The following is a 41768-nucleotide window of genomic DNA, read 5'->3' as shown; positions in this document are numbered from 1 at the left end:
CTCATCGGCAAGTCTTTTTTCTTCTTCAGCTTTTGCTGCTTCTTCAGCTTTTTGTTGAGCTTCTAAAGCTGCTACACGCTCTTCTTCTTGCTTTACAAGGCCTTCTTCAGCGTGATTTTTCGCTTCTACTTGAGTCGCGCCATCTTTTTGCTCAACTTCTAAATTTTCTTTTGAAGAATCGTTAGCTAAATCACCTATGATTAACTCTTCCGCAATTCGTCGCTCTTCAGCTTGCTTCGCTTTTTCTACTTCAGCTTTTTGCTGAGTGTCTGAAGCTATTTCTTCCTCAAAATTAGCTATAATATTTTGTTTGGCTTGCTCTTCAGTTTCTTCTTGCTGAGTTTCAGCTTCATTGGAAGTCTCTGCTTCTGATTTTTCTTCCTGTGCTTTCGTTTCCTTTTCTGTTTCAGCTTCCGGAGCATTTTCTTCTTCTGCTATTTTTTTTTCATCGTCTGTCGCTTGCTCTTGAACACCAGCTTGCCCTCCCACAGGTTCGTTTTCAGGAGCCTTTGGTTCAGTTTTTTCACCTTCTTGAGTGTCTTGGCCTGTTTTTTCCTCTTTTTCTTTATTAGCTTGCTCTTCCGCAATTCGCTGATCTTCTGCAGCTTTTTGTGCTAATTCTTCTTGTAATCTCAGGACCGCTTCTTGAGCAAGCTTCTGTTTTGTTAACTCCTCAGGACTAAATAGCGCCTTGCATTTTTCAAAATGCATTTTATAGCATTTTCCAACAGAATCATTTCGATTTCTAATTTTTAGAGGGAGGATTCTATTTAAGATAATTTCAAGATTTTGGCTATTTTGATTTACATGACTAAAATCTTTTATTAACTCATCTTTATTTGAATTGATATAATCGTGTAATTTTTCAGCAATATGCACAGAATCTCTACGGTCAATTTTAAAACCCAATAACTTTAAAAACCCCCTAAATGCTCTCCATAAACGTCCGTTGTATACAACCTGTAGCTCTGAAGAAAGCCATTTTCCTTTCTGCATGCTTTTTGCTACAGCATCTAAACGATTATTAATTGGCTCTTCGCCATTTTTTAAACTTATTTTTGGGGAATTCGTCATCATAGTCTCCTATTCAAGTAATATTTACCCAACTAACTTTTTTTTGATTTTTTCAACGCAGAATATGTTTTAGCACCAAATTAAGTCAACATAATAATTAAAAACCGATTCTTGTTAAAAAAACGCCCTTTATCCTTCCAATGATTCCGTATGTATGCTAAAAATGCTGGTTTAATCTCTTAAATTCATGGTTTCAAATGGAAGGTTTTTGTCCCTTAGCTTCAGGTTCCAAAGGAAATTGTATCTATGTTGGAACGCCCCATACAAAAATCTTGATTGATGCGGGTATTAGTGGAAAAAGAATTAAAGAAGAGCTCGCTCAATTGAATGTCGAATTAACGGACATTGATGCGATTTTTATTACCCATGAACATACGGACCATATTCAGGGACTAAGAGTTTTAGCTTACAAATTAGGAATCCCCGTGTTTGCAAATCATGAAACTGCAAAGGGGATTGTAGAATGCTTCCATGATTGCCCAAAATTTAAAATCTTTACAACTGGAGAATCATTTCTTTTTGGAGATTTGGAAGTTCACCCTTTCAGTATCCAACATGACACGATCGATCCGGTCGGCTTCACCATTAAAACAGATCAATTGAAATTAGGGTTTTGCACTGATTTAGGTTTTGTCACCTCACTTGTACGCCATCAATTACAAAATTGCGATTACTTGTATGTCGAAGCCAATCATCAACCCTCTATGGTACATGCCTCTCCACGACCGATGGTTTACAAGCAGCGCGTATTAAGCCGTAGTGGTCACCTTTCAAATGAAGCCTGTGGGGAATTATTGTGTGATATTGCGCATGAAGGGCTCAAACATGTGCATTTAGCACACCTTTCGAGTGAATGTAACACGCCGGAAACAGCTCTTCAAGTTGTGCAAGGAGCTCTTCAAAACAGAGGAATTAAACTAGATATTAGCATCGCTCTTCAGCATAAAAGCAGTAAGCCAATCTATTTTAGTGAGCATCCTGCCTTAACACGATAAATAAAAAACCCTCAAATAGTCTAAAAAACTTACTTGAGGGTTTAAAAATGCGTATGGCTAACAGTCACTCTTAATGAAAAAGCCCCTTAATTTTATCTAGAAAGCCTTTGCGAGTAGGAAGATTGGTTGCATCTTCTAATTGAGCAAACTCTTCGAGTAACTCTTTCATTCGCTTACTGAGTTTTGTCGGGGTTTCGACGAAAATTTTTACTAAAAGATCACCTTTTCCTTGTCCATGGACATTCGGAAAACCCTCCCCTTTTACTCGGAAAACTTTCCCATTTTGGGTGCCTTCAGGAATGGTAATTCGACAGGTATGCGCTAATAAAGAAGGCACTTCTTTTTTGCAACCTAATGCAGCTTCCGTAAAACTAATCGGCAAATCGAGCAATAGATCATTGCCATCTCGTTCAAAAATTTCATGGGCTTCGACTTGGATAAAAACATACAGATCTCCGGGAGGGCCTCCACCCTGACCAGCATCTCCATAACCACTCATGCGTAAGCGCATGCCCGTATCAACACCAGCAGGAATATGTACTTTTACGTGTTGCTTTTCTTTAACAAGACCGCTTCCACGACAGTCAGAGCAAGGATCAACGATCATGCGTCCCTCACCATGGCATTGAGGACAAGTCATAGACATACTGAAAAAACCACGCTGTTCAAAAACCTGTCCAGCACCGCCACAACGATTACATTTTTTTATGCCTGCAGAGGATTTAGCACCTTTACCTGCGCACTCTTTACAAGTCACATAGTTTGTGACAACGAGTTCTTTATCAACTCCGCGCGCCGCTTCTTCAAAAGATAACGTGATATTGACCCGCTTGCTTGCACCTTGTCTGGCTCCCTGGCCACCGCCATGCCCGCCGCCAAAGTCACCGCCACCGAATACACTATCAAAAATCGAATCAGAGCCCATTCCACCGAAAGCACCCATAAAGGTACGTAAAGCTTCTTCCATGGAAGAATAGCTTGCCCCCCCAGCTGCAGAAGCACCCTGAACACCTTCTTTTCCGTATCGATCATATAACTGTCGTTTGTTGGTGTCGCTTAAAACTTCATAAGCTTCGGAAATCTCTTTAAACTTTTTTTCCGATTCTGCATCGCCTGGATTTTTATCTGGATGGTACTTCAAAGCCATTTTACGATAGGCTTTTTTTATCTCATCTTGAGTAGCGTTTCGCTGAACTTCTAGAGTATTGTAATAATCTGACATATGCTATTACCAAGTGGGTTCACACTTATGAGCGGTTGGCAGTACATAAGTACCCATGTCACGCTATAATTTGGATTTAATTGGAAATTTGATCTTTATAGAGGGCTGAATGACATCCCAATTTATCTCCTCGATCATAAGAGAGAAATTTAAGAAAAGGCCGCATAAACCGACATGAGCGTTATCTGACAGCCTTACTTTTTTTTAACGCTGCTTTTTATATTTTAAGGCAGCTTTAGACTTAGCTCGTTTTTTTACTGATGGTTTAGAATAAAAACGATGGGCTTTAACAGACTTCATGACGCCTTCTTTGTCGAGTCTTTTTTTAAGAGCTCTAAGAGCTTTATCAAGGGGTTCTCCCACCCGCACTTTAACAACTGTCATTTAACCTTAACCTACTTTTTAAATTTATCTTGCATAAATGCTTATTAAGTCAGGGGTGATTTAGTTTACAATTATTTTAAAATCACTCTAAACTTTCATAGTTAGCATTATCATACGAGAGTCGCAACATATAAATCAACCTAGAAATGCAACTCCCTAGATAAAACAATTTCATCCGTTGGCAGAATAGGTGACGTAGGTTTGGACACGATTTAGCCATCCTTCTAGCCATCTCTTTTCATTTCTTTGCGGAGGGGAATTCTCCACGCGATTTTTAAGAACAGCACTCGCACTCCGCGCAAATTCTTTAACAGGTTCAGAAGATGGATTCATACCAAGCAAAACTTGCCGTAACCCCCATCCAATTCCTTGATATCTTTCTTGAGGAGAAACACCCTCTCCCTTAAAATTTACATAATCCAATAATGCATAGGTTCCCGTCACAGATTCACTTAATTGACAAAATTGCGTATGAATTTTGTTTTGCTCTTCAGAAGTTAGGTTTTCAACTAGAATGGGCAGAGACTTTTCTAAACGCTCGAACATGAAATAAATTTGCAGATCAATACTTTCTAGTAAAAGCTGACGTAAACGCGTCAGCTTTTTTTCATCTTGAGCCGCAAGAAATTCCTCTCTCGTCTTCCAAGGGCATCCGTCTGCTTGCATTAACCAATTAGGAAGCGCAATCCCTTGCTTACACAAAAACTTGATTAGAGTTGGAAAGGATTCTTTAAAAGGAGAATCAGAACCTTTGGGGTGCCAAATAAAATGCCCGATCCCAAGCGAAGCAAACTCCTCCCCTGCATTCCAAGACGTTAAACCCGCAATCGATTTTTTACATTCATTCTTCCAAATTTGCTCACCCAATTGGCGAGCCTGCTCAGGAGAAATTTCAAGAGCATGATTTGGCAAAGCAAAACAAAGTAAAAGTCCTAAAACAGAAAAAATTAAGGGTTTGTAGTCGCGCATTGATACTCCTGGCGAATTAAATGTGCAGCAGAATTAAAAGAGCAGCAAACAGGGCTGTAAGTGCAAATGACAATCGATGCTTTTGAAAATAAAGTTTGATCCCAAGGATCTCGCCCTGCAACCACAATAACAGGAAGCCCCTCTTTTATCAATGCCTCAACAAACGTGACTTGTTGCGGATATCGCCATGCATTGTAAGTACAGAATACGCATAAGTCGGACCGCGCAGCTAAGGCTACCCCCGCATCAAACGCTTCCTTTTCAGGACTTAATGAATCATAAAAATACCGGGTTGTCAAAGGAGCTAAGTGCATTAAGTCACTTTTTTCTATTGCCTCCTGACAAATAGAAGGTGACACAAGAAGGATGCGCTGAGTCTTTAAACTAACTTTTTCTTGAAGCTGACAATACTTAACTTCTGTGGCAGTATCCGCTACTTTTTGTGCCAATTGTTGATGAATAGATGGATCAAATGATAGAGCAAGATCTTGGCATGCATAATTTTTTTTGGCTGCTAGAATTCTCCGAACAGATGCGTCGAGTCTCTGCTCAGAAATTTCTCCCGTTTGGACTAAAAACACAAGGGTCTGATGGATTTTTGCAATCTCATCGATCGTGATTTCAAATCCCCCTCCTTCTCCCAACAGCTGCTTTCCACCCAATAAAAGCACATCATGACCCGCTTTAAAGCTTTGAATGGCAGCATCGACGACACCTTGAGATTGCCCTAAACATCCTTGCATAGCCAAAGAATCTGTCAAAATCACCCCTTCGAAACCCATCTCTTTTCGAAGGACTTGCGTCACAGCATCGCATGAAAAAGTGATACATGTTTTTGCATCAAGCGCGGGCACAAACAAATGAGATGTCATCACGGCCTCCGAAAGAGGGAGAAGTTGATGAAAAGGATATAGTTCGACCTGATCTAATTCACCTCTTGTTTTGTTCAGGCAAGGTAAAGCTTGATGCGAATCAACTTCAACATCACCATGACCAGGAAAATGTTTTAATACGGACAAAATAGAGGATTTTCGAAATCCTTCCATCATTTCCTTTCCGAGAGAAGCCACATCTTTGAGTGATGATCCAAAAGCCCGAATACCTATAATCGGATTTTTCTCATTACAATTCACATCAACAACGGGAGCCAAATTTACATTAATCCCCACACTCTTTAATTCCAATCCTGTGGCATAAGCACAAGCTTCGGCATCCCCTGCTTTTTTTATTTGACCTAAAGCATAATTTCCTGGGAATTGCGTAAAACCGTTTTTCAATCGATTAACCACGCCCCCTTCCTGATCAATCGCAAGGAATAAAGGAATCGGATGAGCCCGTTCCCGCGCCAAAGACTGCAGCCCTCGGCTTAAAATTTGCACTTGCTGGGCATCCGTTAATCCATTAGCCCACTCATAATAAATGATTCCTCCAATATGAAAATCCTGAATGAGTTTTTTTGCATCCCCATTAGCCTCTGTCCCGTAAAAATGCACCATCAAAAGCTGGCCGACTTTCTCCTCTATGGAGAGCTCATCTAATCTTGGGAGATTACTTTGACAATGAAGGGGTGGATAGCTAAATAGTAAAAGTATCCAAAAAATATATTTTCTCATGAATCCCTCTGAAAATATATCAGGATATCAAATCAGACGATTTCTTCAACACAAAAGGGAACCCCATGCAGCTGAACGACTACGTAGACTACAGACGCCTCCTAATGCATTTTCAAGCGACGAACCTTCCTGGCCAAAACGACCGAAATCACTTTACCCAAGAAATTTCCAGGGAAAGAGATCTGGCCAGCAAAAATATAACACAGATTGAACCATTATCCGTCTCACAGTCACAATCTCTTTTTTTTACAGTCTTACCAGAATCGATTCAAATTTATATCTTTGGTTTTTTAAAAAAAGAATCAAGCATTTGCACATCTGTCTGCCACACCTTTCACCATCTTGTGATCAGAGATGTGATCAGAGAACAGCTCGCCCCCTTAAGTCACGATAAAGAAAAGATGATTTTGCAAGGCATGGTGGATGTCGAAAACACAATGAATCACGAATTGGGAAACGTGCATGCTTTAGATGAATTAACCAAAGACATTAAAAACGTTGCGGTAGTCAAAAGAAAACTCGAAAACATAGTATGTTTTTTATCTGTTTATAAAGCTCATTTTCTTTTCATGCTCTCTTTAGAAGAAAATGCACATTATAAAATACTGATTAAAGGAAATCTGATCGAAATTCATCATTATCAAAAAGAATGTGAAAGACATTTAAAAGAATGTACATATTATTTAAAAAGAAAGCATTAATCGATCTAATGAATTAGGGCCTTTTTATAGGCTCTATAATTCTCATCTAATGAATGCTTTCTTGTTATTCCTCTTGATCTCGACCCATTTTTGGTTTAAAATACATTTATTTAACCCTTATTTTAGTCAGATATGAATTCAGAGAAAAAACGTCAAAAAAAATGGGTTGCTTGCCCAATCGAAGATGAATATTTTGGTAATGATCGCAAAGCACACCGTCTAGAAAGAAAACTCGCCTCTCAAAAAGATCGCTCCAAGTATAAAAAAACAGATCGGGAAAAGCATGAAAAACAATTAGCTGAACAGCGTAATGCAAAATTTTCCAGAGATGAATTAGACAAAGGTCGCGTCATCTCCATTGTTCCACAGGGAATCCTCGTCGCTAGTGGCGACCAAGAATTTCTGTGTACCTTACGTGGAGTTTTGAAAAAAGAACGAGGATTAGCAAAAAATTTAGTCACGGTTGGCGATTTTGTTCTTTTTGAAAAAACTACTCCGGAAGAGGGTTTAATTGCACATGTTGAACCTCGCAAGACAATCTTATCAAGAGCAGACAACCTTTCCAGGCGCAAAGAACAGCTTATCGCCGCCAATATTGACCAAGTATTAATTACAGCTTCCGTTTTGAGCCCCCCGCTAAAACCTTCATTAATAGATCGTTATATTATTGCCACACAAAAAGGGGGAATGACGCCCATTATTGTGGTAAATAAAATAGATCTGCTCTCCACATCAGATGCTGAAGATCCCATACTCGAGCAAGAAAAAGCTCTTTTTGAGACATTTTTAGAAGGATACCGTCAAGCAGGCTTAAAGGTTATCCCTGTAAGCACGGTTACAGGAGAAGGTATTGAGGCATTAAAAGAACAAATGCGCGACAAATCTTCCGTTTTTTCTGGTCAATCAGGCGTAGGAAAATCCTCTTTGATTAATGCTCTGATCGGATCTGATTTGCGTATCGGGAAAATCGTGCACCGCACTAAAAAAGGGGCTCACACGACAACAACAACACATCTTATGCCACTCGATTTTGGGGGATGGTGCATCGATACACCTGGAATAAAAAGCTTTGGAGTCTGGGACCTGGACCAAAATGAATTAGAAAGCTACTTCTCTGAAATTTATCGGGTTGGACGCACATGCAAATTTCCGAACTGCTCCCATTTACATGAAGAAGATTGCGCTGTCATTCAGGCTGTAGAAGAAGGCAAAATCTCTCTTCTGCGCTTTGAATCTTACCACGACCTTTTGCATAGCATCACACAAAAACATTTGCGCCGTTGAATCTTTAAAACACAAAGTGAGGTAAATATGGCTTACATCCGATCTGTTAAAGCGATTGAAATTCTAGACTCTCGTGGGAATCCAACCCTTGAAGTCACCTTAGCAACCGATCGAGATATCGTAGTCAAAGCCTCCGTCCCTTCTGGAGCCTCTACAGGTGAACACGAAGCCGTTGAATTACGCGACAACGACCCCTCTCGTTACCATGGGAAAGGAGTCCAGCAAGCGATTGCCCACGTGAACGGGCCCATTGCGCAGATCTTGATTGGAAGACACGTCTATGATCAAACAGAATTAGATTTGCTCATGATCTCTACCGATGGGACTGAAAATAAAGGACGTTTTGGTGCAAATGCCATTTTAGGTGCATCCTTAGCATTAGCTCGCGCCGGAGCCGCCACTGCGCATTTACCCCTTTATCGTTACATTGGCGGAAGCCACACCTATATTCTCCCCTGCCCTATGATGAATATTATGAATGGCGGTGCCCATGCAGACAACTCGTTGGAATTTCAAGAATTTATGATTCGCCCTACTGGCGCCCCCTCTTTTCGTGAAGCGATCCGTTGGGGAGCTGAAATTTTTCACACTTTGAAAAAAATTTTAAAAGAAGATGGGCATGTGACTTCCGTTGGCGATGAAGGCGGATTTGCCCCTAATCTGCCATCTAATGAAGCCGCCATCGAATATATTTTAGCGGCCATTGAAAAAGCAGGCTATCATCCTGGCTCGCAAGTGACACTAGCCTTGGATTGTGCAGCTTCTGAGTTCTATGATAAAGCCAATAAGACCTATATCGAAAAGAAAAAGAAGCGGCAAAAACAAACTTTTGCAGAGCGATCGGCACAAGAACAGACGGATTACCTAGCATCCCTTTGCAATCAATACCCGATCGATTCCATTGAAGATGGCCTGGACGAAAATGATTGGAATGGCTGGAAGTATTTAACAGAAAAATTAGGTAAAAAAATTCAAATCGTTGGCGATGACATTTTCGTGACGAATCCTAAATTTTTACAAAAAGGATTCGAGGAAAAAATTGCGAACTCTATTTTAGTCAAAGTTAATCAAATTGGAACATTAACAGAAACGTTAGAGACGATTCGGCTCGCCCAAACACACGCTTATTCCGCAGTCATCTCTCACCGTTCGGGTGAAACAGAAGACAGCATCATTGCAGATATTTGCGTGGCTACAAATTCGGGCCAGATTAAAACAGGGTCTTTGTGCAGAACGGACAGAGTCGCGAAATATAACCGCTTACTAAGCATTGAAGCTGAGCTTGGCTCAATCGCACGTTATGCAGACAGTCACTCAGCCAAAAAAATCTAGCGCAAACTCAATACCTGTTTAAGTTCACGTGGACAGTTCGAAATAATGCCATCCACGTGAGCTTGGATAAGATAATTCATCATTCCAGGATCATCTACAGTCCACACCCACACTTTCTTTTTCATCTGCTTTAACAGACTCAGCATTCTTTGGGTGATCAATCCATAGTGCATGGCGACAATGTCGGGTTCGTACTGAACATGTTGCTGCCACTCTTTCTCCTCCTCAATAATCGAAACTAGAGGCTGGGAAGACTGTCTTTCTCGTAAGGCTTTCATAATTTCTGATGATAAAGATCCTACCACAACTTTATTCGCTTCTGCCGAAATGATTTTCAAGACAACTTCAGCTAATTCATTGGGAGAAGCCGAGCCCTCTTTAATCTCCACCATCAAGCCACATTTCCCTCTGCATAAAACCAATACATCTTCCAGAGAAGGGACTTTTTGACCTGCAAAATTAGGATCAAACCATATGCCAGCATCCCACTTTTGCAGTTCTGAAAAGCTAAAGTCTGCGACCGAGCCCCTAGCATGTGGCAATGTCCGTGAAAGAAAAAGATCGTGAATAACAATAGGAATTCCATCCTTCGTTAAATGCACATCTATTTCGATATAGTCCACGCCGATATCCAGTGCTTGCTGAAAAGCGCACAAAGTATTTTCTGGAGCATCTTTAGAATTTCCACGATGCGCTATATTTGCAATCGGAGCCGTAAGAGGAAGATTAGGATGTAAGGAAGTTTGAAAAAAGATATCCATCGGGAACACATCCGATTTGTTAAATCTAAACAATCACTCTAAGATTTTTTTTCACGAGTTGGCAGTGTTGGTTGATCCAAGAAAAACAATCTTTTCCGATTCTCACCGGTACATTGATTTTTTTTTCATCAACCGAAAAAGCTGTCGGTATTGTATTTAAACGCACCCAAGTTTGCAAGCGACGAAATAACTCCGTATTTAAATCCTTACGATGAAGAGTTTGCACAACGTCTTTGCCATCTTGGTGAATCTGTGGATAAGAAAATTGGATTCCCCAAGGGATATGATCTTGCCCAAAAATCATGGAACGAAACTTGCCATCAAGCGGAGAATAATCCAACGTATGGGCTTGAACTTGAATAACAGGCTTTCCAATGCGAACTAATTGCTGGTTTTCACCTGTTTGAATGCAATAAAGGGCGTCTAAATCCGAAGTAAAGATCGAAGAAAAAGAAGTAGAGGTGATTTGATAGTCCGGAAGCTTTCCAGCTAGCAAAGTCTGAATATAATCTTTATAAGCTTTTAAGAAGTCATCACGCAAGATTTCCCCTGCACCACATTCCACTACCCGACCAATCGAGTAGATATAAAACAACCCTAATTCCTCGAAAAGAGACTCCATCTGTTCACTACTAATGAGTAGTTGCAAATTTAACCATTTAGAGGCCTGCAAAGGGATGGCGTCCTCTAACTTGACAACACGCAGAGGAGACTTCATCATACATTCGCTTTTGTAGAAGACTTAGGTGAAGTGGAAACAAAGGAATAAAGGAAAATCCAGACAATTCCAATGCATATGGCTGAATCAGCCAAATTGAAAACGGGATAATCATAACCCCACAGAACAAAGTGAAGCATATCGACAACATGTCCATACAAAAAATAATCGACAATATTTCCGACTGCCCCCCCAATAATCAAAGCAAGGGGGATTTCTAACTTTTTTTCGTAACGATAAAAAAGTAAATAACAAAATAATGAGGCAATTAAAAGAATGCGGAAAACAAGCAGATACTCTTGAAAATCGGCAAATATCCCTCCGATTGCACCTCTATTTTCCACGTAATTCAGTGAAAATTGAACCCCAAAAAAATCTTGGAAAACCGGTATCCCACCGTAGGGATACCAGTAAGATTCAAACAAGGGCTTAGGCAAATAGTGAAAAGCATAATACTTAGATATCATATCCGACATCAAAACGACGATACTAATCCAGAATGCTTTAAACTTCATCATACCTAAATGAGACCTTTCTCTAACTTTTCTTGAGCTTTCACAGTCATGGAAGCATAAGGAACTGCTTCTAAACGTGCAAGAGGAATTTCTTCACCAGTCACATCACAAATCCCGTATGTATTATCGTGAATTTTTTCCAGTGCACGATCAATTTGTCTCAAAATCGCATATTCTCTTGTCGTTACTTCCAAATTGATTGTTCTGTCAAAGTCATCGGTTCCTTGATCAGCTTGATGTTGAGAATAGCCGGTCGCTTCGTCAGGTTTCTTGACTTCTTCCGTCGATCCTTTCAACATACGCGTCAGATGATCGCGCATCTCTTCTAGTCTTTTTTTAAATTTTGCCACTTCAGTTTTTTTCAGCGCCATTCGTTTCTCCTTATAGACCAATCTATTCGATTTTATTCATAATCTACCCTACCTACGGGAATGCTCTCCATACCATTCCTTCTGCCTTTCAAATTTTCAGATAATTTTGTTCTAGGTTTTAGATGCCAAGATCTACACGAGGTGTGAGACCACAACATTCGAAATCTAGCCAAAAGATATCGAAGAAAGTTCAAAAAGCAAAGCCGGACGCGGTATTGGTCGGCAAGTAATTTTATGAATAAGAATTCGCTATATTTTATTAGACCTCTCTTTGTCAAGTATAACTTATTTTCCAAAAATTTTCATGCAAATTCACTAAGTAGGAAGGGATTTTTTAGCTTAGCGGATAGGGATACGCATTTGTGAGCTGAAGAAAGTCAAACTTTGGACAACAAAAAGTCCTGTTTTCATATTTTTTTATTCACCTCTGAATAAACAGCAAAAATTGTAGTTATTTCAGTAATAAAATGGAAGGAATAAATAAAGATATTAAAATTTAATTACATAGAAGTCCTTCAGACATAATGGATAAAGCTATCTTTTTATCTAAAATTCAGCTATTTTCTAACAAAAAATAAAAATTTATATAACGCCTTAGCAAGCAAACAAATACTTCCAATATCTAGATTCGAGCTAACTATGACAACTCCATTGATCGCAAGCAAATCTTTTTATTTACCCATAGTCTACGATCCGACAAAACAAAACAAGACCATTTCAGTCACAACAAAAAATATTCTAAAAATCTATTCTGAAGAACTTGAACGATTAGCTAAACTATCTACTGAAAAAGTTGTGCATTTAAAATTAGATGAACTTTTTGATTTTTCAAATCAGGAAAGTTGGGTTTTATACTTTAAAGCCTTAGATTTCATCCTTGAAAACCCACTTGCAGAGATTGCTTATTTTCTTATAACAAAATGGTGTAAGCAAGACCCATCAAAATCTTTGATCTTACTAAATTATCTTTTGCAAAAAACAGATCGAAATCAAGACGCCCTGTTCTCCCATTTTATTTTTATTTTAAACGAGCTCGAAGATGAACAGCTTAAAAATTCTGAAATAATTAAAAATTTGTCTCAAGCTTATATCTATTTACGTCTTGAATATTCTGATTTTCCTGGTGAAAATATAGATAATATTTCAAAAATGAAAGATCAATTGAAGAAATCCGATTTAGAAGCTTATAAAGACTTACTTTTTGAAGAAATAAAAATATGTATCCAAATGGAATTAACAGGCGATGCAGAAAAGACCTTAAAACGACTTTTACTTTGCCCCCTTTCTGAAGAAGAGACCATTAAAGCAACACTCCATTTTAAGCAATTTGTTGAAAATAAAAAAGACGCGGCTCAACACAAAAAATTTTTGAAAGAGATAGGATGGAATTCGATCAGCGAAACATACGCGTTCTCTCTCATTCGTACCAACAACCTTGTTGGATTTATCAGCTTTATAAATTGCATGCCTCCCATTCATCCAAAATTTTGGGAACGAGTCATCCACGAAGTCACACAATCCCACCACAAAAATATACAAAAGAGTTTTTTGGACTATTTAGCCGAGAAAGCCAGCTCAGTGCTCATCCATAAAGAAGTACATACAAGCTCATTAATCACCTGTATTTTTGAACATATGCATGTGCAATCTCTTTCGGCTTTTTTTTTAGTTGATCCTGAAATACAGGACCCGGTCATGTTTCTTCAGCAATCTCTTAAGCTGTTCACTGCGACACCCCATTTTAAACCCCAACAAGAATTGCTTTCCAAAATTCATGAGAAGTTAGAGTGCATTCAAACCCAGCAGCAAACTCAATGGGAAGTCCACAAATTTACATTGATCTTCGCGTATCTAAATTTATGCGTGAACTTTAGAGACTTCTCTTCTTTCAGCAAAGCTTTCGACTATTTAGAGGAATTATTAAAATCTGGTTTATCAAAGATTCATCATCATCCATTCCTTTCCCTACACGACAACCTATTAAAAACACTCAAAAGCGCAGGCCCCAAACATTTGAATAAAAGTCTTATTGGTGAAATGAGCATTTCCATGTTTAAGTATTTCGGATTTCTGCATGAGAATTGGACAGGGAAACGCATTGATTATATGCCAATCTGTGATGTGCTCAACCACATTTATACCTTAAGCCTACGTTCTGGACTTCAAAGTGAGTCTTTAATCTACATGGCGGGCAAATTGCTTTTTTTCGAGGAACAAAGAACGCCGATTACAATTTCTAAAACAAGAAATACAAAAAAATTAGAAATATCACCTTTTAGGGAGCATACCCCCCTTATCGAGGCCATTCTTAAGCGTCTGATGTCTTCTAATTGCAGCGAAAACCTCTTTATTGCTAATACATGTCTATCCGATCGACATCTTCAATTGGCTTCCCCACAAAATTATGTTCAGCTCAGAATTGATTGCTTTAACACACTCTGTGCTTTTTTGAAACGAACAGATCGTTTTAAAGAAATGCTGGAGATTTTAAATAGTTTTGATTACTTCCTTGGAACATGTCAAGAAAGCTTAAAAAAGCTTTCAGATCCTTCAATAAAACAATTATGGGAAAATATTCTGGTCTGCTCTCTGCTCATTCCTAAAGAATGGAATCTAAAAAGTAACACACGTCCATTTAACGGTTTCTGGATTTTCTTTGTCAAACATGTACAAGGCGCTAATTTTTATGAAAAGATGGCTTTTAAAATCAGATGCATTAGGGAATGTTTTTCTAATTTTCATATTTGCAAAAGTGAACAGGATGTTTTACATACACAACTTTTTCTAACTTTCGATCTTCATTTATTAAATGACGCACCAAAAGATTGTCCTTATGTGAAAAAAGCTTTTTTAGATGTTGTCTTTAGTATCCCTCCAAATCATCCTATGTTAAAAGAGGCTCATCTCAATAGAGTCAAAAATTGTCTAAAAAAAATCTTTGATCAGAACATTCTACGCAAAAATGATCCAGAATATGTTGTGATAAATACTTATTTAAATTTAGATATTGAGGATCTCTCTGCATCTCATTTAGATTATTTTGTTACCCAATTTTCTCTCTCAAAAAACAACATAAAAGTAAAACAACGCCTTTTATATATTTTGCATCGGAAACAACAAAATTTAAATTTTTCACATCTTTACAAACTGATGACAGCATTATTTAATGTCCCTCTTGAGATCATGGATCCACTGGAATTCATCACAATTGCAAAATTCATCATCCATTTAAAAAAATCGGCTTCCCCCACAAAAGCTCACCGAAAGTCTTTTCTGCAATTTTCCCAGCTTTTTTTAGAGAAAGCTGGAATCCATACTTTGGAGAGATCGAATTGCTTTTCATTTTTATGCATTTGGCAAAAATTGATTAAAACATATATACGATGGGGTTTCTACGCAAAAAAATCTTCTGTATTACTCAACTTACTAAAAAAGACGATTACAATTTGTGAAAGACTTCAATTAAAACCCATAGAATGCTCAAGCGCTCTTTTAGTCTATTTTCTTTTTATGTCGAAAAATTCCTCTACCCCACTACCTCCAAAATTTTTCGAACAACTAGATGAAATTTTAAACAAAGAGGCCATAAAAGTCCTCGAAACAACTCTTGATGAGAATCGCCGGTTTTTAATTTCTATTTTCAAAAAAATTTGTGAAAGAGAGGGTTTTAAATCCTTGCTACCCAAACTTTTTGAGAGTCTTTCTAAAATTAAAATGAACGAGAATTTTTCTGTGCTTTTTTCTGGGCAGCTAGAAAGCATATCTGCAATCATTAAAAAAGATCTTTCCGACCTTTTACTTTCAGAAATTAATGTGGGTTTCCATTTATTCCAGATTTATCCATTTAAGTTTTCTAATCCTATTCCTCATAACATATTCAAACCCATTTTAGATTAATCATAAATCGAGTTATTAAATGACTATTCATTCCGCCACATCCGCAATGACCTCAGAATTTTTGTTTAAATGTTTCATGCAAAGTGACTCGTATTCCACGCCCCTAGCGCCAAGGATTCAATCCCCTCATTCTAAGATGACATCAGAAATCCTAGAAAAGTATAGGAAAAAAGATATCCGCTCTCTAGCAAGGACTTTTAATCTAAAAGCTGAGGAATGGCTTTCTTACTTTAAAGGAGTCAGCCTTATCTTGGATCGTCCAATCCTCGAGATGGGCCTTCACTTGGTGCGACATTTTAGCCAAAATAATATCTTTCAAGCGCTTCAAATTCTTCGTTATCTATTTCTTTGCACAACGCATGCAAATGATGAGCTTTTACTTGCTTTTATCAACTTATCCAACCGAGCAGAAAATCACCCTCTTTTTAAAAATAAGGAAAATTTGGAGCTGCGTTATTCAATCTTTATTGATTTGCTCACAAACTTACCCAACCGCAAACCAACAGAAGTCGCACTCTTTCAAACTCTAGTTGCACTTGTCAAAGATCTTTCTTCTCAACAAAAATTCGATGAATGCCTACATATTTTTGGCGAAGAACAAAAAATTAAACTGCTGAAAAACAACCGAAAAGATCTTCACAGGTATAATCAAAACATTCTTTTTATAAATTGTCTCAAAAACATGACTTTGAGAGAAGCCAAAAGTCATGAGATGTCCGTTTTGCGTAAAACCCGCACAACATTGATTCCTGAAATTGTCAATCCTGCCCTCTGGACTTTTTTAGAATGGTTGCTTGAGCAATTTCCCAAAGAAGCCCTTTTTACATTGCATTATGTTGCTAAAAATTATGACGGGGATAAATCTCTTTTTATTCCTTTCTTTTGCAAACTCTCTAACTCCACTCAAAATCTATTTGCAGAAAAAAAGTATACGAAATGTCGATACGAAATTAGCTTGGAGCTCTTAACATCAAATTTAAAAGAGCCTGCTAGCGAATTACTCAACCAGACAATCGACACGCTGCTTAAAGACTTAGACACCCATGCAATGGGCCAAGAATACCGGAAACTTTATTCTCAATTAAGAAATTGTGGACTTCTGTCAGATGCCCCAGTAACTTCCGCTCAAAATCACAACTCCATTTGCAGCGAAATTGAAATCTTTATTGAAAAGAAAAAATTTTCCGAAGCTATCCAATTATGGCAACAGCTTTTAGAAAGCTCCATAAGCCCGCAGGAAATCGAACTGGCGGCTAAATACTTGGAAGTATTTTTAAAAAAAGACCATTTGATTTCTTCAGTTCTAGCATCCCCTCGAACCTCTTCGTTCGCAAAAGTTTGTCACCTTAGCGCAAACCATCTTTTAGAAACCAAACTCCCTACAAAAGAACTGCAAAGTCTTTTAAAATTACTTGCAATTACACCTTTAAGAAAGTTCTTTAGGTGGAATGTTCTATATCAGAATGTTTCTCAAAATCAACAACTCGATTTCTTTCTGAATTTTTTAGAAAACACACATACTTTTGATTTTTTAAGCTTTCCGCAAATGCAACCACATTTGTTAAATATTTTCTTAGCCGCTATTCAACACAACCATTTAGATCTTGTGGAATATTTGCTCTCGCATGCACAAATTCTAATTGAACAGTATCAAATACGTTCTCGCAAAAAGTTTGAAATTGAATTAGAAAATATTCTGATGAACTTGATGCATAAACTGGATTCAAGCACATCCCCTCACAAGATCAGGGCTATTACTTCCCTCCTCGATTTTTACAAAACGTTGAGAAACTTTTCCAAAAAATCGACACAAAAAATCAAAGATAGGTCTATTCAGTTATGCATCAAATATGAAATATTTGAGCATTACGACTTATGCTTCAGACTTCTTAAAAGTTTTTTTAAACATACTCAGCCGATAGCCCCCATTCACTCCTCGCTCAGGCAACTTCTAAAAAGCTTATCTGAAGCAGACGATGCCGTATATGAAACAAAGTTAGATCCGCAAAGCATCACGACATTTGCCTATGTAGCCATAACATTTAAGCAAACCTGGAAATGTTCTCCGACTCCAGACTACATCCTTTTTGCGCATATTTTTTATCGAATATATAAACTTAAGCCAAAAGAATTGTTTGAGATCAAAATTTTAGATCTATCTTTTAGTCTATTGATAACTGCTTTCAAAGAAAGCTCAAATAAACAGCGAGCACTGGAACTCGTCAACACCAATTTAGTTAAAGATATTTTTTTATTGTGTATCGAAACAGACAGCCCTGGACTACTTTTTTCCGTTAATAAATACATCTCATTTTTAAAACTTTTTTTGCCGGAATCCGTTTACGAAGATTTACATCAAAAATTTTTTATAAAGGTTTTCCATGATACGTCTATCCCAAAAAGAGATTATCCGATATTTCTAGAAAGCTTTATCCTATATCAATCCAAGGCCTCCAAATTCAATGACATATTCGAAGGAAAAGCGATAGAATTATGGAGAACCGCCTTTTGCTACTCACTGTTAACTTTAGAGCATTTAAACGATATAAGTTACTTTAACAGGCTATGGCAACTCTTTAAAAACCAAACAATGGGAACTGAAATTGAAAAAAGTGTTTTTCGTTTAGAAATCATCAAGGATAGCCCTTTAGAAAAAAAGCACAGCAGAAAAAAAATATTTGAAAGTCAATATCTACTCATTCTCTCCCAGATGCGTGCCTATGAAACGCATCAATCTCCAGATTTAGCCAATTATCTCGCTGCTGCACTGACCAATTTCGTTTTCCTATTTCCTGTATGGGATGAACAACTTTTTACCCAATATGCAGAAAAGATCATAGACATGTTAACTACGGCAAGTACGAATGGAATCTTTGCCAAAAAAAAGCTTCATTGCAGATCCCTTTTAAGCTACTTAACCCTGCACTTCGAGCCTTATGAATACAAAAGATTATGTGATTTCGTTGTCATGCAAACAAGCGATGACTTAGATGCACAAGTAAGATGCCGACTTTTCTATTTATTATTTCACAATGACACACTTATTCAAGACAATTTGAGAGAGCTTCTAAATCGCTTTTTCCACATTTTAGATAATCTCGTGAACATTGATGAGTTTTTCGCTGTCAAGCCCATTGAATGCGTGATAATCACGCAATTTTTATGCTCGCTTGACCTTATAAACACAGATAAATTATTTAAGAATCAGGAGATTTTGCTAAAATTTGGGGATCTTTTTTTAAATAAAATTTTGCTCATTCCTCCTCCTTTCAACCGCTACCGGCTAATCTGTTTTTGGACGGAATTAATGAAATTCTATGTCGATAACCACTTATATGGGAAAGATCCTATTATATTACTAGATAACATCGCACGTCTATGCATGGTTCCGAAATGTGAAACACCCCCCAATCTTACGCCTATCATTCCCATTCTCGACCTGCTAGAGCATTTCGAAAAAACGGCAAGCAAATGTCCTGCAGAAAATTTCGACACGATATTGAAAGATATAAAAACAGCCCTAATGAATGCCATTCAAAAATATGATGATGCAACAAATCCTAAAGAAAATAATCTAAGGATGAAAGCCTGTATTGTAAAACAAAATCCTATTTTAAGCCTTTTGGATCATATCGAAATTTATGAAACAAGTTCCGTCCTTTTTGAAGAGGAAGGCTCGTTATTATTTTCTCTACAACCGCATGACTAAGGAGATAATCGTCTAATCTCCCACTGATTTTGTTGCAATTGAAACGTATATTCAAAGCGATCATGGAGCCTATTTGTCCGTCCTTGCCAAAATTCGAAACGCGAGGGGATTAGACGAAAACCTCCCCAAAATGGGGGTAGAGGTATTTGCTGCCCTTCATATTGCTTGAGCAACTGCGCATAAGTCTGCTCAAGCTGCTCTCTTGATTTTAATTCGACATCTTGCCTGGATGCCCAAGCCCCTATTTGGCTTGCCCTTGGACGATTAGAAAAATAGTCCCTAGATTCTGCAGAGGGCAATAAAACCACCGACCCTTCAATGTTGACTTGTCTTTCCAACGTGTTCCAAAAAAAATTAATTGCCCCCAAAGGATTTTCCTGCAATTCGCGCGCTTTCCGACTCTCCAGATTTGTAAAAAAAACAAAACCCTGTTGATCAAAATACTTGAGAAGCACAATTCGCGATGAAGGCCGTCCCGCTAAATTGGCTGTTGATAAAGTCATGGCATTAGGCTCCGTTTTCTCTTCTTTTATAGCCTCTTGAAACCATCTATGAAATTGTTCGACTGGATTTGCTAACAAATCTTTCCGCCTCAATTCCAATTTGGCATACTCTCGACGCATGGGTTGATTTTTCTCTTCCATTAAAGATTCCTTTACAAGGATTTATTCAAGACGTTAAAAAAGTAATAACAGAATATGTATTTCACACAAAGCTTGAGGAGATCAATATGTCCAAACTCTCACTTTCACAACTTCCCATTAAAGGTAAAAAAGTGCTTGTTAGAGTGGACTTTAATGTTCCTCTTGATCGAGAACAAAAAATCACTGACGATACCAGAATTCGGGCTTCCCTCCCAACGATTCAGTACATTCTGGACAGTGGGGGTGCCGTGATTTTGATGAGTCATCTGGGCCGTCCTAAAGGCAAATCATCTGCGGAATTTTCTCTGAAACCCTGTGCAACCCGTCTTTCTGAATTGCTTAATCATCCTGTTATAATGGCTCCTGATTGCATAGGAAATGAAACACATCAACTGGCCGCCAATTTGCAACCAGGTCAAATCCTTTTGCTTGAAAACCTGCGTTTTCACTTAGGAGAAGAACACCCTGAAAAAGAACCTTCATTTACTCAACAATTGGCTTCTCTAGGAGATGTCTATGTTAATGATGCTTTCGGCACAGCTCACCGTGCACATGCCTCTACGGCAGAAATCACACGCTATTTTCCTGGAAAAGCCGCAGCCGGTTTTTTGCTTGAAAAAGAGGTGAAGTATTTAAACAGTTCACTTGTCCAACCTACTCGCCCGTTTTATGCCATCATTGGAGGGGCAAAAATCTCTACAAAGATTGGGGTTCTAGAAAGTCTGTTACAGAAAGCGGATGCCATTCTCATAGGAGGTGGCATGGCGTACACATTCTTAAAAGCACAAGGTCTTGCAATTGGAGACTCCATTCATGAAGATGAATTCCTAGACAAAGCCAAACAGTTGTTGGCTCTCTCCCAATCAGGTAGAGCAAAAATTATTTTACCGCAAGATCTGGTCATTGCAGATTCTCTTTCAAAAGATGCTGTAGTTCAAATTATCCCAACTGAACAAGGCATTCCTTCATCTTTCCAAGGAGTAGATATTGGACCTCAAACAATTCAAAACTTTACCACAATTTTACAAGATGCAGCCACGATCTTTTGGAATGGTCCGCTTGGTGTTTTTGAAATTGAACCTTTTTCTAAAGGAACGTATGCGATCGCACATGTTTTAGCAGAGTCTTCCGCAACTACCATTGTGGGTGGAGGGGATTCGATTGCCGCCCTTCAATCCGCTGGACTTGCCGAAAAAATTACCCATCTTTCTACTGGAGGGGGTGCGTCTTTAGAATATATTGAATTTGGAACTTTGCCAGGTATTGAAGCTTTGAGTGATGCAACTTCATGAAAAGCTTTAGCTAAATAGCCATTGCAAAAAATGATCTTCTGGTGTACAAATTATGACCGTAAGTATTGTACTTATGGAATTTATGAAAATTATGTGCCCCATATATATACAGTCATATCATTCTTATCCGTTAGCCTTATCATTTAAGATTTCTTTTCTTTTTTTGCAGGCATTTATCCTTAATTGGGTCGTTTGCAAGCAATTTTGCGTTTCGTCTTTTTCTAAAAAATTTCCAATTTTTAACCGAAGGGTCATTTGTGGAAAATTCCGCTTACGGAAATCCTGTATTTAGTAAATGGCGGGCAATGCTTTGGCCCGTTCACCGCGATGAGTTACTCAAACTCATTCCTCTGTTAATTATTTTCTTTTTTATTTCCTTCGATTATAATGTCCTCAGGACGATGAAAGATACTTTAGTTGTCACAGCTAAATCATCAGGCGCTGAAGTCATCCCCTTTATTAAGCTGTGGGTCCTTCTACCTGGCGCTCTTTTGATGACTTTTTTATTTACTCGGCTATCCAATCGTTGGTCACAAGAAAAAGTTTTCTATGTGATGGTTTCTACGTTTCTAATTTTCTTTTTCTTATTCACCTTCTTTCTCTATCCGAACCGTGAATTTTTACACCCACATCAAACTGCCGATGCTTTAGAAAAGATTTTACCTCATGGATTAAAAGGGCTCGTTGCCATGTTCCGCAACTGGACATTGACACTGTTTTATGTCATGTCAGAGCTTTGGAGCAATATCATTTTATCTATGCTCTTTTGGGGTTTTGCTAATCAAGTCACTCGCATCAATGAAGCCAAACGCTTTTATGGCATTTTTGGTATAGGAGCTAACTTATCCGGAATTTTTGCTGGACAAGCATCTGTTTTTCTTTGCCAAACAGTCTATAATCCAAATTTGCCATTTGGACAAGATGCATGGGAACAAACACTTATTTTGCTGGTTTCGCTTGTGATCGTAGTTGGAATTGTCGCCATGCTCTTATTCCGCTGGCTCCACAAAAAAGTACTTTCTCTCCCACGTTTTTATGATAATGAAACAGTTGAACAGGAAAAAGAGGCAAAAGGAAAGCTTTCTATCCGAGAAACTTTCGGCTTTCTTCTCCGTTCTCGTTACATGCTTTGTATCGCAATCATTACCATTACTTATAACCTCGTCATTAACCTGGTTGAAGTAGTGTGGAAGCACCAATTGCGAGAACTTTATCCTGATCCGATTCAATTTAACCTTTATATGAATCAGGTCTCCACCATCATTGGGATCGTCGCAACAACCACAGCGATCTTTATCTCAGGCAACATGATTCGTAAATTTGGCTGGACCTTTACAGCACTGTTAACTCCGATCATTCTGCTTGCCACCAGCATTGGCTTCTTCTCGTTCTTCTTCTTTAGGGATTCCCTTTCACACATTGTTAATATCACACTAGGAACGACACCGCTTGCTGTCGTGGTATTCTTTGGATCTGCCCAAAATATCTTATGCCGTGGTGCTAAATACACTGTATTTGACGCAACCAAAGAAATGGCTTTTGTTCCTTTGGATGTGAAAAGCAAACTAAAAGGCAAAGCTGCTATTGATGGAGTCTGTTCCCGTTTAGGAAAGTCTGGTGGATCCTTGATTCACCAGAGCTTATTGGTCACTTTTTCAACGATTATGGCAAGTGCTCCATATGTTGCTGGATTTTTATTAGTGATTATTGCAATCTGGATGTACGCTACGCGTTATTTAGGAGCGCAGTTTAATGAATTAACTTCGTCAGGCTCAAAATCGATTCTTCATGAAAAGAAACCGATTAAACCTCGGTTAATTGAAGAGGCTGTTTAAGCTCCAGATGACAATAAATAATAAAAAAACGACTTTTTTGAATTTAGTCTTAAAAGTCGTTTTTTATTTTTTAATTAAATTGATTCATAAAAATCAATTTAAACTTTTAATTGCATTTTATCCTTTTTTTTAGTAAACTAGATGGTAAATAAAGGAGTTCTATGACTCAGCCTTTACTTTCTGAATTCGGTCCTCTTCGATCAATAATTTGGCCAATTCATACACATGAATTAAAAAGAATCGTCCCCCTTCTGTTGATGCTATTGCTCATCTGCTTCAACTACACGGTTCTTCGCAACATGAAAGATGCTGTCGTTGTCACAGCTTCTGGTGCCGAAGTGATTCCATTCATTAAAGTCTGGGTCATGCTTCCAATGGCAGTCCTTCTCACCTATTTATTCACTAAACTCGCAGATCGGTATAGCCAAGAACAAGTTTTTTATATTGTCATGGCAACCTTTCTCCTTTTTTATGCTCTCTTTGCTTTTGTTATCTATCCTCAGCGTGAAGCTCTTCACCTTCATCAAACCGCTGACCTTGTTGAACAATATCTTCCCACAGGTTTTCGCGGACTCATCTCCATGTTCCGCTACTGGTCATTCACCGTGTTTTACGTGATTTCCGAAATGTGGAGCAATATTGTCATGACAGTCCTCTTCTGGGGATTTGTTAATGAGATCACAAAGATTAATGAAGCCAGCCGTTTTTACGGGGTCTTAAGTGCCGGAGCTAACATATCGGCGATTATCGCAGGACAAGCCGCTATCTATATCTCAAAAGCTGACGGCTTTAGCTTACCGTTTGGTAACGATCCTTGGGAACAAAGCATGATGACACTTGTCTTAGCTGTGATTATCTCAGGTATGGGTGCCATGATCATCTTTAGATGGATGAATAAAAACGTCCTGAATGATAAAAATTACACAGCGCTACACTCCTCTTCAAAGCCACTTAAAAAGAAAAAGAAGCTCTCTTTGCGAGAAAGCTTTGGATATCTCTCTAAATCCAAATATCTTCTCTACATCGCAGTGATTGTGGTGGCTTACAACCTCGTGATTAACCTGATCGAAGTTGTCTGGAAAGACCAAGTGAAGCAGTTGTATCCGTCCCCTGCCGACTTTAACGTGTACATGAATAACTTAGCTTCAGTAATTGGAGTTGTTTCCACCTTTATGTCCTTCTTCATGGCACATATCATCAATCGAATGGGATGGACTAAAACAGCGTTGATCACACCAATCGTGATGTGTGTGACATGTGGTGGGTTCTTTACCTTCCTATTCTTCCAAGACCACTTGGGAGGCATGGCACTCGCACTGACAGGATTTGCTCCTCTGACAATCTCCGTCTTCTTCGGATTCGCCCAAAACTGCTTAAGCAAAGCAGCTAAATACTCCGTGTTTGACGCGACGAAAGAGATGGCCTTTATCCCGTTAGATCACGATCTCAAGTTAAAAGGAAAAGCTGCAATCGATGGAGTTGGTTCTCGCTTAGGCAAATCTGGAGGATCTCTGATTCACCAAGGATTGCTCATGATCTTCGGAACATTTACAGGTAGTGCACCATTTGTCGCAGGAATCTTGATGGGAGTTATCGCCATCTGGATTACAGCTACGCGAGCTTTAGGAAAACAATTTGGAAGCCTCACTCACACGGAAGAAGAGGAAGAAAAATTGCAACCAGCTATTAAAGCCAAAGATCAACCAGCCGTTGCATAACACGACACAAGGAGAAGAAATCTCTCGAGATTATCTTCTCCTTCCAATTTCGATATTCTAAAAATTTCCTTTAAGGTCAGATTTAAACCAAACAACATGAACTATGCCACTTTGAGCAATGCTTCTCCGATCATTCCTCGAGGAAATTGGACAAAAAATTGAAAAGCAATCAAGCATGCGAAAAAGCTTCTGAGAATTGGTTACCCCCCCCCCTGAAAGATATTTCTTGGCAATCTTAGAGAAGGAAGTCATTTGGAAAGCAAAAGAATTCCCAAAATCCCTTCCATCCAGTTTTTTATCCCATCTCTCTATAATTACATTTCCATATTTTGCTTAGAATCCTACAAATTATTTCAGATTGCACTAAAAAAATAAAATAAACATAATTTGCAAAAAAAATAATTCATTCTTTTCATGCATGGACAAATCCATTGTTTTCAAAACAAATTAAAAGGGCATCGTATGCTAATTCGAATAATTATTTCTGCTGTATTTTTTTATTCTTTATGGGGTTATGGCTTTGCAGATCGTTACATTATACCTACGACATATGATTCTCAAGATGAAGTTTTGATTCAAGGTGCTTTGGCAACGATTTCAAATAAAAAAAATAGCCTTTTGATGTATCAAACATGCGAAAAAATTGTCTGTAACAAAGCAAATTTTTATTTCTCTTTTTCCAATCTTACAGATCACCCAATTCATTTATACTTTTCAAATTTAAAAGTTACAGATCAGCTTGGAAGACCAATAAAAGTCATGCATAAAAAAGAGCTCATAGATAATAAAAAAAGTGAGAAAAATTGGAAAATATTTGCATCAGCTATATATGCGGGCATTCAAACAGCTAATGCGGAAAATGCAGGCAGAATCGATTATGTATCAAAAACTAAGAAGCATTCCAAGACTCATTTCGATGTCTGTGATTCTAGAAAAAGGATTCATGGCACGGTAAAAGAATCTAATAAATCCGTTACGAAAGGAACAATCCACTGTGAAGCTTTGCGACAACAAGCGTTAAGACGGGTGGACGAAGATTCTGAAAAACGTGATAGCTTGATTCAAGATAACTACAAGGCCTGGGAATATGGCTTAAACCATTTTTATTTTGATTCAACAACAGTCTTTCCAGATACTATCTATGCATCGAATTTCCAAATCGAAGTGCCTAAACAGATAGAAAAAGAACTTGAATATCTAATTTTCACATTTGAAACCGAAGGCGAAAACCATTCTTTTTGTTTTTATTGCGGTGATGCAGTAAAAAAATGCTACCACTTTGAAAGCTAAACATATGGAGAACAAAACTCGAAGGCCTTGTTCTCCTGCTAACAACCCTTGCTATTCTTTTGTAAATCGTCCCATTTTTGGCTGAACTAGAGAAAGTAAGTCCTTTCCTTGCATAATGATCGATTCTGTCGTCAAACCACAATTGAATGCCACACGCTCAGCTTCTTTCAATTTTTCATCGTAGAACGTATCCACATTTAACAAATTGCCAAAAGGTGGTACGCCACCAATGATCAGACCAAATCGTTCTTTAATCACAACCGGATCTTCGAACTCACATTTTTCCCCGACTAATTCCGCAACAGCTTTCATATCTAGCTTCAAGTGAGAAGGAATGTTGAGTTGATAATTCTTTTTTGAGCTTTTCCCTTTTACAATAATCGATTTGACTCCCTCTTCAAGCTTAGTTCCTCTGACTCGGGCAGAATCTTCAGAAGTTGGCGTTACTTCATGCTGAACATGCTGGAACGGTAGGTCTGCTTGCTTAATAAGACGAATAATTTCATTGCGAATGCTTTCTTCTCCAAAAAAGATTCTAGCCTTAATCCGGTTTCCAGCAATCCGTTTGGGATCGGAGGGAAAGAGTGAGCATTCGCGGATATTTTTCAGGCGCAAAATTGTCATTGTGATTCTTTCCAATCCCATGCCAAAACCACCATGAGGAGGCATTCCATATTTGAAAATACTGAGGTAATCCTCAAAATTTGCTGGGTCCATCTCTTTTTCAAGAATCCCTTCCACCATAGATTCGTAAGTATGTCGACGTTGGCCACCTGAGGTAATTTCTGTGCCTGCACAAAGCAAATCAAAGGTGTTCGTTAACTCTGGCTGATCTTCCTTTGGATAAGAATAGAAAGGACGCTTACTTCTTTTCCAGTCTGTTACAAAGATGAGATCTGTCCCAAATTTTTCTTGTGCATATAAGCACAGCTCGCGCTCCGCAGCTGGACTTAAATCGGGCTCTTGCCGCTCATCAATACCAGTGCGCTGAAAGAAGATTTCTTGCGCCTCAGCAAAAGTCACTCGAGGAAATGCGACATCTGCCGGAGCTTTGATAAGTTCTTTCCCCAAAACCTCGATCTCTTTTGTACAATGCTTTTCAAGGTGAGACATAATGGCTTTGATGCAACCTTCTTGCACATCCATCACTTCATGCCAATTTTCAAAAAAACCCATTTCGAATTCAAACTGCTTTCCCTCGGCCAAATGACGAGTGGTTTGAGAATTTTCAGCACGGAAAAATGGCATTAAGGCAAACACACGCTCATTAACACCCACCATAATTTGTTTGTATAGCTGGCTACTTTGTGCCAAAGTTGCGGTATAACCAAAATAATCGACATTGAAAAATTCAGCCCCTCCTTCGGAAGAAGCCCCAATGATATTCGGGGCAAAATACTCCACAGCTCTCACCACATCATGCATGAAAAGACGGAAAGCATGTGTAATTTCTGCTTGAATTTTAAATATAGCTTGAATTTGACGATTGCGCAAAGCAATGGGTCTGTGATCGAGAATGTAATCCAAATCGGATTGAATCGTCGGCTTATAGTAATCAACAGGAGGAACATCGGTCACAGGAACTTCGATATCAATTTTTGGATCCACAATTTCAACGCCTAGCTCAGCTTGCGGAGCATCGGCAACTTTTCCTACAATTTTTAAAATGGAACCGGGCTGCAGCGCATTTACTTTTTTCCAGACTTCTTTATCCTGAATCACAATTTGAGCAAAACCTGAGCGATCGCGCAAAATCAAAAAATTTAATTTTCCAAAAGGCCGAGTGTTATTTAACCATCCTCTTAAAATGACTTCTTGGTCCACAAAATGAGGCAACTCAGCCGCTAAAACTCTTTTCATAACATCCCCTTGATTGATGACATCGGAAGAAAAGTATAAAAGAGAAAAGGATATTTAGCTAGTCGTGCTTTAATACACAAATTCCCGATTGAAAAAGAGGGGATTCTAGTGCTATAACTGCGATTTGTATCTTAAAAATTCTTAAATATCCACGCGCTAGAGAGAAACCTATGCAAGTCCAAGACTGGGGAGAAGAAGGTATTATTCATTACCTCTCCCATTGCTTTTCTGCAAAAAATGGCATTGTAGGCATTGGAGATGATTGCGCCGTCATCCCTGCGGAAAATGAAGAAGCTTGGCTTGTGACCACAGATGCCCTGATTGAAGGGGTACACTTTTTAAAAGATCAAATTGCTCCCATCGATTTAGGTTATAAAACCATCGCGGTTAATGTGAGTGATGTTGCCGCTATGGGTGGTACACCAAAATTCGCCTTTTTAACGCTAGCCCTCCCCTCTACTGTCCATTGTGAATGGACTCGCCTGGTTCTTCAAGGGATAAAAGAAGCCTGTGAAAAATGGCATATTCAACTGCTAGGAGGCGATACCGTAGGTTCCAGGAGAGACATTTTTATCAACCTAACATTAATAGGCTCTGCACCCCAAAAACATATTAGATATCGTAATCAAGCTCAGCTAGGTGACCGCATTTGTGTGAGCGGAAATTTGGGAAATTCAGGAGGCGGTCTTCAAGCCCTTAAAGAAAAAATACAGACCACACCAGAAGTTAAAATCCTTCTAGAGGCACATTTTCGCCCGACTCCTCATATTCAGCAAGGTAGATGGCTAGCATCACAGCCTGGAGTGCATGCAATGATGGATGTCTCGGATGGATTGGATCTTGATTTAAAACGGTTAATTAAAAGCTCTCATAAAGGAGCCCATGTTGATATCTCAAAAATCCCCTTATCAGAAGAACTTTTAAAAATGGCTCAAACAAAAGGATGGAATCCCCTCCAATTAGCTTTAACAGGTGGTGAGGATTACTGCTTGCTTATCACTATCGATCAAAAAAAACAGGGTGTGATCCAAGATTTTTTTAAAAAATTTGGAGCACCTCTGTATGAAATCGGACAAATCACCGATCAAGTGAACGAATTGACTTATTACGATCATGGAGAAAAAAAAGAGATCGATTTTCCTCCGTTTGATCATTTCCATAAATCAAGTTGAATAAAGACCCATAATTCTATATCGTCTACCGCTTTAAAAAGACAGGATGTCCTTTATGAAGTTTACAGATCACCTTTGGCAACAAATTTCGCCCATCTATCAAAAGATTTTATCTAACCCTTTTTGCGTGGAGCTTGCTTCAGGGCAGTTAAGTCAGGAACGTTTCCACTTTTATATTCAGCAAGACGCCCATTACCTAATGCACTACTCGCGTGCTTTGGCTCTCATTGCTGGTCGTTCACATACGCCACAAATGATCGATATATTTTTGAATTTTGCACTGGATTCTATTGCAGCCAAACGCCGCTTATATAACACTTTTTTACCAGAAGGTTATTGCGACAGTTCCCCTAACCTTTCTACTGCCTGCATTGTCTACCCCAGATATCTCATTGCAACCGCCACAACCGCTTCTCTAGAAGAAGCAATTGCATCTGTAGTGCCATGCTTTTGGCTTTATCGAGAAGTAGGCCATCATGTGGGAAGTCAAATGGGCGACGATAATCCCTATCTGCTTTGGAAAAGTACCTATTCCAGCCAAAAGTATTCGGATGATACCGATAAGCTGATTGCTATTTTGGACGAAATCGCGGATAAAAGCTCAAATTCTACGTTAGCTCGTATTGAAGATACCTTTAAAGATTGTTCTCAATTTGAATGGCAATTTTGGAATGACGCTTACTATATGCATTACTTCCAGAAAAATTCTGTAAATAATGCCATATGCGCAGCCTAAAGCTTTCTAATGTCGTTGTTTAAAACATCTCTTGAAAAATTTGATCACATCATTTACCAATAGATTTTACTTTAAACAATTTACTTAATCATGCCGCTAGAAAAACGTCCTTCCCCACGCAGCATTTTTGGTCTGAGTTGGATGATTTTCTTTTTATCCGATGTGCGCCCAGGCATTGGTCCTTTTTTATCAATTTTCTTAAAATCATATCTGAAATGGAGCTCAGATTGGGTTGGACTTGCTCTCGGAACGATGGATTTAACAGCAGCCCTTAGCCAAATCCCTTGTGGCTTACTTGTTGACGCATTAAAAATAAAACGAGCCTTTTTATTTTGCTCTTGCTTAGCCATTTCTTTGGGCTGCCTGATTATTTTATACATCCCACAGTTTTCTACGGTTATTTTTGCCCAGGCATTGATCGGTCTAGCAGCGGCTATTATTCCACCCGCAATTGCTGCAATCACTTTAGGGCTTGTGGGAAGAAAGCAGTTACCTAAGAGAATCAGCTTAAACGAAACCTGGGGACATGCGGGCAACGTTGCTACAGCAGGCATCGTGGCTTTAGCGGATACCTACTAGGGAGCACCTGGATTTTATATTTTGTCATCTTCTTTGCCTGTGCGAGTGTCTTTTGCCTATCTTTCATCAATCCAAAAGAAATCGATCACTCCGCTGCTCGGGAATTAGCTATAGATTCTGATGGGAGACAAGAAAAGCCAATTCAAATTTATAAATTTTTGAAAGAAAGTTATTTGCTAATCTTTTGCTTCTCGGTATTTCTTTTCCATTTTGCAAATGCTGCTCAATTACCCCTTATTGGGCAGCTCCTCTCGTTAAAAAACGCAGCAATGAGCTCTTTGTTTATGGGAGGTTGCATTATTTTAGCACAAGTTGTCATGGTTGTAGTGGCGTATAGCTTAGGATTTGCAATGAATCATATCGGGCGAAAACCTATTTTTTTGCTCGGATTGGCCATATTACCACTACGAGCCACCCTGTATACGCTAACACTTAATCCTATCGCACTTCTAGCTATCCAGCTGCTGGATGGAATTGGGGCAGGAATCTTTGGAGTCATTGGAGTGATTACGATATCTGATATCGCTAAAGGAACAGGTCGTTTTAATTTTTCCTTAAGCTTAATCGCCTTATCGCAAGGAATCGGAGCCTCTTTAAGTAATGTAATGGCTGGCTATGTCGTGAGTCAGCTGGGCTTTAATAGTGGTTTTTTGATGCTTGCTTGTATCGGATTATTCGGCTTGTTTTTCTTTGGAATCTTTATGCCAGAAACAAAAAATTAAATATGGAAATTGCAGCATTTACGATTTTTTTTCTCGTTTATTTGGGAATGATATTAGGATTTTGGCCAGGTTTAGCGCTCGATCGCACAGGGATTGCGCTCCTTGGAGCTATCGCCTTTATCGAATTGCAAGGAATTTCAATTACAGAAGCTTCAAATTATGTTGATCTTCCTGCCCTGTCGATGCTTTTTAGCTTTATGATTATTTCTGCTCAATTTTATTACAGCGGCTTTTACACATCCCTCATTCATCGGATGGAGAAATGCTTACTCAGTCCGCCTCTTTTTCTACTGCTCGTCATCCTGATTTCCGCTATTTTATCTCCCGTTTTAATTAATGATATCGTTTGCTTGGCTCTTTCTCCGTTAATTATTAAAGTCTGTTTTCGTAAACAACTAAATCCTATTCCGTTTTTAATCGGCTTGGCCTGTTCTTCAAATATTGGGTCTGCATTCACGCTGATTGGCAATCCTCAAAACGTTTTGATCGGGCAAGTCCTGAATATTCCTTTTGTACAATATTTACAGTTTGCTTTTATTCCTTGCCTTCTGAGCTTGGCTGTAACTTGGTGGATTATCAAACTAAGCGTGAAGGGAAATTGGTTTCAAAAAGGCCCTGAAGTCATTTCTGACTCGATTTCCTATGATTTTTGGCAAAGTTGCAAAGGGATTTTTGTATTAATCCTTCTTCTCATCGCCTTCTTTTTTACATCGCTGCCTCGCGATCAGATTTCACTCGCTGCAGCTGGCTTTCTTCTGCTAAGCCGTCGAATGGCCTCTCAAACTATGTTAAATTTTATTGATTGGCAGCTGTTAGTCTTATTTATTGGACTTTTTATTGTGAATAGAAGCTTTTTGAATATGCATGAAAAAGATTTTTTCCCTCATCTATTTGAACAACTTCACTTAGATTTCGCTTCACCTATTCCATTGATCACACTCTCTGCGATTTTATCGAATGTAATCTCTAACATTCCCGCTGTGATGCTGATTCTCCCTTTTGTGCATACACCTTTGAATGGAACTTTATTGGCATTGTCTAGCACACTCGCTGGAAATCTGTGCTTGGTTGGCAGTATTGCCAACCTCATCGTGATCTCTCAAGCACAAGTCTATGGAATAAAAATTGATTGGAAAAAACACATGCGGGTAGGACTGCCTATCACACTCGCTTCTTTTATCATTTTGCTAGGCTGGATGTCTTGGATGCTGTAAAGCCCGGAAAATCCAATTAGGACTCAAAGGATTCTTATCGAACTTGATAGCAAACGTTACAATTTAATCGCAAAGACAGCTAAATAAATGGCTAAATCAAACAACGGGGGATTATACAACCTTCGTGCCGATCTCGTCTGTAAACTTGGAAACTGTTTCTTATTTAAAGAAATCACATTAAAGAGCCTTTTGCGAAGAATCCGCTTTTTTCAGTAATTCCTGAAAAAGTGCATCATTGCGCAATACGTCAAATTCCTTTTTCTCCAAAACTCTTCTCGGGGAAGGCAAACCGTCTTGAATCGCGCAGTTAAGCCAGCCAATGGCGGGACGCACTTCTCCTAATAGAGAATGACATAGAGCATTAATTAAAGCGCTTTCAAATCCAGGTTCATTTTGGTACAGTTGATTGCCTAGATTGATAGCGTGGCGCAATTCACCCTCACGATAAGCCAGCTGTTGCAAAAGGAGTGTTCCATCGGTACTTAACTCTCCCTTCACTTCTTTTAAACAGTCATATGCTTCTTTGAATTTGCCTTGTTGACTCAAAATTGCAGCGAGATGTTCTGTTGCTGTAGTATGCAAAATTCCATTTTGAGAAAGTTTTCGGATTTCCTTAAATTCATGAATCGCCTCGTCAAATTTACCTAAAGCAGCATCTTGCTCAGCTTCTCTAAATAACGATTGAATTTTTTCATCTTGATCTTGCGGAGTCAGAGGTAAGCTATTTTTCCAGCTGCGATAATTTTCAAAGGTAAGCATCAGAAATAAAGCCCCAGCAAAAACCTGACGAAACATGAAAAAAACAAAGCTGCATAGAGCCGAAAATAGCATGCTCAAAAATAAAGCAATTTTGATTCCTCGTATTCCAAAAATACCTTCCATCACAATAGATAGCAGACGCCCCCCATCCAGAGGATAAACGGGCAACAAATTCACAATTGTCCAAAAGAAATTAGCCATTGCCGTGATTTTTAAAGCATAAATCCCCACATTATCCGGAGATCCTTTAAAAAAGCGGAGTAAAAAACTGGCAATTATAAAGAGCATAAATCCTGCGATAGGACCATTCATAACAATGATAAACTCTTTCCACAAATTTAATTTTGTCCCAGATCTTTGCGTCACACCACCTAAAGCCACAAGCTCAATACGCGCGCGTTGTCCGAAAGCAACGGCTGTCAAAGCATGCCCATACTCATGAATCAACACAGACAGAAACACAATCACGGTCCAAACTAAAGTCCCCCCAACTGTTCCGCTACTCAACCAACCAATTAGCGCTGCAAGCAGCCAAAAGACGGGGTGAATATGCACAGATATTTTGCTGAAAGGAGAAAAAAGATTCATGATGACCTTAACGCTTTGTGAATTGTACTGCCCATTTCAGCTGGAGAAGTTGTCACATGCACTCCTGCTTTCTTGAGTGCCTCTATTTTACCTTGTGCCGTCCCTTTTCCTCCAGAAACAATTGCTCCGGCATGCCCCATTCTTCGTCCTGGTGGGGCCATTGTCCCTGCAATAAATGCCGCGACGGGTTTAGTACAATGCTCTTTGATCCACTCCGCAGCCTGTTCCTCGGCTTCTCCACCGATTTCCCCAATGAGTAGAATAGCGTTTGTTTCGGAATCTTTTTCAAATAGCTCCAAAATATCGATAAAATTCGTGCCATTTAAGGGATCTCCCCCAATCCCTACGCAACTAGATTGTCCGAGACCAAGTTGAGTCGTTTGCCACACAGCTTCATACGTTAAAGTTCCCGATCTGGAAACGATTCCAATATTCCCTTTTCGGTGAATATATCCTGGCATAATCCCAATCTTACATTCTTCAGGTGTAATAATTCCTGGACAATTGGGACCGATTAAGCGACTGGTTTTACTGGTTCGCATAACCGAGCTAACTTCCAGCATATCTCGGATAGGGATTCCTTCTGTAATGCAAATGATAAGAGGAATACCAGCATCCTCTGCCTCCAAAATTGCATCTGCAGCAAAGGGAGGGGGAACAAAAATCATGGAAGCATCACATTGTGTCGCTTTTTTTGCTTCGTAAACCGTTTCAAAAACAGGTAATCCAAGGGTTTCTTGGCCACCCTTTCCTGGCGTTACGCCACCCACAAAATGGCTACCATATTGCAGGCACTGTTCTGTATGAAAATTACCGGCTTTGCCTGTAATACCCTGTGTAATCACTTTGGTCTTTCGATTAACTAAAATTGACATTGAGAATATCTCCCTTACTTTTTTACAGCCGCAACAACTTTTTCAGCAGCTTCTGCCAGACTATCTGCAATTACAATGTTGACTCCCGAATCTTGGAGCATTTTTTTGCCTTTTTCAACATTCGTTCCTTCCATTCGAATGATTAGAGGAACGGTGACGTTCAGTTCTCCAGCAGCCGAAATAATCCCCGCAGCTAGGGTCACACAATTCATAATTCCACCAAAGATATTGACTAGGATCGCCTTGACTTTGGGATCGGCTAAAATAATCTTAAATCCTTCCGCCACTTTTTCTTGTGTGGCCCCTCCTCCTACATCGAGAAAATTAGCAGGTGCGCCTCCATAATGGTGAATAATATCCATCGTTGCCATAGCTAAGCCGGCTCCATTGACCATGCATCCGATTTCTCCGTCTAGAGCCACATAGGCAAGATCGTACTCTTTCGCCGCTGCTTCATTAGCAGGAATTTGTGAGGGATCATAATAAGAAGCGATTTCTGGCTGACGATAGAGCGCATTTTCATCGACACTGAGCTTGGCATCTAAGGCAATGAGTTCATCGTGCGCATTCAATACGAGGGGATTAATTTCTAGTAAGGAAGCGTCCGTTTCGATAAAAGCTTTCGCGATGTTTTTTGCCAACCTCATCCCTTGCTTGGCAATGTCCCCCTTCCATCCCATAAATTGAGAGATTTTTAATTGCTGAAATGGCTTTAAATCGCCATTAAAACTGATGGGGACGGTCATTATCTTGTCAGGAAATTTCTCGGCCACTTCCTCGATGTCCATGCCGCCCTCAGGAGAAGCAATTAAAACCGCCTGCGCTTTTTTTCGGTCAATAATAGCTCCCAAATAATATTCTTTTTTCACATCAACTAATGGAGAAATGATAATTTGATGTGCAACAACACCTTCAGGACCTGTCTGGTTATTTACAAGTTTCATCCCCAGCAAAGTCTTGGCAGTTTCTCTGATCTCTTCTCGACTTCTGGCAATTTTTACGCCTCCCGCCTTGCCTCTTCCCCCTGCATGAACCTGTATTTTTAGGACAGCTTCATCTAATTTTAACTGATCCAAAACGTGAGGAAGTTGCTCTAGTTTAGAAATAACAGCATAGTCTGAAATCGGCACTCCGTATTTTTTTAGAATGTTTTTCGCTTGAAATTCATGAATATTCATACGTTCTTCCCCTTTCCGTTTTTTTCGTTATGTGCTAGATTCTCATTTCTTAGCAATAGTTAACCACATTTGTAAACAATAGGGAAAGATGGCTTTTAATTTTTTAAAAAATTCATTTGAGAAAATGAAAAATGCGTTAACACACGCAGGCTCTCTTCTAGGCAATAAAATCCGCGCTCTTTTTCAAGGTCCCATTGATGATGAAACATGGGGAAAACTTGAGCAACTCCTATATGAGGCGGATTTAGGTGTTCAAACGGCCATCGAGTTAACCGAAAAGGTTAAAAAACTTTCTCAACAAAATTCTTCTCTAAAAGGAGATGAGTTATTAAGTTCTGTCCGCACAGAAATTTTACAGGTCTTAAATCAACATGCCTCCCCTTTAAGGGAAATATCCTCCAGCAGTGAACCGCTTGTGATTTTAATTGTCGGAGTCAATGGCAACGGGAAAACCACCTCTACGGCTAAACTAGCTAAATTTTTTCAAAGCCAAGGAAAAAAAGTGCTCGTTGCCGCAGCCGATACCTTTCGCGCTGCCGCTGTTGAACAACTAGATGTATGGGCTCAAAAGCTGGGGATTGATATTGTGAAAGGTGCTCCTAAAAGCGATCCCGCCGCTGTCGTTTTTGATGCCCTTAGTGCAGCAAAAGCTCGCCAGGCTGAAGTCGTGATTGTTGACACAGCAGGCCGCTTGCAAACCAAAATTGATTTAATGCAAGAATTAGAAAAAATTAAGCGTTCCTGCAAAAAATTCAATCCTGAAAGCCCGCAAGAAACACTCCTTGTCCTCGATGCCACAACTGGACAAAATGGGATTGATCAGGCCAAAGTGTTTAATCGTTACACCCCGATTACAGGTCTCATCCTCACGAAACTAGATGGCACATCCAAAGGGGGAATCGTTGTAAATATTCACAAACAACTCGGAATTCCTGTTAAATTAATCGGAATTGGGGAAGGAATAGATGATTTAGAACTATTTGATCCCGAAAAGTTCACAAATGCTCTTTTTTCTTAAAAGGCTTATATAAAGCATGTTAATAATTAATTAATCAATTGTTTGACACTTTATTAATTATTCTATAAAATGTAATTATAAAAGCTGATAGTAATACTATTAGCATCCTTAACATAAGGAGTTATTGTTTTTATTCTTCTCCTATAGAGAAGGTATAAAAATCAGAAGCTTAGCTTTAGTATTTTATGAATGAGGCGGCTTCTTACTCTTTACCTCAATTTATACTCAAAACCTTTCTAATTTCTTCATACATTAAATACTAGAGCTAAGCTTAGTTGATTGAGAAATCGATTGTTTCTCAATGATTCTTTTCATTTATAAAAAAAGGATCGTATTATGAAAACAATAAAGCATTTATTATTATTAGCTGTTTTAGTTGTTATGTCCTTTGGATTTAGTCAACTTCAAGCTGCACACGGCGGCGGTGGTGGCGGCCATGGCGGTGGCGGTCACGGCGGTGGTGGTGGTGGACACTGGGGCGGAGGTGGAGGCCACGGAGGATGGGGTGGCGGCGGTCACCATGGAGATTGGGGTGGAGGACATCACGGAGGCTGGGATCGCGACTGGGGAGGACGCAACTACTCTTGGTGGGGTGGAGGATATGGTGGATATCCTTACTACTACTACAACAATTACTATCCCTCTGATTCCTATTATGATTCTTCTTATTACTATCCCTATTATTATGATGATAGTAGTGGACTTTATGATTACTCTTATTAATTCTTGCAGAAGAGAGGATTTTAATTCTCTCTTTGCATAAGAGTTAAAGGATATAATAAAAATTTGACAAATTAATCTTCTAATTATATAATAAAATTATAGAGATAGAACGATTGATTGAGGTTTTGGCCTATAGAAATTACTGCAAACGCATTGTTGGTTTAGCCAACCCCCGTCACCCACCAGAGGGTATGGGCCTTTTTGAGTGCTATACTCGAAAAGGGAGGTAATCCTCAAAAGCATATTTAAGGCTTTTACCCAACCTTAAGTGACAGTTTACCAAAAACTGATGACGGAGCGTTTGCAGCTTTTTTATAAGATCGCAATGAAACATGAAACGCCTTGGTGCCAAAGGAGGCGGATATGAAAAAGTATTTATCTTGCTTATTTTTCTTCTTTTTATTTGGCATGTATATGTTTAACGCCACAGAAGCTTTAGCTCGGGATGGCGACGGACATGGTCATAATAATCGAAACTTTGGTTATCATCGCCATGGGCGTGGATATGAAAATAAAGGCTATTACCGTGGGTACCATTCCCCTTATTTTCATTACCCTTATTCTTCCTCCTATAACGTTTATCCTTATTATCCTTCTTCAGCTTATTACTATACTTATCCCTACAGTTATACTTATCCTTCTATTTATTATTCTTATCCCTATAACCCTTCTCCTTACTATTACGACATTTATACAGTTCCTTCTTACTATTGAATATGAAAGAGGCTTAAATGAAGAAAATTTGCTTTTGGTCGGTAGGTGACGGTGAATATGCAATTATGTTACAAAATCTTGTTCACTCCTTTCGAGAAGTGGGAATGGAAGAGGATTTTATTGCCTTTAGCGATCGGCCGATTCAAGGAGCAACCCAAACGATAATTACGCCTTCCTTCGATAAAAAGTTTTACTTATTTAAATTCTCTTTTCTCAAATGGTTTATCAACCAAAAATATGATTATGTTGTCTTTCTAGATTCGGATAATTTTTTCGTACGACATACACCTAACCTTCTCGAATTGATGAATGACACGCCCATCCACACATTTTTTGAATGCGACCTCTCCTATCCGGCCGAACGCAAAACCTGGTGGGAATGTCCATTAGAAAAATATGTGAGCATGATGCACGATTGTGGAATCACAAGTGAGAAGGTTTATAATATTAACGGTGGATTTTTTATTATTAAAAGAGAAGCCATTCAACTGGTATGTGAGCTAGCACAAGATTTTTGGACATATGCTGCGGAACAAGGTTTTTTACTTACCGATGAACCCCCATTGGCTTACGCCGCTCAAATGCTATGCGGGGATATTGAAAAACATCTACTTAAAAACCATTTCGACATTTGGGCCACTGATTGGACTGCTCAATATAAAGATAGGCTTCCAGATGGACATGAGTGGATCTTTAAAGATTATATGCGTTATAACACGTTTGTAATCAACCCTGCCATTGTGCACGCCTTAAAAAGTAAAAAAGCCTTAATCTCGGAAGGCTCAAAATATTTGAAAAGATCTAATAGTCTAATGATAAAAAAATAATTGCCACTATTTCATTTTTTAAATTAACCTCCCCACTAATGAAATTTGCCTAATTAATTAAATTGATTTTAATATAAAATAAGCGTATAATTAGCTTTTCTTCCTTCATAAAAGGAGATAGCATGTCCGATTTTAATTATGCTCTTGATGAGAGCCGCTACACCTGGCAAAATGCTTTACTTTGGGGTAATTTTACCGGACATTGTAAAAAAGCGACTCAAGGAAATTGGAGAAATAGAATTGTGCATACGCTCATAGCTGGAGCTGAATTTCTCCCAATTATAAGCCAAATTGCCTCCACCTTTGAGAAACTGATTGTAAATCCTAAACCTCAAAATCTCTCTGATTCACAGCGTATTCCCCCACAACAAGATCCCAGATTATTGGCAAAAGCTTCTTCTGCCTCCAAACGTTTGCAACGATCCTTTGAAAATGAAACACCTGAAAAATGGCAAAAACGATTTAATGAATTTCTTCTTAATCCTCAGGATTTTACGGGAATCGAGGGAGGAGAAAACTATTTGATCGGAACCCCATTTTCTGAATGCCACTGTTTTTCCCGCAATCACCGACAAGAAATCGAGAAAATCATTGTAGACGGTATCGACAAAAGGATAGAAAATAAGAGTGGCACCCTTCGCCTAGCTAGCTTTGGAGCAGGAGGATTGCTGCAGGATTTAATTATCCTCGGTAAGTTGATTCTAAAGGGGTTCAAAAATATTACGATTGATTTTGTTGATCTCCTCCCACCTAATCAAGAAAGAGCCAAAAAGCTCGAAGAAATGCTCAATAAGCTTCCTGGAGTAACAATCAACACATGTTGCATTTCTAGGATTGAACCCGAAAAAATGTACGATATTATCCATAGTATCGACTTTACCGACATCAATATTAGCAACGGTTCTGGATGGCAAGCGATTTTTAATGCTAAGCAGTCTTTGTTAGAAAACGGACAATTTTATTTATTTGGCGCCGGCAAATTCATACAACTCATTCTTAATGAAGATAATCATTTCACAGATCTACGCAACGATGTTGAAGCTTCCGTAGAAGGACTTTGCTCCAATACCCAATTTTTAAGTCTCCATCATGTGCCTAAAATCCATATTGTTGTGACAAGAGCTAACTGTTCTGCGAATTTTGATCTCCCGCACATTGCCAAAATACTTCAACTTTTGGCTAAAGAATTCGATAAGCCCATTCATGTAAGCTTATACGGCAATGAAGACATAAGAGTACCTGATAGTGCTTATCGTTTAACGGGCTCAGCAAACGAAAAAGTTTTGCAAACTCTTTCTGGAATAGATCAGCTAAGTGTCCAATACTATAAGGAAGATTTTAGTGAAGCACAACACCAGACAGCCCCGCAGATCTTCATTAAAAACCCCTTCGCCGAAAGCTTAACTGTAGAATTTACATCTTAGTGTAAACCTTTAATCTAAAAAGAAATCTTCTTTTAAGGGATTACCAGGAGAAACGGCATAATGACTAAAGTCCGTTACCCCCTTATCGCGCAATATATCCTCATCAATAAAAAAATGGCCGGTGCATTCCCGACTGTCTTTCAACAAAATTTCATACGCTGCATCTGCAACGATAGAAGGTAAGCGACAATGCTTAGTCGTACTTTCAATCGCTTGTGGGTCTTTTAAAATCGCCATAAGCGCAGCCGTGGCAATGACTGTTTTGGGCCATAAAGCATTGCTGCAATTCCGTCTTCGACAAATTCCGCGGCCATCCCTAATACGTACAAGCTCATCCCATATTTTGACATAGTATAAGCTAAATAGTCCTTAAACCATTTAGGGTTCATTTCCCATTTACGCATTGTTTAGACATCATTCTTAAAAAATTTTTATACGTGTGCATCTATAAAAAAATAGCTGCTAGTTTAATTGGCTTACAAAGACAAACTTCATCATCGAATAAGTAAATTTAGGAAAAATTATAAAAAAACATTGACTCAATTTTCAATTTTAATATAAACCCTCTGTTTTATTCATTTTTATTTTGAAGAGGGTGACATGAGATCTTTTCTAAATCTACTAGCCAGCCTAATTGTGCTCCTTAACCCCTTAATGGCAGAAGAAGATCTCACTCCTGAACCCTCAAACGAAGTGGTTAAAATTCCCCGCTCAACGACGGATGACAGTGATGGCCGCATTTCTTTTGCCAACCTTTTAGGCCTGCCGAGTGGAATCGTTGCGGGGATGGTGAATGTGGTCACAGGCGATTTTGTGCAACACGATATGGATTTTGTGATCCCCTCCTCGACCCCTCTAACCTTGGAACGCACCTATTCCAGCTCATTTGGAAAACATGGCACACTCTCCTTTGGATGGAATTTCAATCATTACAAGGCTCTAAATGTGCATCTCATGGGAGAAAATGGTATGAACTTGGTTTGAATGAAGGGATGGGAGCCATTGCCAAATTTGAAGGACATCGACCCATTGCTAAGTGCAAAATATCACCAGAT

At 38.9% G+C, this 41768-nt stretch carries 36 protein-coding genes and 1 pseudogene; 21 read left to right on the top strand and 16 right to left on the bottom strand.

What is annotated here, in order from left to right; translation table 11 throughout:
• Positions 1 to 1077 (bottom strand): annotated as a pseudogene (locus AOM43_RS09670) (hypothetical protein); the annotation flags it as partial.
• Positions 1078 to 1271: 194 nt separating this feature from the next.
• Between AOM43_RS09670 and AOM43_RS09665 the strand changes: the two are divergent.
• On the top strand, positions 1272 to 2069 hold the full coding sequence (locus AOM43_RS09665) for an MBL fold metallo-hydrolase (protein WP_006341689.1): 798 nt from the start codon (positions 1272 to 1274) through the stop codon (positions 2067 to 2069).
• Between the two features lie 70 nt (positions 2070 to 2139).
• On the opposite strand, the gene dnaJ is transcribed toward AOM43_RS09665, so the two are convergent.
• The 4 genes from dnaJ to AOM43_RS09645 form a co-directional block, all read right to left on the bottom strand.
• The gene (gene dnaJ, locus AOM43_RS09660) at positions 2140 to 3291 is read right to left on the bottom strand and encodes a molecular chaperone DnaJ (protein WP_006341690.1); all 1152 of its coding nucleotides are present in this window, start codon (positions 3289 to 3291) and stop codon (positions 2140 to 2142) included.
• A gap of 204 nt (positions 3292 to 3495) precedes the next feature.
• Positions 3496 to 3675 carry a 30S ribosomal protein S21 gene (gene rpsU, locus AOM43_RS09655; protein ID WP_006341691.1) on the bottom strand — a complete coding sequence of 60 codons (180 nt, stop codon included), beginning with the start codon at positions 3673 to 3675 and terminating at the stop codon, positions 3496 to 3498.
• Positions 3676 to 3846: 171 nt separating this feature from the next.
• The gene (locus AOM43_RS09650) at positions 3847 to 4644 is read right to left on the bottom strand and encodes a hypothetical protein (RefSeq protein WP_059360024.1); all 798 of its coding nucleotides are present in this window, start codon (positions 4642 to 4644) and stop codon (positions 3847 to 3849) included.
• Positions 4623 to 6257 carry a glycoside hydrolase family 3 protein gene (locus tag AOM43_RS09645; RefSeq protein ID WP_059360022.1) on the bottom strand — a complete coding sequence of 545 codons (1635 nt, stop codon included), beginning with the start codon at positions 6255 to 6257 and terminating at the stop codon, positions 4623 to 4625. Before AOM43_RS09645 ends, AOM43_RS09650 begins: the two co-directional genes overlap by 22 nt.
• 65 nt (positions 6258 to 6322) lie before the next feature.
• Here AOM43_RS09645 and AOM43_RS09640 point away from each other — a divergent pair, with 65 nt between their 5' ends.
• From AOM43_RS09640 to eno, 3 genes are all read left to right on the top strand, one after another.
• On the top strand, positions 6323 to 6958 hold the full coding sequence (locus AOM43_RS09640) for a hypothetical protein (protein WP_059360020.1): 636 nt from the start codon (positions 6323 to 6325) through the stop codon (positions 6956 to 6958).
• A gap of 132 nt (positions 6959 to 7090) precedes the next feature.
• The gene (gene rsgA, locus AOM43_RS09635; RefSeq protein ID WP_006341695.1) at positions 7091 to 8242 is read left to right on the top strand and encodes a ribosome small subunit-dependent GTPase A; all 1152 of its coding nucleotides are present in this window, start codon (positions 7091 to 7093) and stop codon (positions 8240 to 8242) included.
• Between the two features lie 27 nt (positions 8243 to 8269).
• Entirely contained in the window at positions 8270 to 9574 is a 1305-nt protein-coding gene (eno, locus tag AOM43_RS09630) for a phosphopyruvate hydratase (protein ID WP_006341696.1), read from the top strand.
• On the opposite strand, the gene AOM43_RS09625 is transcribed toward eno, so the two are convergent.
• From AOM43_RS09625 to AOM43_RS09610, 4 genes are read right to left on the bottom strand one after another with little or no spacing between them, the layout of a single operon-like run.
• Positions 9571 to 10335, bottom strand: a complete 765-nt coding sequence (locus AOM43_RS09625) for a glycerophosphodiester phosphodiesterase (protein WP_006341697.1) — start codon at positions 10333 to 10335, stop codon at positions 9571 to 9573. The genes eno and AOM43_RS09625 overlap by 4 nt on opposite strands.
• 25 nt (positions 10336 to 10360) lie before the next feature.
• Positions 10361 to 11056: a hypothetical protein gene (locus AOM43_RS09620; RefSeq protein WP_006341698.1), complete on the bottom strand. Its 696-nt coding sequence runs from the start codon at positions 11054 to 11056 to the stop codon at positions 10361 to 10363.
• The gene (gene lspA, locus AOM43_RS09615; protein ID WP_006341699.1) at positions 11053 to 11571 is read right to left on the bottom strand and encodes a signal peptidase II; all 519 of its coding nucleotides are present in this window, start codon (positions 11569 to 11571) and stop codon (positions 11053 to 11055) included. The genes AOM43_RS09620 and lspA overlap by 4 nt, the downstream gene beginning before the upstream one ends.
• Positions 11572 to 11573: 2 nt before the next feature.
• Positions 11574 to 11939, bottom strand: coding sequence for a TraR/DksA family transcriptional regulator (locus tag AOM43_RS09610; RefSeq protein WP_006341700.1), 366 nt, complete (start codon positions 11937 to 11939; stop codon positions 11574 to 11576).
• A gap of 639 nt (positions 11940 to 12578) precedes the next feature.
• Here AOM43_RS09610 and AOM43_RS09605 point away from each other — a divergent pair.
• Together AOM43_RS09605 and AOM43_RS09600 are read left to right on the top strand one after the other, a co-directional pair.
• Positions 12579 to 15836, top strand: a complete 3258-nt coding sequence (locus AOM43_RS09605; RefSeq protein WP_013925576.1) for a hypothetical protein — start codon at positions 12579 to 12581, stop codon at positions 15834 to 15836.
• Between the two features lie 19 nt (positions 15837 to 15855).
• A complete protein-coding gene (locus AOM43_RS09600; protein ID WP_226987482.1) occupies positions 15856 to 19545 on the top strand; it encodes a hypothetical protein in 3690 nt (1229 codons plus the stop codon).
• On the opposite strand, the gene pdxH is transcribed toward AOM43_RS09600, so the two are convergent.
• Positions 19542 to 20189 (bottom strand): pyridoxamine 5'-phosphate oxidase, encoded by a 648-nt coding sequence (gene pdxH, locus AOM43_RS09595; protein ID WP_079978263.1) that lies wholly within the window; start codon positions 20187 to 20189, stop codon positions 19542 to 19544. The two genes, AOM43_RS09600 and pdxH, sit on opposite strands and share 4 nt — an antisense overlap.
• 86 nt (positions 20190 to 20275) lie before the next feature.
• Here pdxH and AOM43_RS09590 point away from each other — a divergent pair, with 86 nt between their 5' ends.
• The 4 genes from AOM43_RS09590 (at position 20276) to AOM43_RS09570 (ending at position 26324) form a co-directional block, all read left to right on the top strand.
• Positions 20276 to 21481, top strand: a complete 1206-nt coding sequence (locus AOM43_RS09590; RefSeq protein WP_013925579.1) for a phosphoglycerate kinase — start codon at positions 20276 to 20278, stop codon at positions 21479 to 21481.
• Positions 21482 to 21738: 257 nt separating this feature from the next.
• The gene (locus tag AOM43_RS09585) at positions 21739 to 23316 is read left to right on the top strand and encodes an Npt1/Npt2 family nucleotide transporter (RefSeq protein WP_059360016.1); all 1578 of its coding nucleotides are present in this window, start codon (positions 21739 to 21741) and stop codon (positions 23314 to 23316) included.
• A gap of 161 nt (positions 23317 to 23477) precedes the next feature.
• On the top strand, positions 23478 to 25034 hold the full coding sequence (locus AOM43_RS09580) for an Npt1/Npt2 family nucleotide transporter (protein WP_006341708.1): 1557 nt from the start codon (positions 23478 to 23480) through the stop codon (positions 25032 to 25034).
• Between the two features lie 462 nt (positions 25035 to 25496).
• On the top strand, positions 25497 to 26324 hold the full coding sequence (locus AOM43_RS09570; protein WP_226987481.1) for a hypothetical protein: 828 nt from the start codon (positions 25497 to 25499) through the stop codon (positions 26322 to 26324).
• Between the two features lie 51 nt (positions 26325 to 26375).
• Here AOM43_RS09570 and aspS read toward each other — a convergent pair whose 3' ends face one another.
• A complete protein-coding gene (gene aspS / locus AOM43_RS09565) occupies positions 26376 to 28184 on the bottom strand; it encodes an aspartate--tRNA(Asn) ligase (protein ID WP_059360013.1) in 1809 nt (602 codons plus the stop codon).
• Positions 28185 to 28354: 170 nt separating this feature from the next.
• Here aspS and thiL point away from each other — a divergent pair, with 170 nt between their 5' ends.
• The 5 genes from thiL to AOM43_RS09545 all read left to right on the top strand — a co-directional run bounded on the left by thiL (position 28355) and on the right by AOM43_RS09545 (position 32607).
• Positions 28355 to 29356, top strand: a complete 1002-nt coding sequence (gene thiL, locus AOM43_RS09560) for a thiamine-phosphate kinase (protein ID WP_013925583.1) — start codon at positions 28355 to 28357, stop codon at positions 29354 to 29356.
• A 55-nt stretch (positions 29357 to 29411) separates the two neighbouring features.
• A complete protein-coding gene (locus AOM43_RS09555) occupies positions 29412 to 30092 on the top strand; it encodes a TenA family protein (protein WP_013925584.1) in 681 nt (226 codons plus the stop codon).
• 90 nt (positions 30093 to 30182) lie between these two features.
• On the top strand, positions 30183 to 30671 hold the full coding sequence (locus tag AOM43_RS13815) for an MFS transporter (RefSeq protein ID WP_226987480.1): 489 nt from the start codon (positions 30183 to 30185) through the stop codon (positions 30669 to 30671).
• A 284-nt stretch (positions 30672 to 30955) separates the two neighbouring features.
• A complete protein-coding gene (locus tag AOM43_RS13810) occupies positions 30956 to 31393 on the top strand; it encodes an MFS transporter (RefSeq protein WP_226987479.1) in 438 nt (145 codons plus the stop codon).
• 2 nt (positions 31394 to 31395) lie between these two features.
• Positions 31396 to 32607, top strand: a complete 1212-nt coding sequence (locus AOM43_RS09545; protein WP_059360011.1) for an ArsB/NhaD family transporter — start codon at positions 31396 to 31398, stop codon at positions 32605 to 32607.
• Positions 32608 to 32784: 177 nt separating this feature from the next.
• On the opposite strand, the gene AOM43_RS09540 is transcribed toward AOM43_RS09545, so the two are convergent.
• From AOM43_RS09540 to sucC, 3 genes are read right to left on the bottom strand one after another with little or no spacing between them, the layout of a single operon-like run.
• Complete coding sequence (locus tag AOM43_RS09540; protein ID WP_059360009.1) at positions 32785 to 33954, bottom strand: site-2 protease family protein; 1170 nt, start codon at positions 33952 to 33954, stop codon at positions 32785 to 32787.
• Positions 33951 to 34829, bottom strand: a complete 879-nt coding sequence (gene sucD, locus AOM43_RS09535) for a succinate--CoA ligase subunit alpha (protein ID WP_006341717.1) — start codon at positions 34827 to 34829, stop codon at positions 33951 to 33953. Before sucD ends, AOM43_RS09540 begins: the two co-directional genes overlap by 4 nt.
• Positions 34830 to 34843: 14 nt before the next feature.
• The gene (sucC, locus tag AOM43_RS09530; RefSeq protein WP_006341718.1) at positions 34844 to 36007 is read right to left on the bottom strand and encodes an ADP-forming succinate--CoA ligase subunit beta; all 1164 of its coding nucleotides are present in this window, start codon (positions 36005 to 36007) and stop codon (positions 34844 to 34846) included.
• 88 nt (positions 36008 to 36095) lie between these two features.
• Between sucC and ftsY the strand changes: the two genes are divergently transcribed.
• The 5 genes from ftsY to AOM43_RS09505 all read left to right on the top strand — a co-directional run bounded on the left by ftsY (position 36096) and on the right by AOM43_RS09505 (position 40713).
• Complete coding sequence (gene ftsY / locus AOM43_RS09525; protein ID WP_006341719.1) at positions 36096 to 37025, top strand: signal recognition particle-docking protein FtsY; 930 nt, start codon at positions 36096 to 36098, stop codon at positions 37023 to 37025.
• Positions 37026 to 37361: 336 nt separating this feature from the next.
• Positions 37362 to 37748, top strand: coding sequence for a hypothetical protein (locus AOM43_RS13980; RefSeq protein WP_264358369.1), 387 nt, complete (start codon positions 37362 to 37364; stop codon positions 37746 to 37748).
• Between the two features lie 363 nt (positions 37749 to 38111).
• Entirely contained in the window at positions 38112 to 38462 is a 351-nt protein-coding gene (locus AOM43_RS09515; protein WP_006341721.1) for a hypothetical protein, read from the top strand.
• 17 nt (positions 38463 to 38479) lie between these two features.
• A complete protein-coding gene (locus tag AOM43_RS09510; RefSeq protein WP_036746327.1) occupies positions 38480 to 39289 on the top strand; it encodes a hypothetical protein in 810 nt (269 codons plus the stop codon).
• 122 nt (positions 39290 to 39411) lie between these two features.
• Positions 39412 to 40713 carry a hypothetical protein gene (locus tag AOM43_RS09505; RefSeq protein WP_013925591.1) on the top strand — a complete coding sequence of 434 codons (1302 nt, stop codon included), beginning with the start codon at positions 39412 to 39414 and terminating at the stop codon, positions 40711 to 40713.
• 9 nt (positions 40714 to 40722) lie between these two features.
• Here the strand turns inward: AOM43_RS09505 and AOM43_RS13805 are convergent, their stop codons facing one another.
• Positions 40723 to 40950, bottom strand: coding sequence for a Rossmann-fold NAD(P)-binding domain-containing protein (locus AOM43_RS13805; protein WP_013925592.1), 228 nt, complete (start codon positions 40948 to 40950; stop codon positions 40723 to 40725).
• Positions 40938 to 41117, bottom strand: a complete 180-nt coding sequence (locus AOM43_RS13800; RefSeq protein WP_013925593.1) for a hypothetical protein — start codon at positions 41115 to 41117, stop codon at positions 40938 to 40940. The genes AOM43_RS13805 and AOM43_RS13800 overlap by 13 nt, the downstream gene beginning before the upstream one ends.
• A 196-nt stretch (positions 41118 to 41313) precedes the next feature.
• On the opposite strand from AOM43_RS13800, the gene AOM43_RS09495 reads away from it, so the two are divergent.
• Positions 41314 to 41697: a DUF6531 domain-containing protein gene (locus AOM43_RS09495; RefSeq protein ID WP_059360004.1), complete on the top strand. Its 384-nt coding sequence runs from the start codon at positions 41314 to 41316 to the stop codon at positions 41695 to 41697.
• The last annotated feature ends 71 nt before the right edge of the window (positions 41698 to 41768 follow it).

This window comes from Parachlamydia acanthamoebae (assembly GCF_000875975.1).
GTDB classification, from domain to species: Bacteria; Chlamydiota; Chlamydiia; order Chlamydiales; family Parachlamydiaceae; genus Parachlamydia; species Parachlamydia acanthamoebae.
This window is presented reverse-complemented; position numbering and strand designations above follow the sequence as displayed.

What these genes read in the sequence shown, in the direction of transcription:
- AOM43_RS09605 (WP_013925576.1), top strand. Translation starts at nt 12,579, where the DNA reads ATGACAACTCCATTGATCGCAAGCAAATCTTTTTATTTACCCATAGTC.
- AOM43_RS09645 (WP_059360022.1), bottom strand. Translation starts at nt 6,257, where the DNA reads ATGAGAAAATATATTTTTTGGATACTTTTACTATTTAGCTATCCACCC.
- AOM43_RS13815 (WP_226987480.1), top strand. Translation starts at nt 30,183, where the DNA reads ATGCCGCTAGAAAAACGTCCTTCCCCACGCAGCATTTTTGGTCTGAGT.
- pdxH (WP_079978263.1), bottom strand. Translation starts at nt 20,189, where the DNA reads ATGGAAGAGAAAAATCAACCCATGCGTCGAGAGTATGCCAAATTGGAA.
- AOM43_RS13810 (WP_226987479.1), top strand. Translation starts at nt 30,956, where the DNA reads ATGGGAGGTTGCATTATTTTAGCACAAGTTGTCATGGTTGTAGTGGCG.
- AOM43_RS13980 (WP_264358369.1), top strand. Translation starts at nt 37,362, where the DNA reads ATGAAAACAATAAAGCATTTATTATTATTAGCTGTTTTAGTTGTTATG.
- AOM43_RS09515 (WP_006341721.1), top strand. Translation starts at nt 38,112, where the DNA reads ATGAAAAAGTATTTATCTTGCTTATTTTTCTTCTTTTTATTTGGCATG.
- AOM43_RS13805 (WP_013925592.1), bottom strand. Translation starts at nt 40,950, where the DNA reads ATGGCGATTTTAAAAGACCCACAAGCGATTGAAAGTACGACTAAGCAT.
- AOM43_RS09540 (WP_059360009.1), bottom strand. Translation starts at nt 33,954, where the DNA reads ATGAATCTTTTTTCTCCTTTCAGCAAAATATCTGTGCATATTCACCCC.
- AOM43_RS09620 (WP_006341698.1), bottom strand. Translation starts at nt 11,056, where the DNA reads ATGATGAAGTCTCCTCTGCGTGTTGTCAAGTTAGAGGACGCCATCCCT.
- dnaJ (WP_006341690.1), bottom strand. Translation starts at nt 3,291, where the DNA reads ATGTCAGATTATTACAATACTCTAGAAGTTCAGCGAAACGCTACTCAA.
- AOM43_RS09580 (WP_006341708.1), top strand. Translation starts at nt 23,478, where the DNA reads ATGACTCAGCCTTTACTTTCTGAATTCGGTCCTCTTCGATCAATAATT.
- sucC (WP_006341718.1), bottom strand. Translation starts at nt 36,007, where the DNA reads ATGAATATTCATGAATTTCAAGCGAAAAACATTCTAAAAAAATACGGA.
- rsgA (WP_006341695.1), top strand. Translation starts at nt 7,091, where the DNA reads ATGAATTCAGAGAAAAAACGTCAAAAAAAATGGGTTGCTTGCCCAATC.
- AOM43_RS09650 (WP_059360024.1), bottom strand. Translation starts at nt 4,644, where the DNA reads ATGCGCGACTACAAACCCTTAATTTTTTCTGTTTTAGGACTTTTACTT.
- AOM43_RS09590 (WP_013925579.1), top strand. Translation starts at nt 20,276, where the DNA reads ATGTCCAAACTCTCACTTTCACAACTTCCCATTAAAGGTAAAAAAGTG.
- rpsU (WP_006341691.1), bottom strand. Translation starts at nt 3,675, where the DNA reads ATGACAGTTGTTAAAGTGCGGGTGGGAGAACCCCTTGATAAAGCTCTT.
- aspS (WP_059360013.1), bottom strand. Translation starts at nt 28,184, where the DNA reads ATGAAAAGAGTTTTAGCGGCTGAGTTGCCTCATTTTGTGGACCAAGAA.
- AOM43_RS09640 (WP_059360020.1), top strand. Translation starts at nt 6,323, where the DNA reads ATGCAGCTGAACGACTACGTAGACTACAGACGCCTCCTAATGCATTTT.
- AOM43_RS09545 (WP_059360011.1), top strand. Translation starts at nt 31,396, where the DNA reads ATGGAAATTGCAGCATTTACGATTTTTTTTCTCGTTTATTTGGGAATG.
- thiL (WP_013925583.1), top strand. Translation starts at nt 28,355, where the DNA reads ATGCAAGTCCAAGACTGGGGAGAAGAAGGTATTATTCATTACCTCTCC.
- AOM43_RS09505 (WP_013925591.1), top strand. Translation starts at nt 39,412, where the DNA reads ATGTCCGATTTTAATTATGCTCTTGATGAGAGCCGCTACACCTGGCAA.
- AOM43_RS09555 (WP_013925584.1), top strand. Translation starts at nt 29,412, where the DNA reads ATGAAGTTTACAGATCACCTTTGGCAACAAATTTCGCCCATCTATCAA.
- AOM43_RS09600 (WP_226987482.1), top strand. Translation starts at nt 15,856, where the DNA reads ATGACTATTCATTCCGCCACATCCGCAATGACCTCAGAATTTTTGTTT.
- lspA (WP_006341699.1), bottom strand. Translation starts at nt 11,571, where the DNA reads ATGATGAAGTTTAAAGCATTCTGGATTAGTATCGTCGTTTTGATGTCG.
- AOM43_RS09495 (WP_059360004.1), top strand. Translation starts at nt 41,314, where the DNA reads ATGAGATCTTTTCTAAATCTACTAGCCAGCCTAATTGTGCTCCTTAAC.
- AOM43_RS09625 (WP_006341697.1), bottom strand. Translation starts at nt 10,335, where the DNA reads ATGGATATCTTTTTTCAAACTTCCTTACATCCTAATCTTCCTCTTACG.
- AOM43_RS09665 (WP_006341689.1), top strand. Translation starts at nt 1,272, where the DNA reads ATGGAAGGTTTTTGTCCCTTAGCTTCAGGTTCCAAAGGAAATTGTATC.
- AOM43_RS09510 (WP_036746327.1), top strand. Translation starts at nt 38,480, where the DNA reads ATGAAGAAAATTTGCTTTTGGTCGGTAGGTGACGGTGAATATGCAATT.
- AOM43_RS13800 (WP_013925593.1), bottom strand. Translation starts at nt 41,117, where the DNA reads ATGCGTAAATGGGAAATGAACCCTAAATGGTTTAAGGACTATTTAGCT.
- ftsY (WP_006341719.1), top strand. Translation starts at nt 36,096, where the DNA reads ATGGCTTTTAATTTTTTAAAAAATTCATTTGAGAAAATGAAAAATGCG.
- AOM43_RS09610 (WP_006341700.1), bottom strand. Translation starts at nt 11,939, where the DNA reads ATGGCGCTGAAAAAAACTGAAGTGGCAAAATTTAAAAAAAGACTAGAA.
- AOM43_RS09570 (WP_226987481.1), top strand. Translation starts at nt 25,497, where the DNA reads ATGCTAATTCGAATAATTATTTCTGCTGTATTTTTTTATTCTTTATGG.
- sucD (WP_006341717.1), bottom strand. Translation starts at nt 34,829, where the DNA reads ATGTCAATTTTAGTTAATCGAAAGACCAAAGTGATTACACAGGGTATT.
- eno (WP_006341696.1), top strand. Translation starts at nt 8,270, where the DNA reads ATGGCTTACATCCGATCTGTTAAAGCGATTGAAATTCTAGACTCTCGT.